The sequence below is a fragment of the Neobacillus pocheonensis genome, assembly GCF_050477905.1.
GTDB lineage: Bacteria > Bacillota > Bacilli > Bacillales > Cytobacillaceae > Neobacillus > Neobacillus pocheonensis_A.
The window spans coordinates 1-57,671 of the sequence record NZ_JBCNAD010000044.1 but is presented as its reverse complement, the minus strand read 5'-3'; the positions used below and the strand labels follow the sequence as shown (position 1 = coordinate 57,671).

Annotated in this window: 57 protein-coding genes, 2 pseudogenes and 1 riboswitch (1 of these 60 running past the window's edge); of the genes and pseudogenes, 40 read left to right on the top strand and 19 right to left on the bottom strand. The window is 38.0% G+C overall.

The window, feature by feature from the left end; translation table 11 throughout:
* The 13 genes and pseudogenes from ABES02_RS22995 to ABES02_RS22935 form a co-directional block, all read left to right on the top strand.
* Nucleotides 1-595, top strand: partial view of a CitMHS family transporter gene (locus ABES02_RS22995; RefSeq protein WP_430139989.1) — the 3' end only. It extends 698 nt beyond the left edge of the window; 595 of the gene's 1,293 nt are visible here — the last part of the coding sequence; its start codon lies off the left edge, out of view; it ends in the stop codon at nucleotides 593-595.
* Between the two features lie 84 nt (nucleotides 596-679).
* Nucleotides 680-1,603 carry an AEC family transporter gene (locus tag ABES02_RS22990; RefSeq protein ID WP_430139987.1) on the top strand — a complete coding sequence of 308 codons (924 nt, stop codon included), beginning with the start codon at nucleotides 680-682 and terminating at the stop codon, nucleotides 1,601-1,603.
* A gap of 129 nt (nucleotides 1,604-1,732) precedes the next feature.
* Nucleotides 1,733-3,688 (top strand): 1,4-alpha-glucan branching enzyme, encoded by a 1,956-nt coding sequence (gene glgB, locus ABES02_RS22985; protein ID WP_430140037.1) that lies wholly within the window; start codon nucleotides 1,733-1,735, stop codon nucleotides 3,686-3,688.
* Nucleotides 3,663-4,766, top strand: a complete 1,104-nt coding sequence (locus ABES02_RS22980) for a glucose-1-phosphate adenylyltransferase (protein WP_430140035.1) — start codon at nucleotides 3,663-3,665, stop codon at nucleotides 4,764-4,766. Before glgB ends, ABES02_RS22980 begins: the two co-directional genes overlap by 26 nt.
* 31 nt (nucleotides 4,767-4,797) lie before the next feature.
* On the top strand, nucleotides 4,798-5,814 hold the full coding sequence (locus tag ABES02_RS22975) for a sugar phosphate nucleotidyltransferase (protein WP_430139985.1): 1,017 nt from the start codon (nucleotides 4,798-4,800) through the stop codon (nucleotides 5,812-5,814).
* A 7-nt stretch (nucleotides 5,815-5,821) separates the two neighbouring features.
* Entirely contained in the window at nucleotides 5,822-7,267 is a 1,446-nt protein-coding gene (gene glgA, locus ABES02_RS22970; protein WP_430139983.1) for a glycogen synthase GlgA, read from the top strand.
* Between the two features lie 7 nt (nucleotides 7,268-7,274).
* Nucleotides 7,275-9,683, top strand: a complete 2,409-nt coding sequence (locus ABES02_RS22965) for a glycogen/starch/alpha-glucan phosphorylase (RefSeq protein WP_430139981.1) — start codon at nucleotides 7,275-7,277, stop codon at nucleotides 9,681-9,683.
* Between the two features lie 208 nt (nucleotides 9,684-9,891).
* Nucleotides 9,892-10,686, top strand: a complete 795-nt coding sequence (locus ABES02_RS22960) for a hypothetical protein (RefSeq protein ID WP_430139979.1) — start codon at nucleotides 9,892-9,894, stop codon at nucleotides 10,684-10,686.
* A gap of 67 nt (nucleotides 10,687-10,753) precedes the next feature.
* Nucleotides 10,754-11,002, top strand: coding sequence for a hypothetical protein (locus tag ABES02_RS22955; protein WP_430139977.1), 249 nt, complete (start codon nucleotides 10,754-10,756; stop codon nucleotides 11,000-11,002).
* A 356-nt stretch (nucleotides 11,003-11,358) separates the two neighbouring features.
* Nucleotides 11,359-13,740 (top strand): annotated as a pseudogene (locus tag ABES02_RS22950) (cytochrome P450); the annotation flags it as partial.
* A 263-nt stretch (nucleotides 13,741-14,003) separates the two neighbouring features.
* The gene (locus ABES02_RS22945; RefSeq protein ID WP_430139975.1) at nucleotides 14,004-14,963 is read left to right on the top strand and encodes an aldolase catalytic domain-containing protein; all 960 of its coding nucleotides are present in this window, start codon (nucleotides 14,004-14,006) and stop codon (nucleotides 14,961-14,963) included.
* A gap of 681 nt (nucleotides 14,964-15,644) precedes the next feature.
* Nucleotides 15,645-16,121 (top strand): hypothetical protein, encoded by a 477-nt coding sequence (locus tag ABES02_RS22940; RefSeq protein WP_430139973.1) that lies wholly within the window; start codon nucleotides 15,645-15,647, stop codon nucleotides 16,119-16,121.
* A gap of 231 nt (nucleotides 16,122-16,352) precedes the next feature.
* Nucleotides 16,353-16,916, top strand: coding sequence for a DUF2062 domain-containing protein (locus tag ABES02_RS22935; RefSeq protein WP_430139971.1), 564 nt, complete (start codon nucleotides 16,353-16,355; stop codon nucleotides 16,914-16,916).
* A 49-nt stretch (nucleotides 16,917-16,965) separates the two neighbouring features.
* Here ABES02_RS22935 and ABES02_RS22930 read toward each other — a convergent pair whose 3' ends face one another.
* Complete coding sequence (locus ABES02_RS22930; protein WP_430139969.1) at nucleotides 16,966-17,694, bottom strand: GntR family transcriptional regulator; 729 nt, start codon at nucleotides 17,692-17,694, stop codon at nucleotides 16,966-16,968.
* Between the two features lie 306 nt (nucleotides 17,695-18,000).
* On the opposite strand from ABES02_RS22930, the gene ABES02_RS22925 reads away from it, so the two are divergent.
* From ABES02_RS22925 to ABES02_RS22900, 6 genes are all read left to right on the top strand, one after another.
* On the top strand, nucleotides 18,001-18,309 hold the full coding sequence (locus ABES02_RS22925; protein WP_430139967.1) for a PTS sugar transporter subunit IIB: 309 nt from the start codon (nucleotides 18,001-18,003) through the stop codon (nucleotides 18,307-18,309).
* 5 nt (nucleotides 18,310-18,314) lie between these two features.
* Entirely contained in the window at nucleotides 18,315-19,685 is a 1,371-nt protein-coding gene (locus ABES02_RS22920; RefSeq protein WP_430139965.1) for a PTS sugar transporter subunit IIC, read from the top strand.
* Nucleotides 19,686-19,713: 28 nt separating this feature from the next.
* Nucleotides 19,714-21,024: a 6-phospho-beta-glucosidase gene (locus tag ABES02_RS22915; protein WP_430139964.1), complete on the top strand. Its 1,311-nt coding sequence runs from the start codon at nucleotides 19,714-19,716 to the stop codon at nucleotides 21,022-21,024.
* Between the two features lie 17 nt (nucleotides 21,025-21,041).
* Nucleotides 21,042-21,347, top strand: a complete 306-nt coding sequence (locus tag ABES02_RS22910; protein ID WP_430139962.1) for a PTS lactose/cellobiose transporter subunit IIA — start codon at nucleotides 21,042-21,044, stop codon at nucleotides 21,345-21,347.
* Between the two features lie 31 nt (nucleotides 21,348-21,378).
* Complete coding sequence (gene chbG / locus ABES02_RS22905; RefSeq protein WP_430139960.1) at nucleotides 21,379-22,083, top strand: chitin disaccharide deacetylase; 705 nt, start codon at nucleotides 21,379-21,381, stop codon at nucleotides 22,081-22,083.
* 85 nt (nucleotides 22,084-22,168) lie between these two features.
* Nucleotides 22,169-22,417, top strand: coding sequence for a hypothetical protein (locus ABES02_RS22900; RefSeq protein WP_430139958.1), 249 nt, complete (start codon nucleotides 22,169-22,171; stop codon nucleotides 22,415-22,417).
* Nucleotides 22,418-22,452: 35 nt separating this feature from the next.
* Here ABES02_RS22900 and ABES02_RS22895 read toward each other — a convergent pair whose 3' ends face one another.
* The gene (locus ABES02_RS22895; protein WP_430139956.1) at nucleotides 22,453-22,737 is read right to left on the bottom strand and encodes a hypothetical protein; all 285 of its coding nucleotides are present in this window, start codon (nucleotides 22,735-22,737) and stop codon (nucleotides 22,453-22,455) included.
* 2 nt (nucleotides 22,738-22,739) lie between these two features.
* Entirely contained in the window at nucleotides 22,740-22,940 is a 201-nt protein-coding gene (locus ABES02_RS22890) for a hypothetical protein (RefSeq protein WP_430139954.1), read from the bottom strand.
* A gap of 163 nt (nucleotides 22,941-23,103) precedes the next feature.
* Here ABES02_RS22890 and ABES02_RS22885 point away from each other — a divergent pair, with 163 nt between their 5' ends.
* Complete coding sequence (locus ABES02_RS22885; RefSeq protein ID WP_430139952.1) at nucleotides 23,104-23,613, top strand: hypothetical protein; 510 nt, start codon at nucleotides 23,104-23,106, stop codon at nucleotides 23,611-23,613.
* Between the two features lie 4 nt (nucleotides 23,614-23,617).
* On the opposite strand, the gene ABES02_RS22880 is transcribed toward ABES02_RS22885, so the two are convergent.
* From ABES02_RS22880 to ABES02_RS22870, 3 genes are all read right to left on the bottom strand, one after another.
* Nucleotides 23,618-23,998: a hypothetical protein gene (locus ABES02_RS22880; RefSeq protein WP_430139950.1), complete on the bottom strand. Its 381-nt coding sequence runs from the start codon at nucleotides 23,996-23,998 to the stop codon at nucleotides 23,618-23,620.
* Between the two features lie 84 nt (nucleotides 23,999-24,082).
* A complete protein-coding gene (locus tag ABES02_RS22875; RefSeq protein WP_430139948.1) occupies nucleotides 24,083-24,517 on the bottom strand; it encodes a DMT family transporter in 435 nt (144 codons plus the stop codon).
* Nucleotides 24,518-24,553: 36 nt separating this feature from the next.
* Entirely contained in the window at nucleotides 24,554-26,065 is a 1,512-nt protein-coding gene (locus ABES02_RS22870) for an ATP-binding protein (RefSeq protein WP_430139946.1), read from the bottom strand.
* Between the two features lie 261 nt (nucleotides 26,066-26,326).
* Between ABES02_RS22870 and htpG the strand changes: the two genes are divergently transcribed.
* The gene (gene htpG / locus ABES02_RS22865) at nucleotides 26,327-28,204 is read left to right on the top strand and encodes a molecular chaperone HtpG (RefSeq protein WP_430139944.1); all 1,878 of its coding nucleotides are present in this window, start codon (nucleotides 26,327-26,329) and stop codon (nucleotides 28,202-28,204) included.
* Between the two features lie 825 nt (nucleotides 28,205-29,029).
* Here htpG and ABES02_RS22860 read toward each other — a convergent pair.
* Complete coding sequence (locus ABES02_RS22860) at nucleotides 29,030-29,887, bottom strand: MBL fold metallo-hydrolase (RefSeq protein WP_430139942.1); 858 nt, start codon at nucleotides 29,885-29,887, stop codon at nucleotides 29,030-29,032.
* Between the two features lie 175 nt (nucleotides 29,888-30,062).
* Nucleotides 30,063-30,165, top strand: a riboswitch (SAM riboswitch).
* Between the two features lie 113 nt (nucleotides 30,166-30,278).
* Between ABES02_RS22860 and ABES02_RS22855 the strand changes: the two genes are divergently transcribed.
* The 9 genes from ABES02_RS22855 (at nucleotide 30,279) to ABES02_RS22815 (ending at nucleotide 36,662) form a co-directional block, all read left to right on the top strand.
* Nucleotides 30,279-30,392: a YezD family protein gene (locus ABES02_RS22855; RefSeq protein ID WP_430140033.1), complete on the top strand. Its 114-nt coding sequence runs from the start codon at nucleotides 30,279-30,281 to the stop codon at nucleotides 30,390-30,392.
* A 75-nt stretch (nucleotides 30,393-30,467) separates the two neighbouring features.
* A complete protein-coding gene (locus ABES02_RS22850) occupies nucleotides 30,468-31,184 on the top strand; it encodes a phosphoadenylyl-sulfate reductase (protein WP_430139940.1) in 717 nt (238 codons plus the stop codon).
* Nucleotides 31,159-32,289: an inorganic phosphate transporter gene (locus tag ABES02_RS22845; protein WP_430140031.1), complete on the top strand. Its 1,131-nt coding sequence runs from the start codon at nucleotides 31,159-31,161 to the stop codon at nucleotides 32,287-32,289. Before ABES02_RS22850 ends, ABES02_RS22845 begins: the two co-directional genes overlap by 26 nt.
* A gap of 5 nt (nucleotides 32,290-32,294) precedes the next feature.
* Nucleotides 32,295-33,443, top strand: coding sequence for a sulfate adenylyltransferase (gene sat / locus ABES02_RS22840; RefSeq protein WP_430139938.1), 1,149 nt, complete (start codon nucleotides 32,295-32,297; stop codon nucleotides 33,441-33,443).
* Between the two features lie 11 nt (nucleotides 33,444-33,454).
* Nucleotides 33,455-34,054, top strand: coding sequence for an adenylyl-sulfate kinase (cysC, locus tag ABES02_RS22835; RefSeq protein WP_430139936.1), 600 nt, complete (start codon nucleotides 33,455-33,457; stop codon nucleotides 34,052-34,054).
* 37 nt (nucleotides 34,055-34,091) lie between these two features.
* Nucleotides 34,092-34,814, top strand: a complete 723-nt coding sequence (locus tag ABES02_RS22830; protein ID WP_430139934.1) for a sirohydrochlorin chelatase — start codon at nucleotides 34,092-34,094, stop codon at nucleotides 34,812-34,814.
* Between the two features lie 120 nt (nucleotides 34,815-34,934).
* Nucleotides 34,935-35,777 carry an aldo/keto reductase gene (locus ABES02_RS22825; protein ID WP_430139932.1) on the top strand — a complete coding sequence of 281 codons (843 nt, stop codon included), beginning with the start codon at nucleotides 34,935-34,937 and terminating at the stop codon, nucleotides 35,775-35,777.
* A 170-nt stretch (nucleotides 35,778-35,947) separates the two neighbouring features.
* Complete coding sequence (locus ABES02_RS22820; protein WP_430139930.1) at nucleotides 35,948-36,436, top strand: DUF2975 domain-containing protein; 489 nt, start codon at nucleotides 35,948-35,950, stop codon at nucleotides 36,434-36,436.
* A gap of 10 nt (nucleotides 36,437-36,446) precedes the next feature.
* Complete coding sequence (locus ABES02_RS22815) at nucleotides 36,447-36,662, top strand: helix-turn-helix domain-containing protein (protein WP_430139928.1); 216 nt, start codon at nucleotides 36,447-36,449, stop codon at nucleotides 36,660-36,662.
* Between the two features lie 101 nt (nucleotides 36,663-36,763).
* Here the strand turns inward: ABES02_RS22815 and ABES02_RS22810 are convergent, their stop codons facing one another.
* The gene (locus ABES02_RS22810; protein ID WP_430139926.1) at nucleotides 36,764-38,008 is read right to left on the bottom strand and encodes an MFS transporter; all 1,245 of its coding nucleotides are present in this window, start codon (nucleotides 38,006-38,008) and stop codon (nucleotides 36,764-36,766) included.
* A gap of 36 nt (nucleotides 38,009-38,044) precedes the next feature.
* Complete coding sequence (locus ABES02_RS22805) at nucleotides 38,045-38,500, bottom strand: CBS domain-containing protein (RefSeq protein ID WP_430139924.1); 456 nt, start codon at nucleotides 38,498-38,500, stop codon at nucleotides 38,045-38,047.
* Nucleotides 38,501-38,663: 163 nt separating this feature from the next.
* Between ABES02_RS22805 and ABES02_RS22800 the strand changes: the two genes are divergently transcribed.
* Complete coding sequence (locus ABES02_RS22800; protein WP_430139923.1) at nucleotides 38,664-39,086, top strand: MarR family winged helix-turn-helix transcriptional regulator; 423 nt, start codon at nucleotides 38,664-38,666, stop codon at nucleotides 39,084-39,086.
* 41 nt (nucleotides 39,087-39,127) lie between these two features.
* On the opposite strand, the gene ABES02_RS22795 is transcribed toward ABES02_RS22800, so the two are convergent.
* The 5 genes from ABES02_RS22795 to ABES02_RS22775 form a co-directional block, all read right to left on the bottom strand.
* Nucleotides 39,128-41,563: a cytochrome P450 gene (locus ABES02_RS22795; RefSeq protein WP_430139921.1), complete on the bottom strand. Its 2,436-nt coding sequence runs from the start codon at nucleotides 41,561-41,563 to the stop codon at nucleotides 39,128-39,130.
* A gap of 387 nt (nucleotides 41,564-41,950) precedes the next feature.
* Nucleotides 41,951-42,223, bottom strand: a complete 273-nt coding sequence (locus ABES02_RS22790; RefSeq protein WP_430139919.1) for a YqhV family protein — start codon at nucleotides 42,221-42,223, stop codon at nucleotides 41,951-41,953.
* Nucleotides 42,224-42,377: 154 nt separating this feature from the next.
* Entirely contained in the window at nucleotides 42,378-43,142 is a 765-nt protein-coding gene (locus ABES02_RS22785; RefSeq protein ID WP_430139917.1) for a sulfite exporter TauE/SafE family protein, read from the bottom strand.
* A 117-nt stretch (nucleotides 43,143-43,259) separates the two neighbouring features.
* Complete coding sequence (locus ABES02_RS22780; protein ID WP_430139915.1) at nucleotides 43,260-43,550, bottom strand: hypothetical protein; 291 nt, start codon at nucleotides 43,548-43,550, stop codon at nucleotides 43,260-43,262.
* Nucleotides 43,551-43,679: 129 nt separating this feature from the next.
* Entirely contained in the window at nucleotides 43,680-44,924 is a 1,245-nt protein-coding gene (locus tag ABES02_RS22775; RefSeq protein WP_430139913.1) for an MFS transporter, read from the bottom strand.
* Nucleotides 44,925-45,087: 163 nt separating this feature from the next.
* Between ABES02_RS22775 and ABES02_RS22770 the strand changes: the two genes are divergently transcribed.
* From ABES02_RS22770 to cysC (ABES02_RS22750), 5 genes are read left to right on the top strand one after another with little or no spacing between them, the layout of a single operon-like run.
* On the top strand, nucleotides 45,088-45,873 hold the full coding sequence (locus tag ABES02_RS22770) for a phosphosulfolactate synthase (RefSeq protein WP_430139911.1): 786 nt from the start codon (nucleotides 45,088-45,090) through the stop codon (nucleotides 45,871-45,873).
* Nucleotides 45,839-46,369, top strand: coding sequence for a histidine phosphatase family protein (locus tag ABES02_RS22765; protein WP_430139909.1), 531 nt, complete (start codon nucleotides 45,839-45,841; stop codon nucleotides 46,367-46,369). Before ABES02_RS22770 ends, ABES02_RS22765 begins: the two co-directional genes overlap by 35 nt.
* A 30-nt stretch (nucleotides 46,370-46,399) precedes the next feature.
* Nucleotides 46,400-47,110 carry a phosphoadenylyl-sulfate reductase gene (locus tag ABES02_RS22760; protein WP_430139907.1) on the top strand — a complete coding sequence of 237 codons (711 nt, stop codon included), beginning with the start codon at nucleotides 46,400-46,402 and terminating at the stop codon, nucleotides 47,108-47,110.
* Nucleotides 47,111-47,133: 23 nt separating this feature from the next.
* Complete coding sequence (gene sat, locus ABES02_RS22755) at nucleotides 47,134-48,282, top strand: sulfate adenylyltransferase (RefSeq protein WP_430139906.1); 1,149 nt, start codon at nucleotides 47,134-47,136, stop codon at nucleotides 48,280-48,282.
* A gap of 12 nt (nucleotides 48,283-48,294) precedes the next feature.
* Complete coding sequence (gene cysC, locus ABES02_RS22750; protein WP_430139904.1) at nucleotides 48,295-48,891, top strand: adenylyl-sulfate kinase; 597 nt, start codon at nucleotides 48,295-48,297, stop codon at nucleotides 48,889-48,891.
* Between the two features lie 13 nt (nucleotides 48,892-48,904).
* Here the strand turns inward: cysC (ABES02_RS22750) and ABES02_RS22745 are convergent, their stop codons facing one another.
* Together ABES02_RS22745 and ABES02_RS22740 are read right to left on the bottom strand one after the other, a co-directional pair.
* Entirely contained in the window at nucleotides 48,905-49,522 is a 618-nt protein-coding gene (locus ABES02_RS22745) for a YitT family protein (protein ID WP_430139902.1), read from the bottom strand.
* A gap of 138 nt (nucleotides 49,523-49,660) precedes the next feature.
* Complete coding sequence (locus tag ABES02_RS22740) at nucleotides 49,661-50,821, bottom strand: polysaccharide deacetylase family protein (protein WP_430139900.1); 1,161 nt, start codon at nucleotides 50,819-50,821, stop codon at nucleotides 49,661-49,663.
* Between the two features lie 283 nt (nucleotides 50,822-51,104).
* On the opposite strand from ABES02_RS22740, the gene ABES02_RS22735 reads away from it, so the two are divergent.
* Entirely contained in the window at nucleotides 51,105-51,551 is a 447-nt protein-coding gene (locus tag ABES02_RS22735; protein ID WP_430139898.1) for a hypothetical protein, read from the top strand.
* Nucleotides 51,552-51,614: 63 nt separating this feature from the next.
* Here the strand turns inward: ABES02_RS22735 and ABES02_RS22730 are convergent, their stop codons facing one another.
* Nucleotides 51,615-51,932, bottom strand: a complete 318-nt coding sequence (locus ABES02_RS22730) for a hypothetical protein (RefSeq protein WP_430139896.1) — start codon at nucleotides 51,930-51,932, stop codon at nucleotides 51,615-51,617.
* Nucleotides 51,933-52,164: 232 nt separating this feature from the next.
* Here ABES02_RS22730 and ABES02_RS22725 point away from each other — a divergent pair, with 232 nt between their 5' ends.
* The 3 genes and pseudogenes from ABES02_RS22725 to ABES02_RS22715 all read left to right on the top strand — a co-directional run bounded on the left by ABES02_RS22725 (nucleotide 52,165) and on the right by ABES02_RS22715 (nucleotide 56,120).
* Nucleotides 52,165-53,160, top strand: a complete 996-nt coding sequence (locus tag ABES02_RS22725) for a VanW family protein (RefSeq protein WP_430139894.1) — start codon at nucleotides 52,165-52,167, stop codon at nucleotides 53,158-53,160.
* Between the two features lie 505 nt (nucleotides 53,161-53,665).
* Nucleotides 53,666-54,889: pseudogene (locus tag ABES02_RS22720) on the top strand (IS110 family transposase).
* Nucleotides 54,890-55,115: 226 nt separating this feature from the next.
* Nucleotides 55,116-56,120 carry a DUF3231 family protein gene (locus ABES02_RS22715; protein WP_430139892.1) on the top strand — a complete coding sequence of 335 codons (1,005 nt, stop codon included), beginning with the start codon at nucleotides 55,116-55,118 and terminating at the stop codon, nucleotides 56,118-56,120.
* A gap of 180 nt (nucleotides 56,121-56,300) precedes the next feature.
* Here ABES02_RS22715 and ABES02_RS22710 read toward each other — a convergent pair whose 3' ends face one another.
* Nucleotides 56,301-56,576, bottom strand: coding sequence for a CPCC family cysteine-rich protein (locus ABES02_RS22710; protein ID WP_430139890.1), 276 nt, complete (start codon nucleotides 56,574-56,576; stop codon nucleotides 56,301-56,303).
* 96 nt (nucleotides 56,577-56,672) lie between these two features.
* Complete coding sequence (locus tag ABES02_RS22705; protein WP_430139888.1) at nucleotides 56,673-57,236, bottom strand: SMI1/KNR4 family protein; 564 nt, start codon at nucleotides 57,234-57,236, stop codon at nucleotides 56,673-56,675.
* Between the last annotated feature and the right edge of the window lie 435 nt (nucleotides 57,237-57,671).

The following is a 57,671-nucleotide window of genomic DNA, read 5'->3' as shown; positions in this document are numbered from 1 at the left end:
TAACTATCTGCTTACCATTCTACTTTTAGTTGCTCTTATTCAAGAGGTGCTGCCAACGACCGTTTTGTTTATGATTGGTTTTGCTATTGCTATAACGATCAACTATCCAAATATAAAGGAACAAAAAGAACGGATTATGCACTATGCTGATAATGCCTTGTCTGTAGTTTCAATGGTTTTTGCTGCCGGTATTTTTACAGGTATTCTAGCAGGAACGAAAATGGTAGATGCGATGGCTGGTACGATGATTTCTCATATTCCAGCTGCCCTTGGCTCCCATTTTGCTCTTATTACTGCGATAATCAGCGCGCCTTTTACATTTTTTATGTCAAATGATGCCTTTTACTACGGCGTCCTTCCATTGCTTGCAAAGGCAGCCAGCGGTTATGGAATTGACCCCGCGATGATTGGACGGGCATCACTAATGGGATTACCGGTACACCTTTTAAGCCCGTTAGTACCTTCTACTTATTTATTAGTTGGAATGGTTGGCGAAGATTTCGGAGATTTACAGCGTTCATTTTTAAAGTGGGCCTGCGGATCTACTGCAGTCATGATCTTAGTGGCGCTTCTGTTATCGATTATTCCAATCTAGCTAGTTTAAGATAGTCCAGGAGCTCTTTAAAAAGAGTTTTTGGGCTATCTTTCATTTTAAAAGAATTATCAGAAGGAGAATATCATGGAAGTATTTTTTCTTATTTTATTGAATGTCATTTTGCCAGTCTTTTTTTTAATTGGGGCAGGTGTTTTTCTACATCGGAAATTTAACTTTGATATGAACACATTATCCAAGTTAAACAATTATTTTCTAATGCCTTGTGTTAGCTTTGTAAATATTTATCAAAATAATGTGGGTGGAAAAACGCTTGTCCATATTCTAGGTTTCTTAATGATCCAGTGTTGCAGTTTAATGATCATTAGTGCGGTCATTTCAAAAGCCGTAAAATTTGATAACGGTTTGTCTTCAACTTTTAAAAATAGTGTGGTGCTGGTTAATTCCGGAAATTTCGGGCTGCCCGTCAGTCAGCTTGTTTTTCAGCATAATCCGCTGGGTGCGTCCATTCAGATTGTGGTTATGATATTTCAAAACCTGCTCACTTATACCTATGGATTGCTCAATTCTGTTTCCGTTGATCAAAGCGGAATCAAAGCAATAAAGAAATTTCTAAAAAATCCAGTGATCTATGCTTTTATTTTGGGATTGATTCTCCACACGCTGCAAATAAAAATACCGAAATTTCTCTGGACTCCCATCAGCAATACTTCAAATGCTTTTCTGGCGATTGCACTTGTTACTCTGGGTGCACAAAGCGCTTTTTTAAAAATCAGCAAAATCACTTTGCCACTGTTTCTAAGTTTATTTGCCCGTTTGATTCTTTCCCCGGCCATCGCTTTTATCATTATTTTTCTATTAAAATTGGATGGAACTACGGCACAAGCGTTATTTATCGCCAGCTCTTTTCCAACTTCAAGAAATAGCGCTCTTTTCGCATTAGAATATGGAAATCATCCAGAATATGCGGCACAAGTTGTTTTGTTATCTACTATATTAAGCATTGTTACAGTAACTACAGTTGTATTTTTGTCAACAATATTATTCTAAAGAAACAACTGACCACTGTATTATTATTTGCATCAATTATTTACATTTAGAAAAACTAAAAGAAGTTTATAATGACGAAGGAATTCAACTGTGATAAAGTATTGTAATATTATATGCAATCATAATATTATGAAAAAAGAGGTGAAAATAGTGAATGTAACACATCCTACAGATTTTGAAGTACACCTGTTTCATGATGGGAGTTTGTATGAGAGCTACAAAGTGTTTGGCGCTCATCCAGAAACGCAAAATGGGGTAAAGGGTACTCGTTTTTCTGTATGGGCACCCCATGCTGCCCAAGTTAATGTTGTCGGAATTTTTAATAAATGGGATGGTTGTAACCATGGAATGAATAGGCTAAATGAGGAAGGAATATGGTCATTATTTATTCCAAACCTGCTGGAAAATGAAATCTATAAGTATCAAATTACAACAGCTGTCGGAAATACCGTCCTAAAAGCAGATCCTTATGCCTTCTATTCTGAGGTAAGGCCAAACACTGCTTCGGTGATTTATGATATAGAAGGCTACGACTGGCAGGATCAAAAGTGGTTGAAAAATAAACAGAAAAAAATCTCCAATGAAGAACCGCTTGCCATATACGAGGTCCATTTAGGTTCCTGGAAGAAAAAGGACGAAGAAACATTTTATACATATAGGGAGTTAGCAGATGAACTAATTCCATACGTACTAGAACATCATTTTACTTACATTGAAATATTGCCGCTTGTGGAACATCCGTATGATCGTTCATGGGGCTATCAAGGAACAGGTTACTATTCTCCAACAAGCCGCTACGGGACACCGCACGATTTAATGTATTTTATCGACCAATGTCATCAAAGTGGGATCGGTGTTATCCTTGATTGGGTACCGGGACATTTCTGCAAGGATGCCCATGGTTTGTCGATGTTTGATGGACAGCCAACCTATGAATACTTTGATAAAGATGTTCAGGAAAATGTGGGTTGGGGAACAGCGAATTTTGATTTAGGAAAACCTGAAGTGAGATGCTTTTTAATTTCAAACGCTTTATACTGGATGGACTATTACCATGTAGACGGATTTCGGGTTGATGCCGTTGCTAATATGCTTTATTGGAATGCTGGGGGTACACTTCAAAAGAATGAACTCGCCGTTTCCTTTCTACAAAAGCTGAATGAGGTTGTACTAGAAAGAGATTCATCTATTCTTATATTTGCTGAGGATTCGACTGATTGGCCTAATGTAACAGGGGCTCCCGCAGAAGGCGGTATTGGCTTTAGCTATAAATGGAATATGGGTTGGATGAACGATATTTTAAAATATATGGAAACAGAACCAGATGACCGAAAATATGTGCATGATAAAGTCACCTTCTCCTTACTGTATGCTTATTCCGAAAAATTCATCTTACCGTTGTCACATGACGAAGTTGTCCATGGTAAAAAATCACTGTTAAATAAAATGCCGGGTGATTATTGGCGAAAGTTTTCCCAGCTTCGCTTATTATACGGGTATTTATTGACCCACCCCGGTAAAAAGCTATTGTTTATGGGCGGAGAGTTTGGTCAGTTTGATGAATGGAAGGATTTAGAGGATTTAGATTGGGAATTGCACGATTATGAGATGCATCGCTACATGCATGATTTCTTTAAAGAATTGATGCAATTGTACAAACGTTCGAAAGCGTTGTGGGAGCTTGATCATTCTTATGAAGGCTTTCAATGGATTGATGCTGATAATAGAGATCAGAGTATTTTCTCGTTTATTAGAAAAGGGAAAAAGGAAGAGAATACTCTAGTTATTGTTTGTAATTTCAGAGAGGCCGTTTATGAAAACTACAAAGTTGGGGTGCCTTCTTTCGCAAACTATAATGAAATTTTAAACAGCGATGCGGTTACCTTTGGCGGATCTGGCAAGGTAAATAAAAAGAAAATCAAAACGATTGAAAAGCCGTACCACAACCAACCGTGTCATTTGGAAATGACCATCCCGCCCTTTGGAATCTCAATCTTACGACCAGTGAAAACAAGAAAGGGGAATACAAGCAATGGTACAGAAAAAAAAGTGCGTAGCAATGTTACTGGCAGGAGGACAAGGTAGCCGACTGGGTGCACTAACGAGAAATATTGCAAAGCCCGCTGTTTCTTTTGGCGGTAAATATCGAATTATTGATTTTCCCTTAAGTAACTGTACAAATTCGGGAATCGAAACAGTAGGGGTATTAACTCAATACATGCCTCTAGTATTGCACTCTTATATCGGCATCGGTAATGCTTGGGATTTAGATAGGAGCAATGGCGGTGTAACTGTACTGCCTCCTTATTCAGAAACTTCTGGTGTCAAGTGGTATAAGGGTACGGCAAGCGCTATTTTCCAAAACATCAATTATTTAAAACAATACAATCCAGAATATGTGCTCATCCTTTCAGGTGACCATATTTATAAAATGGATTATTCTAAAATGCTTGATTATCATATTGAAAAAGAAGCAGATGTTTCCATCTCTGTTATTGAGGTACCTTGGGAAGAAGCCAGTCGTTTTGGCATCATGAATACCAATATGGATTTAGATATTATTGAATTTGAGGAAAAACCCAAAACACCAAAAAGCAATTTAGCTTCCATGGGAATTTACATCTTCAAATGGTCCGTTTTAAAAACATTTTTAGAAATGGATGACAAAAACCCTGAATCAACCAATGATTTTGGTAAGGATATAATACCGCTTTTACTGGAAGAAAATAAAAAAGTGGTCGCCTATCCGTTCAAAGGTTACTGGAAGGATGTAGGTACAGTAAAAAGTTTGTGGGAAGCCAATATGGACCTATTAAATGATGAAACAGATTTAGATCTTTACGATCGAAATTGGAGAATTTACTCTGTCAATCCAAATCAGCCGCCTCAATATATTGCTCCAGCCGCTCAAGTAGAAGAATCAATGATTAATGAGGGCTGTATTGTAAGAGGTAACGTTAAGCATTCTGTCCTATTCCAAGGCGTAACCGTCGAAGAAGGAAGCGAGATTTGTGATTCAGTTATCATGCCGAATGCTCGTATCGGTAAAAATGTGGTCATTGAGCGAGCCATCATTGCAGAAGGAATGAACGTTCAGGATAATACGGTGATTCGTCCTACAAAGAACAGGGATGAAGTCTTACTAGTTGCGAATGAGGATTAGGGGAAAATTCACAGAAAAGGAATGAAATATTATGCCGCGGTCAATGCTAGGAATTATTAATGCAACGGATGAGTTTGATACGTTTGAAAATCTAACAGCTCATCGTTCGTTAGCTGCTCTTCCGTTTGCAGGAAGATATCGTTTAATTGATTTTATGTTATCAAATATGGTGAATTCCGGGATTAATAGCGTTGCGATTTTCACTGGTCTGGAAATTCGTTCACTTATGGACCATTTAGGATCTGGGAAGCAATGGGATTTGGATCGGAAGCGTGATGGACTGTTTGTCTTTACGCCCGATGGCAGATTTGGTGACGATAAATTTGGTACATTTGCCCATTTTGCCAGAAATATTTCTTATTTCTTGCGCAGTAAGCAAGCATACGTTGTTATAACAATTTGTAAAACCATCGGCACTATTAATTTTAATAACATTTTAGATAATCATATTGAGACCGAGGCTGATATTACCGAGGTTTTTCATAATGATATTTCTCTTCAAACGTACATTTTGAAAAAAAGTTTATTGCTTTCTCTTTTTGAACAGTACAAGGATCAAGGATATTACAGTATTTTAGATGTCGTGCGTGAAAACTCTCAATCCTTTAAAATTAATAGGTATGAACATACAGGCTATATTGCCATCATCGACTCCCTTCAAAGCTATTACAAAAATAGCATGGATATCCTTGAGAATTCAGCATGGGAACAGGTTTTCACTGAGGATAATCCAGTATTCACTAAGGTGAAAGATGAGCCGCCAACACGATATAAAAAGGGTGCAAAGGTTGGGAACTCGATGATTGCAAATGGGTGCATCATTGAAGGAGAAGTAGAGAATAGTATTATTTTCCGAGCTGTCAAAATTGGAAAAGGATCCGTAATTCGTAATTCGATTATTATGCAGAAGAGTCAAATTGGAGAAAATTGTGTTCTCGATGGGGTCATTCTTGATAAGGATACCAAAATTGAAGACGGTGTCCAATTATCAGGAACTGCAGAGGCAATCAATGTAATAGAAAAAGGTACAGTACAAAAAGGGCGTTGATGAATTCATGAAAGTTTTATTTGCTTTATCGGAGTGTGTCCCGTTTGTAAAAACCGGAGGCCTTGCTGACGTTGCGGGCGCACTTCCTAAAGAGTTAAAAAAATTAGGGACAGAAGTCCGAGTAATTTTACCAAATTACAGTTTAATTCCTGCTAAATTTAGAGAAACATTTCAATTTCAAAAAGCGATTCAAGTACAGGTGGGTTATCGAAGTCAATACTGCGGAATTTATTCTGCCGAGCATGATGGAATTACCTATTATTTCATTGATAACGAATATTATTTTTATCGCGATTCTTTATACGGTCATTATGACGATGGCGAACGATTCTCTTTTTTCTCTAAGGCAGTATTAGAGTGCATTCCACATCTAGATTTTATTCCGGATGTGATTCATTGTCATGATTGGCACACAGGCATGGTGAATTTTTTATTAAACGCCCACTATCGTCCAAATCCACTGTACAAGGATATAAAAACAGTATTTACGATCCACAATTTGCAATTCCAGGGGATTTTCCCATATGTAGTAATGAGTGAGCTATTAGGTTTAGGTCATCAATATTTTAATAGTGAGCAGCTTGAATTTTATGGGAATGTTAATTTTATGAAGGGTGGAATTATTGCCTCTGATATTGTTACGGCAGTAAGTCCGACCTATAAAGAGGAAATACAACATCCCTTTTTTGGCGAGAAGCTCGATGGCCTATTACGAAGGTATAGCCATAAACTAATCGGAATTGTCAATGGAATTGACGATTCTGTCTACAATCCAAAAACTGACGATGTTATTTCGGCTACTTTTGATTCCGACTCGTTAGAGGGAAAAGCAGAAAATAAACAAGCATTACAGCACTTTTTCGGACTTCCAGAAAAAGAAAATACACCTATTATTGCGATGGTAACCCGTTTAACTAAGCAAAAAGGGTTAGACTTAGTTAGCCATGTATTTCACAATTTGATACAAGAGGATGTTCAATTCATCGTTCTTGGCTCTGGAGACCATGAATTTGAGCATTTCTTTAATCAAATGGCCATTAAATATCCAGATAAGGTAAAGATTTATATAGGATTTAATGAAGGCTTAGCTCATCAAATATATGCAGGGGCCGATTTATTTTTAATGCCTTCACAGTTTGAGCCATGTGGATTAGGGCAGCTTATCGCCCTACAGTATGGAACGATCCCCATTGTTAGAGAAACGGGCGGCTTGAACGATACGGTTCATTCCTTCAATGAATCTACAGGTGATGGTAATGGTTTTACTTTTAAGAATTTCAATGCCCATGATATGCTGCATACTGTTAGAAGAGCCATTCATTTTTATCATCAAAAGGATACGTGGGGCAGTTTAGTGCAAAAAGCGTTGAGTCAAGATTATAGTTGGTTGCAATCGGCCAAGAAATATAATGAAATTTATGAGGACCTGCTTGCGGACTCAACCTTGGAGTGAAGAAATCATGTTTTCGAATAAAGAAAGTTTTAAATCAGTGTTCATAGAAAAGCTTGAAACGATGTATGCAAAAAGCTTTAAAGAATCAACACTTAGAGATCAATACAACACATTAGGGAACATGGTGAGAGAGTATATCAGCTCTGAGTGGATTTCTACAAATGAAAGAAATCGCAAAGAAAATACCAAACAAATGTATTACTTATCGATTGAGTTTTTACTTGGCAGATTACTTGGAAGTAACTTATTGAACCTAGGGATTCGCCAAGTATGTGAAGAAGGGCTTGCTGATTTGGGGATTAATCTGCAGGATCTAGAGGAAAACGAAGCTGATGCGGGCTTAGGAAACGGCGGCTTAGGGCGGCTGGCGGCTTGCTTTTTAGATTCACTTGCTTCTCTTGATCTTCCTGGACATGGCTGCGGTATTCGTTATAAACACGGTTTGTTTGACCAAAAAATTGTAGATGGGTATCAAGTGGAGCTGCCTGAGCAGTGGCTTCGCCATGAAAATGTGTGGGAAGTTCGCAGGCACGACCAGGCAATCGAGGTTTTGTTTTGGGGAAATGTGGAATCAGTTGTCTATAATGACCGACTAGAATTCCATCATTTAAATGCTGAAACGATAACGGCTGTTCCATATGATGTTCCTGTTATTGGGAATAAGGCTAACACCGTGAACACCCTTCGTCTTTGGAGTGCGGAACCTTCCCCCTATCCGCCAAACAATAAAAATGTATTAGTCTATAAACGTGAGACAGAGGCTATTTCAGAGTTTTTATATCCAGATGATACGCATGATGAAGGGAAAATTCTGCGGTTGAAGCAGCAATATTTTCTGGTATCTGCGAGCTTGCAAAGAATCACCACAGATTTTCGAATGGAACATGGCAGCTTAAGAAACCTCCACGAAAAAGTGGCAATACATATTAATGATACACATCCCGTATTGGCGATTCCTGAATTAATGCGGATATTACTCGATGAAGAGAAATTATCCTGGGAAGAAGCTTGGAACATTACCAAAAATACCATTTCGTATACCAATCATACGACATTATCAGAAGCCTTAGAAAAGTGGCCGATTCACATCTTTAAGCCGCTATTACCGAGAATTTTTATGATTGTGGAAGAAATAAATGAGCAGTTTTGTCGTGACCTATGGAACAATTATCCATATGAGTGGAAACGCATCGAAGAGATGGCAATTATTGCGCATGGTGTGGTGAAAATGGCACACTTAGCGATAGTCGGAAGCCATAGTGTGAACGGTGTTGCTAAAATTCATACTGAAATCTTAAAGCAGCGTGAGATGAGATTGTTCTACGAGGTATATCCAGAGAAGTTTAATAATAAAACAAACGGTATCACGCATAGAAGATGGCTATTAAAGGCCAATCCTCAGCTATCTGAGCTCATTTGTGAAACGATTGGTACGGAGTGGATGGCCAATCCATCAAAGCTTGAATCTCTTTTGAAGTATAAATCTGATGCAGCCTTTCAGCAGAAATTTTACAATGTAAAGCAAGAACGGAAGAACATTTTAGCTAAGCGCATACAAGAGCAGACTGGTATCATGGTCGATACTGAATCCATTTTTGATGTTCAGGTTAAGCGGCTGCATGCGTACAAGCGTCAATTATTAAACGTTCTTCACATTATGTACTTGTACAACCGGTTAAAAGAAGATTCTCATTTTACCATTACGCCTCGAACCTTTATATTTGGCGCAAAGGCATCGCCTGGCTATTATTATGCAAAAAAAATTATTAAGCTGATCAATGACCTAGCGCGAATCGTGAACAATGACCCGCAAACAAAGGATGTTCTAAAGGTAATCTTCTTAGAAAATTACCGGGTGTCACTTGCAGAAGAGATTTTCCCAGCATCAGATGTTAGCGAACAAATTTCAACGGCAAGTAAGGAAGCTTCAGGGACAGGAAATATGAAGTTTATGATGAACGGTGCTCTTACTGTGGGTACACTTGATGGCGCAAATATTGAGATTAGTGAAGAAGTGGGTCTTTCTAATATCTTCATTTTCGGTTTAACAGCCGAGGAAGTGCTTCATTATTACCAACATGGAGGTTACCAATCAAGCGATTATTATCATCATGATTTACGAATTAAAAAGGTAGTGGATCAGCTTGTGAACGGTCATTTTCCAAATGCTTTTGATGAGTTTGATCCAATTTATCATTCTTTAACGACTCAAAATGACGAGTATTTTGTCCTTCGTGATTTTGCCTCCTATGTAGATATACAAGAGGAAGTGGGAAAAGCCTACCAAAATCGCCCGCATTGGTTAGAGATGAGTATCACAAATGTAGCCAAATCAGGTTTTTTCACAAGCGACCGTACCATTGCTGAATATGCAAAAGATATATGGAAGATTGAGTCCGCTGGAGTGTTTCGCTAAAAATATAAATGCAGCTGTAAAAGAAGCTTGCTCCTAATTTATTTATTTTTAATAAATTAGGGGCTATTTTTATTGGGAGAATCTAAAGTACCAAAATTAAGGTGATATGATAGTCATTTCTAACCATTCACATAATTTATCTACTCATATATTATGGTTTTAAAATAAGAATCTATCTCGAGTGCCGATAGGGAAAAGGATGAAAAATGTGAACACAGAACAAGCCTTTGAATTGTTAACGGACGCAGGAGTTTCTGAAGAAAAAAGTATTCTTACGGTTAGACGTTGGCTGCGTGAAAGAAAGATTAAATATGAAGGAACAGGCCAACGGAAAACAAATTACATACTTAATGATACAAATCAGGCTTTAACGATGTTGAAGGACGCTGGCGTAGATGAAAGGAAAGGAATCGAGGTTGTGCAACGATGGCTGCTTGAAGGTAAGGTCCAAAACGTTGGAAGTGGACCACGATCAACTGAATCCAACCCAAGGGCTAAAGCATCTAAATGGTCTTTGGATATTCCTCAAGACCAGGAAAGAATCATCCGTCAATTAAACATAAAAATAAAAGCTCAGGATGAACAGATAAATGGGATCGAACAACTTCATAAAACTTCAATAAATACTTTAATTAAGCAAAGAGATAAATTAAATAAAGAAATCGACAACTTAGTGAATGAGAATATTGATTTGCAAAGGGAAACAAAGAAATTACTACAAGAGAATCTAAATCTACGAAATGAATTAATAAAATTTAAAGAGGAACTTTCTAAAGGAACCAAAAGAGAATCTGAGCAGTACCAAGGTAATCCTGTACCTCCTATTTCGAATAATTATCGCCAAAAATTAGGACTTTCAAAAAACGCCACTCAAAAAGATGTTCTAGCTGGCTATAAAAAATTATTAAAGATTACGCACCCAGATCAGGGGGGAAACGCTGCTGCTTTTCATTACATTAAAACTGAATATGATTATTTTAGATCTAATACTAAAGAGTCTTAGATTAACAAGAACATTGGACCAGTTATATTTCATAAATTATTGTATCAACTAGTGAGGATGTATCAACATGAGAAACCTACGAGAAATCCAGACACAACCAATAATCGGTCAAGCATGGACCGGCAGACATGTTGTCTTGCTTCACTGTACTTACAATAACCAATTTATTAATCTTTATAAAAGCTTCCATGCACCGATTGAGCCTCCACGCCATAATTGTGCAGAAACATTATCGCAGTTACTAAGTATCGGCTATCATATTCATGCCATCACAGCTATCTCAGCAAATGAAATTCAATATTTTTTGGTACTTTAATTTAGAAAATCCTTGATTAAAACTCACTTATGAAACTCCTTGGAACAGTCCAAGGGGTTTGTTATTTTAAAAAAGAAAAATGTATAAAATATTAATAATATTTTCATTTATTTATTGACGTTGTCACAAAAAAGGTATTATACTAATTTAAATTGTAATATATTTTCATTAAGTCATTTTCGGAGACACTACATCTAAAATAAAGTCCAAAAATTTTTTATTCTAAAAATGAATGAGCATTCATTCAACTCGACACTATTAATTGATTGGTAGAGAAAGCACAGAAAGCAGAAGAAAAATCAGAATCAGGAATAGGGTTAAAACTGCCACCTGAAAAATAATCAGAGGAGAATTTTATGGAGAACTTCGTGTCAATCCCACAGCCCAAAACATACGGACCCCTTGGCAATTTGCCTTTAATTGACAAGGACGCCCCCACCCTTTCATTTGGTAAACTCGCAGAAGAGTTGGGTCCCATTTTCCGATTGGAATTCTATGGGGGATTCTCAACCATCTTTTTATCCGGCCATGAATTGGTAGCAGAGGCATGTAATGAATCTACATTCGACAAGAGTCTTACAGGTGGTTTGAGTAAGGTACGTGCCTTTTCTGGTGACGGACTTTTCACCAGCAAGACACAGGAGCCAAACTGGCAGAAAGCACATAACATCCTTGTTCCGTCGTTTAGTCAACAAGCCATGAAAGGGTATCACTCCATGATGGTGGAGATCGCCTTGCAGCTTGTCCAAAAATGGGCAAGACTAAATCCCAATGAGAGTATCGATGTTCCGGATGATATGACCAGGTTAACACTCGATACCATTGGTTTATGTGGTTTTAATTATCGATTTAACAGTTTTTACCGTGAAAACCATCATTCTTTTATCATCAATATGGTGAATTCTCTCGATGAAGCCATGCATCAAGGTACTCGACTGCCTATTCAAAATAAATTTATGTTGAAGAGAAAACGACAGTTTGAGCAGGATATTCAGGAGATGTTTTCGTTAGTAGACCAACTGATTGCCGAGAGGAAAGAACGCGGTGATCAAGGGGAAACCGATATGCTCGCCCGCATGCTAAGTGCTAAGGACCCGGAAACAGGGGAGACACTTAGTGATGAAAATATCCGTTTTCAAATTATCACTTTCTTGATAGCCGGACATGAAACAACAAGTGGTTTATTATCCTTTGTCCATTACTTGTTATTAAAGCACCCTGATGTTCTGAAAAAGGCTAACGAAGAAGTTGACCAAATCTTAACAGACCCCATTCCGACCTATAAACAAGTTACGCAACTTAAATATATTCGAATGATTTTAAATGAGGCGCTGCGCTTATATCCAACCGCCCCACAATTTACCCTTTATGCAAAGGAGGATACGGTTCTCGGCGGGAAATATCAGATTAAAAAGAGACAAAATGTTGCGATACTCCTGCCCCAGCTTCATCGAGATAAAGAGGCATGGGGTATGGATGCGGAGGAGTTTCGTCCAGAGCGCTTTGAAGATCCAAGTAAAATACCTCATGACGCTTATAAACCATTCGGGAATGGTCAGCGGGCATGTATTGGAATGCAGTTTGCCCTTCATGAAGCTACGTTATTGATGGGTATGATTTTACAAAACTTTGAATTAATTGATCATACAAACTACCAGTTGAAAATAAAACAAACAATGACACTAAAACCGGACAATTTTACGATGCGGGTCCAATTAAGAAATAAAAATATATTAGATCCATTTGCAGCAGGTTCTAAAGAAAAAGGTCCATCCGGTGTGAAAATGGAATCCCAGGTTCAGAATTCAAGGTTTATGGGAGGCAGCCAAATCCCACTATTAGTGCTTTTCGGTTCCAATATGGGGACCTCAGAGGGGATTGCACATGAACTTGCAGAAAGTGCCGGCCTGTATGGATTCAGAAGTGAGGTTGCCGCACTTGATGAAAGGATTAATCTTTTGCCAACAGAGGGTGCAGTAGTTATTGTCACATCCTCATATAACGGAAAACCACCAAAAAATGCACGGAAATTCGCACAATGGTTAGAAGGGCTAGAATCAGACAGTCTGAAAGGAGTTCATTACGCGGTTTTTGGCTGTGGGGATCGTAACTGGGCAAGCACCTATCAAGACGTACCTAGATTTATCGATGAACAGTTAGCTTTGAAGGGAGCTGTCAGGTTCCTAGGACGTGGTGAAGCGGATGTAAGTAAGGGATTTGAGGAGCAGCTTGAAGAATGGAAAAAGACCATGTGGTCAGATGCTAGAGAAGCTTTCGGAATCTCACAAAATGATTGGGATGAGTCGAAACAAGGAGCCCTTACGATGCAGTTTGTTAATCGAACAAATGACTCTTTTGGGGTTTTTCCAAGTAATAGCAGAGAAAATGTCAACCGAATTTTACAACGATTTAAGTTGAATGGTCATGATCAAGTGATTTTAACCTCAAGTGTACAAAGCCCGTCATCACATATTCCATTAAATCGTTCGGTAAGTCTCTATGAGCTTCTTAGTGAAAGTGTAGATTTGCAAGATGTGGCAACTCGCAGCCAAATACGTGAATTGGCGGATTTGACGGTTTGTCCTCCACATAAACGGGAATTAGAAGGTTTGTTAGAGGAAGGTATTTACGAAGAAAAGATATTGGTGAACCAAGTTTCGATACTTGATCTTCTTGAAAAATACGAAGCATGTGAAATGACATTTGAACGTTTTTTAGAACTATTACCACCACTAAAATCGATGGCAGTAATTGGATGAAATATACCTAATGCAAATTAAACCCCTTGGATAATCCAAGGGGTTTTCAACAAATAGGCAGTCGTTGGATTTATAGAAATCCAGTTTGATGGATTTGGTTTTATATTAAAATAATTCATTTTTTTCAGAAAAACATTGACACTCTAAAAAGGGCCATGATATAACCTTGATAAGAGTTTTTAATACATAAAAGCGCGAAAGTGAAAAATAATATTGATAAATAAATTGGGGAGGTTACAAGCGTGGAACGGAAAAGTAAAATCTTAGACTGTACCATTCGTGATGGGGGATTAGTAAACAATTGGGATTTCAGTGTTGAGTTTGTCCAAGACTTGTATAATGGCCTAAGTGAGGCTGGGGTTGAATACATGGAGATTGGCTATAAGAATTCTCCTAAACTTCTAAAAGCGACTGAGCCAAATCCTTGGAGATTTCTTGATGATAATTTCTTGAAAGAAATTATCCCTATGAAAAAGTTTACGAAACTATCTGCATTAGTAGATATTGGGCGAGTGGATCCTAATGATATCCTACCTCGTGAGCAAAGTGTTTTAGATATGATTCGTGTGGCTTGCTATATTCGCGAAGTAGATAAAGGTTTAGAGCTTGTGCAAATGTTCCATGATTTAGGCTATGAGACTTCGCTAAACATTATGGCTTTATCAAGCGTGCCTGAACAACAGCTTATTAAAGCGTTTGAAATGATAAAGGAGAGCCCAGTAGATGTTGTATACATCGTAGATTCCTTTGGAAGCTTAGACCCAGTGGATATTGAGCACCAAGTAAAAAAGTTTAAAGAGATGATTCATAACAAACAGCTTGGAATCCATACGCATAACAATATGCAGTTGGCATTCGCCAATACATTAATGGCCATTCGCAATGGGGTTACCTTCCTTGATTCGTCTGTATATGGTATGGGGCGTGCTGCTGGTAACTGTAACACGGAGCTTCTTGTCAGCTACATACAGAAACCAAGCTATGAGCTTAAACCTGTTCTTGGCATAATCGAAAAACACATGTTATCGATGCGGGAAAAATGGGAGTGGGGCTACATCATTCCTTATATGATTTCAGGTGTCCTTAATGAACATCCACGTGTGGCTATGGCTTACCGTGATAGCGCTGAGCGAGATAAATTCGTGGATTTTTATGACAAAGTAACAGCACCCGAAGTCGCTCTAGCACCGGCGTCTAAATAGGTTTAATTTCTAAAAGTATCTCTGTCGGCAGAGGTACTTTTTATATTGGCTGTGTTATTGGAAAATGTTGATTATTTAGCTCTGTTGATTGGAGTGGAGGGCGCGAAGACTCCTGCAGGAGTACGAGGAGACTCCCCATACCGCCCGCGGTAAACGAAGCGCCTGGAGCGGATTCAACATCCATGTTTAACTGAGCCTTTTTATTAATTTCAAAGAAATAGTAATTTCCATCTGTTAACTAAAAGTACATGACATACATAACTTTCATTCTCAATTTTTTTTAACCAATAATCCGTAGTAATTTTTATCAGGTCTCTTGCTACATTACTGAGATAGCTGCCTTTTTTATAACTTGCGAATAGGTCCCAAACTGGATTTTGTATGATTGAAAAATAAGAAACGTTAGTTATGTCCGACAAAAAGTGTTAAAACAAGCCAACACTGGATCGTGACCATCGCCCACTTTTTTCGTTGGATACAGTCACAAAAAGACCAAGATCGAAATGGGTAACCAAACCAGGTAATTGGCGACCGAAATTTAGCTGATAAGGACTAAACGAGTAGGCAATCAGGGTTATTGACGACCGAAATATAGCTGAAAGAACAAAACGGGAAGCAATAAGGGTTTCCATTCGCTCTTTTTATGCTAAAATAGCTTTAACTAAACATATGGAGGCTACCATGCTAACTTTTGAAGAAAAACTTGCAATAATAGAAGCATTTCCTGAACTTGAGAGAGTTAATGTTTCACTTGGCCGAGTAAATTTTCAATTTAACGAAAGTGTTTCAGATAAGAAAAATGTTGTTTATCACTTGCATCCAAATGGAAATGGCTTTGTATATGCTGGACAGCTGCCTAATTATCAAACCAATGATAAAGGTATGACAAATATACGTGACTTCTCTGAAAAGGAATTATCACAAATAATTAAAGAATCCATTATCAGTTTATCACCAGTTGAAAAACCAATAACAGAGACTGCGATTATTGGGGAAAATCAAGAAGAGCGCTGGATTAACTCAGAAAATGAGCAACTTCTTTTAATTAATGAAGACGAAGCCTGGAATATTTATTTTGGACTTAATCTGGAAGAAACCTTTAGTACCTACGAGGAAGCAGAAATGTTTTTGGTTGAAGAAGGCTTTAAGCGTAACTAGTTCAAATTAACCTCTTTCTTAATAAAAATGGAAGAGGTTTTTTTAATGTGTGAGAAAATTTAAAATCCCCTGAAATTGTTAATTATCATTTTAGAACAAAAGGCTCATTTTATGATATATTGTTAGTAGAAACATTTAATTCATTAACCATATTTAAGAATTTGGGCCTGGCCTTGAATATTTAACTTTTTTACAAAAATGACCATACTTGTTTTCAAGACGGGGTGACCTATGAAGATAAATCAAAAAAAATATAATTTTTTCACACGAATTGGAAGGGCTTTTAAACTGAATTATGTGAAGCTTTTGCGGTCTTCTGGCGGAGCAAAAAAGGTATCATTGGGTTTTGCGATTGGCTTCGGATTAGAAATGTTAGTGATTTCAACTGCATCGCTTATCTATATATTATTTATTCCGATTGTTCGTTTAGCTAAAGGCTCATTACCGGCATCTGTCATTGGGAACGTGATTGGAAAACTGACATTTTTACCGATTATTTTATTACCTTTTGCAAGAAAAATCGGGAAGTTGATCCTTCCAATGAAAGTTAAGGTTGGCCATCATACACCATTTTCTTTCCAAAATTTAATGCATGGTGACTTTAGTACTTTATTAACTCTTCTTCACGGTGGGGTGCATGTTTTAATCGGAATGACTTTTTTCGGCATCATTTTAGGAGTGGCTTCATACTTTGTTGTCCATTATTTGTACGAAAGTGAAAAAACGAGAAGATTGGCAAAAAGAAAAAATAGGAGTTTGCTTCATAAAAAATTACCGAATAAGAATTTCGTATAATGTTAAAAGGAATGAGCAATGACATATTCATTGCTCATTCCTTTTTTTGTTAGTAATTTCGTTCAATGACAAAATGGGCCAAATCACCACGATAAATGGTCTTCGAAAATTCTATGATGGATCCATCAACAAGATAGGCAAAAGTATCGAGCGAAAAGCAGGGGTCACCAACATTGATATGGAGCTTTTCTGCGGCCTCTTGATCAGCGATAAACAATTCAAGGGATTCAATTGTCTTGTCAATTTTCAATTTAAATTGAGTTAGTAATAAATTATATAATGATTTTTCGCACTCTTGTTTATTTAAGGCCGGGGTTTTATACCAAGGTAAATAGGCAGTTTCAAACTGAATGGGCTCTTCATTTACGTAACGTATCCTTTCAAGCACATTCACTGGTTCACCTTCTTGAATTTGTAATTGCTCACTGAGAAATTCGTCTGCTGGTATCACTTCTAATTGTATTACCTTGATTGCTGGTTTTTTTCCCTGCATGGAAATTTGACTGGAAAATTGATCAACGGTCGTAGTTAAGCTTTGTTTCACTTTATTTGCAGATACAAAGGTTCCACTGCCTCGTTTACGATAGACATAGCCCTCTACTGCTAATTGTTGTAAGGCAGACCGGACAGTGGTCCTGCTTACTCCATATTTATCGCAAAATTCAGCCTCAGTTGGCAGCTGTGAGTTCGGTTTATACTCTCCGTCGTTAATCAACTGGATGATTGCATCCTTTACTTTAAGGTGCAGGGCACTTCCATCTTTCGCATCTTCTATCATTTTGAACTTCCCCCTCAATATCTATAGATTATCAAAAAAATCGAATGAATTATACTGGTAAAATACAAATTTTAAAATTTGTTATAACAAATTACAAAAGCAATAACAAATATTTTAAAATTGTATTGTAAATATTCTGAATTGTCATTACAATGGGATTAACACATTGCCATACTGCTTTTTCGAAATGGGTTTCTTTTTGCATTATTGATGAAAGGAGGTTCCGGTTACTTTTATTCAATCTTTTTATTCACAGTCTTTTGCAATCATCAATTTTATGTAATCGCTTTCTTTAGGAGGATATGAATGAACATTTTATTATGCTGTTCAGCTGGTATGTCTACGAGTTTATTGGTTACCAAAATGGAAGCAAGTGCAAAATCGCAAGGGTTAGATTGTAAAATTTGGGCTGTTGGATCTACTGAAATCAATGATCAAATAAGCAAGGCAGACGTGCTGCTGCTTGGTCCACAAGTTAGATATATGCTGGCGCAACTTAAAAAGACTGGGGAAAAGCAGGGGATTCCGGTAGATTCCATTAACCCGATGCATTATGGCCTATGCAATGGAGAGGAAGTTTTAAAGCAAGCCATTAATCTAATTAAAGGGGAGTAGAAAACATGATGAATTTTATCGATAAATTTATTATGCCTTTCGCAAATAAGCTAGGTAACAACAGGCACCTTCTTGCTATTCGTGACGCATTAGTCGGAATGATCGCGATTACCATGATTGGTTCGTTAGCAGTCCTTTTAAACAACCTTGGAAAAGTACCTGGAATTGGTAAATATTATGAAAAATTCATGATTTCCCTATTCGGTGAAACGTGGACCACATTGGGTGGAGATATCTGGTGGGGAACCCTTGCCTTCATGACCATATTTGCGGTATTCGGCATTGCTCATAAATTGGCAAAATCCTATGGTGACGATGGTTTTGAAGCGATGCTTGTAGCGGGCGCATCTTTCTTTTTACTGATTCCTCAAGTGGCAAACGTTACCATCACTCCAGAAGGGGGAGAAGCGGTTACTGGTGGGGCCTGGGGTTTTATTGGCTGGAATTATTTTAATGCCACAGCCTTATTCACCGGTATTATTGTTTCGATTGCAGCTACTGAAGTTTTTGTCCGATTAGCAAAGGTCAAATATTTAGTGATTAAATTGCCTGATGGAGTGCCGCCAGCAGTCGCTCGTTCATTTGCCAAGCTTCTCCCAGGGATGGCCACCATTTTTATTACGGGACTTTTTGGCCTTGTCTTACGCAAATTTATTAGTGATGGCGCTTATTTAAACGACTGGATCAATAAAGTACTTGTTTCACCGCTTACTGGTGCTGTAGATTCCATGTGGTTTGCTGTGTTAATCGTATTATTGGTGCATGGGTTTTGGATCCTTGGTCTGCACGGTCCAAACATCCTTGGAGGAATTACAACTCCATTAATGACTAAGTTAGGGCAAGAAAATGTCAATATGTATGCACAAGGAGTAGACGATTTAAGTAAATATCACGTCCTTTCAGGCTCATTCTTGGATGCTTTTGTTTATTTAGGCGGTTCCGGTGCCACTTTAGGATTATTGATAGCCATGATTATCGCCGGGCGCAAACGTAATAAGCAATTAATAGCGTTAGGGACTCCTCCGGGAATCTTCCAAATAAATGAACCCATTCTTTTCGGATTGCCGATTGTATTAAACCCAATCTGGTTCATTCCGTTCATCCTAGGCCCAATTATCATGACCATTGTATCCTATTTATCTATTAGCCTAGGCTTGGTTCATCCAGTTGTCGCTGATATCCCTTGGGTGACTCCTGCCATAGTAGGAGGATTATTAGCAACTGGTGGACATATTTCCGGTGCGATTTTGGCGGCAGTAAATTTAGGTATTTCGATCGTCATTTATCTGCCATTCGTCATCGCCCAGGGACGGATGGATGCAAGAAAAGAAAAGGCTAATGCATCATCTCAATCTACTGATACCTTAAATATCTAGATAATATTTCAACCAGAGGTGTAAAAAAATGAAACAAGGACTAAAAATCGTAACGATTGGCGGAGGTTCCAGTTATACCCCTGAACTAATTGAAGGTTTTATTAAATATTATCACGAACTTCCTATAAGTGAATTATGGCTGGTGGACGTAGAAGCAGGAAAGGAAAAACTTGAAATCGTCGGAAATCTAGCAAAAAGAATGGTGGAAAAAGCAGGGGTTCCGATTAAAATCCATCTAACTTTAGATCGTAAAGAAGCATTAAAGTCCGCCGACTTCGTAACCACTCAATTTCGTGTGGGATTACTGGAGGCTCGTAAAAAGGATGAGAGTATTCCGCTGAAGCACGGTGTACTTGGTCAGGAAACGAATGGGCCAGGAGGATTATTTAAAGCTTTTAGGACCATCCCTGTTATTCTTGATATTTGCCGGGATATGGAGGAGCTTTGTCCGAATGCTTGGTTGATAAACTTTACAAATCCTGCTGGAATGGTTACGGAGGCTGTACTCCGTTTCAGTAATATTCATAGAGTAGTGGGGTTGTGCAATGTACCAATCGGGATGGAAATGGGCGTTGCCAAGCTATTGGGAGTGGACCATCACAGAGTCAGAATTGATTTTGCTGGATTAAACCATATGGTTTACGGATTGAATGTTTTTGTCGATGGTGTATCTGTTAAAGACCAAGTCATTTCCTTAATAAATGACCCTGAAAAAAGTATCACGATGCAAAACATACATGCGATGGGGTGGGAGCCAGATTTTTTAAAGGCATTAGATGTTTTTCCATGTCCATATCACAATTATTATTATAAATCAGGAGACATGCTTGAAAAAGAATTGAAAAACTACAAAGAAGGCGGCACCCGTTCAGAGGTAGTAAAAAGGCTGGAAGATGAACTGTTTGAGTTATATAAAGACCCTCATTTAGCCATTAAGCCGCCTCAACTAGAGAAAAGAGGCGGCGCCTACTATAGTGATGCTGCTGTTAGGCTCATTCACTCCATGTATACCGATAAGCGTGACATACAGGCTGTTAACACGATAAACAGAGGTGCCATTTCAAGTCTGCCATATGATTCTGCTGTGGAACTAAGCTGTATCATTACAAAGGATGGACCAAAACCTATTTCTGTTGGTGAATTACCAATACAAGTCCGTGGACTTGTTCAGCAAATTAAATCTTTTGAAAGGGTTGCGATTGAAGCTGCCATCAGCGGGGATTATGCAACGGCTTTACTGGCCATGACCATCAACCCTCTTGTTCCAAGTGATCGTCTGGCCAAAGTTATTTTGGACGAAATGCTAGAAGCACACAAGGAATACCTGCCGCAATTTTAAAAGAGGGGGGAAATGGAATGGAAAAATTAGAAACTATCATTTTTCAAATCATCTTGCATGGCGGCAATGGCCGAAGTTCGGCGATGGAAGCTGTACAGGCTGCAAGACAAGGAGAATTTGCAGAGGCAAGAGAAAAATTGAAGGAAGCAGAAAACGCCTTAAATGAGGCGCATCATATTCAAACCTCTCTCATTCAAGCGGAGATTAGGGGAGAAAAAACGGAGATTTCTCTTTTAATGGTTCATGCTCAAGATCATTTAATGAATGCGATCACTGTAAAGGATTTTGCAGCAGAGATGGTCGAACTTTATAATAGACTTTAATCTATCAATAAATCAATTAGGTGAAAAAACAATGATAAATTTAATTGTTAACGCTGATGATTTTGGCTTCAGCCGGGGAGTAAACCATGGAATTGTAGACAGCTTTTTGTATGGCATTGTAAATTCAACTACGATGATGATGAATATGGATGGTACTGAACATGCAATTCAATTGGCTAAACAATTTCCAGATTTCCGTGTAGGAATTCATCTTGTCCTTACATGCGGGAAACCAATTCTAGACAACGTACCATCATTGGTTGATGATAAGGGGCAATTTACTTCCTTGTCTGCTTTTAATCCAAATGATATTTCGCTTCAGGAACTGGAAAGTGAATGGACCGCTCAGATTGACCGATTTATCAGTTCAGGTTTAAAACCGACCCATCTGGATAGCCACCATCATGTTCATACATTGAAAGAATTGTATCCTGTGGTTAAGAAATTATCTCTTAAATATGACCTGCCTGTGCGAAGGAATGGGTATATTTCTATTCCTGAAGTTAGATTCTTCACTGACGTATCCTTGTCCGATTTTTATGGCGAAGGGGTTAGACCAGATTACTTTTCCAATCTAAGTGGTGGTATGTATGAGGGTCTGACGGTTGAAGTTATGTGTCATCCAGCATACATTGATAAAAAGTTATTAAACGGGTCTTCTTATACTTATAAGCGATTAACAGAGTTAGAAATTCTGACTACTGTTCAATTACCCAAAGAAATAATCCTATTGTAATGATTCTAGTCATATCTTCACCGAACCTGATAATAAAACATAAAATGTTTACAGTTAAGGAGAGTTTGAATAGGAGGAAATTGGGGTGCCCTCAGTAATTAATTTAGGAATTATGAATGTTAATTCCCAGCAGCCTAGTGCGGCCATCTTTGTCGGTGAATCGGTCGTGACCGGGATGGATGCCAACAGAAAATATAATTTAGGGATTGGGGGTTCTTACGGTATAGGCAATATCGTATCAGGTAATTTAATTAATAATGCAGATAGCTTTGAAGTCATGGATGGCGTTATTTTTGACCAGGATTTTAAACCGAGTATAGGTGGAAACGCATAGAAGAATATGGAACAATTAAAAACAACAAACCCGTTTCAATCCTGGGTTTGTTGTTTATTTTTGCCCATCTTTTGTAATTTTCGTGCTTCCTTTTCTTGTTTTCTTTTCAATGGGTCACGTTCATAATTTGTAAGCGAAGCATTGGTATGGGCAAGGTTATTTCGATCGCCATGAATGTTCCCAAGTCCCTGGTTATGTTTTTTGTTGTTTTTAAAGTCTTCAATAAAATTGTTCCCGATACTAAAACAGGACGCCCCTTCAATGCTCCCGATTTTAATCGTTCCAATATGAAAGGTTGGAGATAAAATAGGGGAGCCCATATTTATTCATCCTCCGCATGCACTTTGTTTTTAACCCACCGATTTTCGGTAAGCTTATTTTCATCTCCGGAAATGACTCCAACTAAATCATTTACATCAGTTTTATATTGAAATTTTGAAAGGGTGTTTTTTTCACCAATAAACATACCAGAGGAATGACTCATTTTTGCTATGGCGATATTGCCAAGTGTTATATTAATCATAAAATCTCCTCATCCCATTTCCATTTATTTTATCGTATTCATAAAATGGGCGAATGACACAATCTTTCCTCGTTGCTAGTTGGGTGTCACCATTTTGCACCATAAACATAATGTACATTAATTAAAATAGGAAGATAATAATACAAAACGTGGTGAAACATTTATGTTAAAATCTTCGCAAATTAATTTTCTAGGGAATATTAATGTCCAAACCATGCAAAGACAATCTGGCATTTTTATTGGGGAACGAAATAACGCTATCGGCTGGAGTGCACATGGTAAGGAGAATAGTGTAATTGGTGGTATTAGCGGGCAATCGAATCTTCTTTATCAAAATATCTCTATATTAATTGACCCTGATTTTATTGATACGCCTATTGATGATCGTGATATTAATTTATCTTTAGAATATCCTGGGAATGAAGATTCCCCAACAAATCTTACGCTTGAAAGTATTAATGTTAATACCATGATAGATAATAGCGCCGTTTTCGTTGGGAAGGGTCATGTGACGGGGATGGATGCAAATGAGAAGGCTAACTATTCACAAGGAAGTTTATTTGGAAACCAAAATCGAGTATTAAATAATCTCAATATAAATAATGATCAAGATCAGATTGATGCCATTATTGATGATCAGGATATCAAAATTGCCCATATAAAGAAGGAATAATTTACTAATCCTCGTTACGAACACGAAAACCTTTCGGCGTTTTGACTATTTTTTCTTGATTAAAGGAGGTGGTGTCTGACATTGCTTCCTTTTTTGCTTTTTCCTTGTCAATCTTTAGAACAAGTGGCTCTGCCAGGTCTTCGGTGCTGCCGATATTATTTCCGATAATTAATTTCCCGCTTAACTCGTCAATCTCAATATTATCTAAGCGGAACACGATGTTCTCGAGGTATTCAATTTGAACATGATCAAATTGAATATTTTTTTCGCCGCTCTCCTTTTGACTCTTTTCAAGTAACTCAATTATCCGATCAAGTTTCGTTTCAATTAGAGAGTTTATATTATTTTCTTTCTGCCTTTTTCTAAAAGAAAAAAAATTCAACATAAACTCCCCCCTAGCGGATTTGGGACAAATACATCTATAAAGTTTATTTTTAAAGTATGCGGGTTATGAATTAATCTTGAAACATTACCTTTTTTGAAACAAAAATACAGAAGTGAATAAAAGGATAATGCCAATTATCTTTTTTGTATCGATCGGAATGGTTTTTCCTCCGAAAAGGCCAAAATGATCAATTAACACCCCGATGATTAATTGTCCACCTATGACGGCAGCCATTGTGGGGGCTACCCCGATTTTTGGCACAACTAGAACCATGATGCTTACATATAAAGCACCTAGCAGCCCTCCAATCAGCTGCCATTTGGGTACTGAAAAAAGAGCCCCTAATTGGCCTTTTCCAAAGAACAGGATAAAAAAGAATAGGGCAAGAGCTCCTATGGAAAATGAGATAAATGCGGCTTCCAAGGCTCCTGTTTTTTTACCTAAGCCGCCATTAATTTGAGCTTGAATCGCTATCGCTGCACCACCGATAAATGAGATAAATGGAAAAATCCATTTCATCTTTTTTCCTCCAATCTGCGTTTACTTAACTTTTATTCATTGGTTCTCGTAGGATGGAAATGAAAGGACAAACTTCGTACCTATATCTGGAATACTCTCAACTTGGATGATTCCTTTATGGTTATGTATAATTTTATAACTTACCATCAGTCCTAATCCGTTACCGGTCTCTTTCGTGGTATAAAATGGTTCTCCGATTTTTTTAACCTGTTCTTCAGTCATGCCACTCCCGTTATCTTCTATTGAAATCACAATTTCATTATTCAATCGTTCAACGTATATTTTTACTGTCCCGCCATACGGCATTGTAGCTTCTATTGCATTTTTAAGGATATTTAGAAAAACTTGCCTTAATTGATTTTTTTCTCCGGAGATCCATAAATCTGATGAAGAAAAATTAGTCTCAATGATAACATTTTTTAAAAGGGCTTCAGGTTCCAAAAATTTAAGAACACTCTTTATAATTTCAATAATATTGCACCTACTAAAGTAGGTGGTGTGAGGCTTGGCGAAGACCATAAATTCATTAACGATAAAGTTTATTCTTTCTATTTCTTCTAAAATAGTATTGGAGTAATTTTTACCTTTTTCCGATTCGGCTAATAATTGGACAAAACCTTTTATGGTAGTTAGGGGATTTCGAATTTCATGCGCGATGCCAGCAGCTAATTCTCCCACCATCGATAATTTCTCTGTTTTTAAAAGCATTTCTTCCGCTTTCTTTTTTTCTGTAACATCGTACTGAATGGATATGTGTTGATAGGTTTTCCCATTTTGATCAATAAACGGGACCATTGTTGTATCAACACAGTAAATGGTTCCATCTTTTGCCTTATTTAATATTTCTCCAGTCCAGACTTCCCCACGTTGAATGGTTTGCCAGATTTCATCAAAGAATTCCTTAGTATGACAGTCTGAAAATAACATCCAATGACTATTACCAATCAATTCCTCCTTGCCGTATTTATATAAAGTACAAAAATTATCATTCACATAAACCATTTTATCATTATTGTCAGATATGGAAAAAATTGTTGCTTGGTTTAAGGCGTTTCTTAGGTCAGATAATTCCTTTAAGGTTGTTTTTAGGTCTTTATTTGATTCATCAAGTGCAAATTTGGTTGTTGAAAGATTATCATGATGATGACTCATGATCGTATTTGAAATAAGCTGAAATATTGGCTCTACTATTTTTATTACCTTAAAAAGGATTTCCACAGAAATAGTCTTATTCGTAATCTCGTTTTCTAGAAATTCAATAAGAACAAAACGGGACGTATAAATAAAATTAATTGACTCATCCATTGAAGAACCATTACTTATAGTTTGTTGACCATAAATATTGGCAAATTTAATAAAATCATCCTTAATGCTTTCGTCCATTGAGATTAAATACTCTCCAAAAAGGAATAATAGATTTTCATGAACATTTTTTTGATATGAATATTGATTTTGTTGAAAGAAATGTGTTCCTTTATTAGATATTTGTAATGCTTTTGAAGCTAAATCTTCGCATGATTGTTGTATCTTCCTACCTAGATTCTGCACATCTTATCCCTCACCAAAGTCGTAGTTTCTTTCGATTAATTTTGACAAAAGAATTAAAAATCCTTCTTTTTTCGTTAATTTATTTAGACTAGGACATAGGCTGCGGTAGTATAAAAGCTAAGCAATCACTACTTAAAGGAATTGACTAAATAACATATTTATGTTATTTAAAATAATGGTTAGCACTCAAGTTGAAAGAGTGCTAAGTGTTTATTTTTATGCCCGAGATTGCTATGGTTAAAATTGAAAGGAGCCGTGTTTATGGAAACAAAACAGTTTCAAGCAGAATCCAAAAGATTATTAGACATGATGATTAACTCGATCTACACACATCGTGAGATTTTTTTACGAGAGTTAATTTCAAATGCAAGTGATGCGATTGACAAACTTTATTACAAAGCGTTAACAGATGATTCTTTAACGTTTGATAAAGACAGCTATTACATAAAAGTGGAAGCTGATAAGGTAGTCAGAACCTTGACGATTACCGATACTGGAATTGGTATGACGAAGGAAGACCTCGAAAATAATCTTGGTACGATTGCCAAGAGCGGATCTCTAGCCTTTAAAAGTGAAAATGAAGTTAAGGATGGCCACGAAATCATTGGTCAATTTGGGGTGGGTTTTTATTCTGCCTTCATGGTAGCTGACGTTGTCACCGTCATTAGTAAGTCTTTAGGAAGCGATACGGCCTACAAGTGGGAATCCCGTGGTGCAGAAGGATATACGATTGTGCCATGTGATAAGGATTCCGTAGGTACGGAAATTATCTTAAAAATTAAAGAGAATACCGAAGACGAGAATTATGATGAGTATTTAGAAGAATATCGTTTAAAATCGATCATCAAAAAATACTCAGACTTTATTCGCTACCCAATTAAAATGGAGGTTTCTTCAAGAAGGCTAAAAGAAGGAAGCGAAAATGAATACGAGGATTATCTAGAGGAACAAACGATTAATAGTATGGTTCCAATTTGGCGCAAGAATAAAAAGGATCTTACTGATGAGGATTATGCTAATTTCTATGCGGAAAAACATTATGGTTTTGATAAGCCTTTAAAGCATATCCATATCAGTGTAGATGGGGCAGTAAGATACAATGCCATCCTTTATATTCCAGAGAACATTCCGTTTGACTATTATTCACCTGAATTTGAAAAGGGCCTAGAGCTATATTCCAGTGGCGTATTAATCATGAACAAATGCTCTGACTTACTGCCAGATTATTTTAGCTTTGTCAAAGGAATGGTCGATTCGGAGGATTTATCACTTAATATTTCGCGTGAAATGCTGCAGCATGACCGCCAGTTAAAGCTGATCGCAAAAAATATCAGTAAAAAAATCAAAAGTGAATTACAGGCTTTAATGAAAAATGAACGCGAAAAATACGATGAATTTTACAAGTCATTTGGAAGACAGTTAAAATATGGTGTTTACAGTGACTATGGAACAAATAAAGAAGAATTACAGGACTTGCTGATGTTCTACTCTTCTAAAGAAAAGAAAATGGTTACCTTAGATGAGTACGTTTCAAGAATGCCAGAAGACCAAAAATATATTTATTATGCTACTGGTGATTCAATTGAAAGAATAGAAAAATTACCACAAACAGAGTTAGTAGCAGAAAAAGGCTATGAAATTTTATACTTTACTGATGATATCGACGAATTCGCTATTAAAATGCTTATGAACTACAAGGAAAAAGAATTCAAGTCTGTCTCTAGCGGTGATTTGGGAATTGACGCTGATGATAAGCAAAATGACTCTTCAGATGAGACTGAGAACAAGGATTTATTTGATTATATGAAAAACATCCTTTCAGACAAGGTTAAGGATGTAAGAGTTTCTAAGCGGTTAAAGAGCCATCCAGTGTGCTTGACTACTGACGGTGAAGTGACCATCGAAATGGAAAAAATCTTAAAAGCTATGCCGGGCAACCAGAATATTAAAGCCGACAAGGTATTGGAAATTAATACACATCACGAGGTGTTTAATTCGTTAAAAGATGCATTTGCGAACGATAAAGAAAAATTATCATTATACACCAGCCTTTTGTACAATCAAGCACTATTAATTGAAGGTCTGCCAATTAATGACCCAGTGGAGTTTACAAACGATATTTGCAAAATCATGGTATAAATAAAAGGATTGTCGAGAAAGGGTATTTTTCTCGGCAATTTTTTTATGTTGTCAGAATCTAAATACCAAATTTATAGATTGGCCCTGCAATTGGGCCTGTTGATTTCCGCTCCGGGCACTCGCTTTCCGCGGGGAGGTCCTGGAGCCTCCTCGGCGCTTTGCGCCTGCGGGGTCTCCAGTGACCTCTCTATCCCGCAGGAGTCGAGTGCCCTCCTCTCCAATCAACAGGGAGGCAAATCAACTTAGAGTATTGCAACATACTTTTTCTAAATGCTGAAAGGATAACCAATAAACATCTTTTAAAAATAAGGCTCTTTTGTTACTGAATGTTGATTTCACTGTGTTTGAAAAATAAACGGCAAAATTCCGTTTAAATTGGGAATTATCCATATTTCCTTAAAAATAAAGGAAGTTTTTCCGTTTATATTATCCAAATCTTTGGATTTTGTCTTATTTAGAGTAGTTAATCGGAATATCTTCGCTTATATCTGCTTCTTAAACTTCCTCTATATACATTAGCAGGAAATTCTCCGCCTATGAATTCTCATACATTCACGAAATAAATTGAAAACACTCTGGTGATTGGCGCGGAAGGCACGGAGACTCCTGCGGGAGTACGGGGCAGGGGAGACCCCACAGGCGCATCTGCGCCGAGGAGGCTCCCCGGCACGCCCGCGGAAAGCGAAGTGCCTGGAGCGCCAATCACCAGACATGTACCAAAGCCCAAACTAATAATATTATAACAAATTAACGCGGTTAATTATTAAAGTGAATAGGCGAAATAAAAGGCTATCGAGAGTTTTTCGACAGCCTGAAAAAGGGTATTTAATGTAGATTACCATCAATATACTTACCATGGTCTGGAATAGCTATGCGGTCGAACTCATTCACTAGCTTTTTCAATCCAGTTGTAAGCTGGTCTCCTGAAATTGGAAGTCCATGTCCTGTAACCGCAACAGAAGGTTTTAAAGCCTCTAGCTTCTTAACTGATGCCCAGGCTGCCTGCCAGTCGGTTGTAAAATATCTCGGCGGTCCATTTATTCCTTGTTCTTGGGTGATTACCTTATATAAAGAATCCTGTTTTACATTAATAAAAGCATCTCCCGCAATTAGGGCCCTATCATTCTCTCGGAAAAAAGAAACGTGCCCTGGAGTGTGTCCAGGAGTGTGGATCCAGCGGAAACCAGGTAAATATGGAACGCTTCCATCAGGAGGGAGCTTTTCAACATTCGCTCCGAGATTGATTGGCTCATTTGGAAATAAAGGCGACATTTTCGCAACCATTCCTCCCTCAACGGTAGGATCTGGTTCTGGATAACTCTGCTTATCTGTTAGGTAGGGTAATTCATATTCGTGGGCAAATACAGGGATTTGCCAATGATTCACCAGTTCAATAATCGCACCGACATGGTCGAAATGTCCGTGTGTGAGAATAATCGCCTTTGGTCTGCTTCCAGCACCAAAACGCTCCTCTGTAACCGAAATGATTTCATCAGAGGAACCAGGCATACCTGCATCAATCAATACAAACTCTTTGGATTCCGGATTGCCAACTAAACAAATATTAACAATCTGAATGGTGTGACAATACAAATCTGGCAAAACAGATACCCCAACTCCACTGCCAATAGAGGTAGCCGGAATGAATTTATAATCATCTCCATAAGATAACTCTTTATCCATTAAAAATGAACTCCTTGTCATTTGATAAATGGTTCTTGAGTAGTTTTTTCCCAGCGTACAGTAAATATTCTTGTTACAAATGTATAAACAAAATAAATTGTTAAAATATTTTAATTAATTATATTGACTAATCCCTATTGGTATAGTAGGATTAACCTCATCAACAATCAAATATCGCTTATCTAGAGCGGCTGAGGGACTGGCCCGTTGAAGCCCGGCAACCTGCGATTGAAAGGTGCCAATTCCAGCAAAATGTTATTCATTTTGGGAGATAAGGTGTTTTACATATGTAAAGACGCCTTTCCTCGATGGGAGAGGCGTTTTTGTGAAAAGGGGGGCGAATTATCTGAAACCATCAGAATGGCAAGAAATTGCTTCGCATCTTGAGCAAATGCTTGGCACCTTAAAATTTGGTTCCATCACCCTAGTGGTTCAAGATGGCAAGGTAATTCAAATTGAAAAAAATGAAAAAGTACGTCTTCAATCAAATAAACGCGCTGACTAGAAAACTAGAGGCGGTCTCAACCATAAATGGATGGAAGACTGCTTTTTTTGTAGACTGAGAGGAGGTTTTTAAGCTATGACAAGTACAGTTACTTATGAAAATTGGAATCAGATTTCAGATTCATTTTCAATAGAAGATGAAACAAAGGGAGCTCGCGGTGTTTTAGAGTGGGCCTATAACAATTATTCAGAAGAGAAAATTGTTTATGCTTCCAGCTTTGGAGCCGAAGCAATTGTTTTAATCGATATCATTCATCAAGTGAAACCGGATGCCCATATCGTTTTTCTTGATACGGGACTGCATTTTTTAGAAACCTATGATGTCATCGATAAAATCCAGGCCCGTTTCCCAACTTTAAATATTGAAAAGAAACAGCCTGCTCTTACATTAGATGAACAATCTGCACAGTATGGGTCAGCCTTATGGAAAAGAGATCCAAACCAATGCTGCCAAATTAGAAAAGTAATTCCGCTTAGGGAAACTCTGACGCAAAAAGAAGCTTGGATTTCAGGTCTTCGCCGCGAGCAGTCACCAACGAGGCAAAATACACAATTTTTAAACAAGGATGACAAATTTCAAAATATCAAAATTTGTCCGTTAATTCACTGGACATGGGATGAAGTTTGGGATTATATCCGTGCGAAAGACCTTCCATATAACGAATTGCATGACCGTAATTACCCAAGTATCGGGTGCTTCCCTTGTACCCAGGCTGTAAGTGCAAACGGTGATTCCCGTGAAGGGCGCTGGTCAGGAAGTAGTAAGACTGAGTGCGGTTTACACTCATCATAAGGAGGGGGTTCTAACGCTTACAGTCGTTGCTGTTACTATCGGATTGTTTTTTGCAGTGAATATCGGTGCCAGTGGTGCGGCGGCGTCTATGGGAATTTCATACGGTGCCGGTGTGGTAAAAAAACAGCTGGCCTTGCTCCTGTGCGGAATCGCTGTTTTTCTCGGCGCCTGGCTTGGCGGCGGAGAGGTAGTCAAAACCATTGGCAGCGGGATTGTTCCAAGCAAAACCTTTACAGATTCCATTGCCTTAATTGTTTTGGCTTCGGCAGCGTTGTCGTTGTTTTTAGCAAATACATTTGGGATCCCGCTTTCCACCAGTGAAGTAGCAGTTGGTTCTGTGGTTGGTGCAGGGATTGTCTACCAATCTGTTTTCGCAGGAAAGCTTTTGTGGATTGCCATCTTTTGGCTTTTAACTCCATTTGCTGCTTTTCTGATTGCGATTATTGCAACCTACTTATTAAAATGGAAACCTATTAAATTCTTTATTGAAAAGCCAAAAGCTGGGGCTATTTTAGCAGTTATAGTTGTCATTATGGGATTGTTCGAAGCATTCTCGGCCGGAATGAACAACGTAGCCAATGCGGTTGGCCCATTGGTAGCAGCTGGGTTAATGTCAACGGATAGCGGTGTGCTTTGGGGAGGTTTGGCGGTTGCCTTAGGCGCTTTCCTACTCGGTCACAAAGTAATTGAAACGAATGGTAAAAAAATTACCACTCTAAAGCTAGAAGAAGGCTGTGTGATTTCAGGTACAGGAGCAAGCATTGTCACAGCTGCGTCGATTTTTGGTATACCGGTACCGCTAACGCAAATCACCACGTCATCGATTATTGGAATTGGGTTTGCGAAGCATGGGAAAACCGTACTAAAAAAGGATATTGTCGTTCAGTTGCTTACTGTTTGGATGGTATCGCCAGTATTATCGATGGTGCTTTCCTATACCCTGATCCAATTAATCATTGTTCAGAATTTTTATCCAATCATTGTCATGGTTGGCGTGTTAATCTCTGTCTTTGGTGTATTGTTTTTAATGAAAAGATCCTCTCCACTTGGTGGGGCTTCTGATACAACTATTACAAAAGAATTTAAACTAGTGAAGAAAGGTTGATAACTATGTCATTTTTACCAAAGCCTCACGGAGGAAAGCTTGTAGACGCATTTGATCCTTATTATGATTTTTCTAATATTGAAAAAGAACTTGAAATTGATGCGATTGCCTTAAGTGATCTTGAATTGATTGGGATTGGGCTTTTCAGTCCTTTAAAAGGCTTTCTTGGGAAAGAGGATTATGAATCAGTAGTAAGCAGAATGCGATTGGCAGACGGTACAATTTGGTCAATTCCTGTTACGCTTCCTGTATCATATGAATATGCTGGCACTCTAACTGCTGGGGAAGAAATTAAGTTAATAAATAATAACGAAGTATATGGAGTTCTTACGGTTTCAGAATGGTATGAGCCAAATTTAGATAAAGAAGCACTTGAAGTATACAAAACAAACGAACTAGCTCATCCTGGAGTAAAACGTTTATTTGAAAGAGGACCTGTTTATGTTGCGGGTGAAATTGTCCTTGTGAAAAAGCCTGAAAAAGGCGTATTCGGTGATGTTTGGTTTGAACCAAAACAAACCCGTGCGATTTTTGAAGAAAAGGGCTGGAAAACGGTCGTTGGATTCCAAACTCGTAACCCTATCCACCGCGCTCATGAGTATATTCAAAAAGCAGCTCTTGAAACCGTTGATGGTCTGTTTGTTAATCCGCTAGTTGGTGAAACAAAATCAGATGATGTTCCAGCAGATGTACGCTTAAAAAGCTACCGTGTTTTACTAGAAAACTATTATCCTAAACAACGTGTTCAGCTTGGGGTTTACCCTGCTGCAATGCGTTATGCCGGCCCTAGGGAAGCAATTTTCCATGCGATTGCCCGCAAAAACTTTGGATGCACCCATTTTATCGTCGGACGTGACCATGCAGGTGTTGGCAATTATTATGGAACATATGATGCTCAACACATTTTTAGTAACTTTACAGAAGAAGAACTAGGGATTAAACCGTTATTCTTTGAGCATAGCTTCTACTGCACAAAGTGTGATGGTATGGCTTCTGACAAAACTTGCCCGCATGGAGCGGAAGATCGTGTCATTCTTTCTGGTACAAAGGTTAGAGAATTGCTACGCGCTGGGGAACTTCCACCGTCAACCTTCAGTAGAAAAGAAGTTGTTGAAGTATTAATCGAAGGCATGAGAGAAAAAACAACTGTTTAAGGAGTCCTAGGATGAATAAATCAACGAATATCACATGGCATGATACAACTATTACCAAAACTGATCGAAATGCACAAAATGGACACGGAGGATGTACACTTTGGTTTACTGGCCTCTCCGGTTCTGGCAAGTCGACAATTGCTAACGCTGTCTCCAATGAATTATTCCGCCAAGGGATAAACGAATATGTTTTGGATGGTGATAACATCCGCCATGGTCTAAACAAAGACCTTGGCTTTTCCGATCATGACCGGACGGAAAATATTCGCAGGATTGGAGAAGTGGCTAAGCTGTTTGTGGATAGTGGAAAAATTGTTACTACGGCCTTTATTTCTCCATTCCGCTCTGATCGTGACCAGGTAAGGGAGTTATTTGAAGAGGGAGAATTCATCGAAGTCTATGTGGATTGTCCAATTGAAGAATGTGAACGACGTGACCCTAAGCAGCTATACGCAAAAGCACGCCGCGGCGAGATTAAGGATTTTACCGGTATTGATTCTCCTTATGAGTCACCTGAGCTACCTGAAATCACCATTCATTCTCATCAGGTTTCCGTTGGAGAAGCAGTGGAACAGGTATTAAATTATTTACGAGAGAAAAACATAATCTAGAAGGATAGAAGTTTTACGACCGAAGGGAGCAGTCACCGTGAAGGCTATTCTATACATTGGCCATGGAACCCGTTCAAAAAAAGGGGCGGAGGAAGCTATTACTTTTATTAAAAGAGTGATGGAAAGGATTCAATATCCTATTCAAGAATTTAGTTTCCTGGAGCTTACACACCCGTATATTGACGAAGGCTTTCGGCATTGTGTAGAAAGGGGAGCAACGGAAGTGACTGTCGTTCCGCTGTTCCTTTTGGCTGCCGGTCATATTAAGGAAGACATCCCTCATGCTCTATCGGCCTTAAGAGAGAATTATCCGCATGTTTCGGTAAATGTGAAGGATCCTTTCGGTGTTCAGGGTGTTCTCCTTGATGGAATTGCTGAGCTTGTAAGAGAAACTGTATTGGATTTATCCTCGAATGATTCCATCTTAATAGTCGGAAGAGGAAGCAGTGATCCAAGTATACACCATGCCTTCAAAGAAATTTCCGATGGCATTCAACAACGTCTTGGAGTGGATAATATTTCTGTTTGTTATTTAGCAGCGACTGAGCCTAGACTGGACGAAGGTTTGGAAAATATCTGTAAGTCGGCAGCTGGACAGATCATTGTAGTACCTTATTTATTATTTTCTGGACTTCTTTTAAATGAAGTTAATCAAAAAGTTCGTATAAGGCAAAATCGAGGCCAAAGGATTATCCATACGGGACAACTTAGCAGGCATCGTGCAATTGAGGATCTTGTTGTGCAACGAGCAACAGAATGATATGGACAAGCACTCTTTAAAGGGTGCTTGTATTTTTGTGAGTATAGTTATTGGATAGATTTCACAATTTAAGATAGTATTTTTAATAGGTAAATTTTTGCCAAGGAAAGGAGAATAAAGATGCCAACAAGTTTAAAGGATACAACAACCCTACATAATGGCGTAGAAATGCCATGGTTTGGTCTCGGAGTTTTTAAAGTAAAGGAAGGTTCAGAGGTAATCGAATCCGTGAAGGCTGCTATTAAAAATGGCTATAAAAGCATAGATACTGCTGCCATTTACCAAAACGAAGAGGGCGTAGGCCAAGGGATTAGGGAAGCGGGTGTGCCAAGGGAAGAGTTGTTCATTACTTCAAAGGTCTGGAATTCTGATCAAGGTTATGATTCAACACTGCAGGCATACGAAACAAGCTTAAAGAAGCTAGGACTAGACTATTTGGATTTATACCTAATTCACTGGCCAGGAAAAACGAAATATAAGGAAACGTGGAAAGCACTTGAAAAGCTGTATAAAGACGGTCGTGTTCGTGCGATTGGAGTAAGTAATTTTAAAGTGCATCATTTAGAGGAGTTATTAAAGGATGCTGAAATAAAACCAATGGTAAACCAAGTTGAATATCATCCTCATTTAACACAGAAGGAGTTACTTGCTTTTTGTCAAAAAGAAGGGATCCAACTTGAAGCATGGTCACCGCTTAAACAAGGACAGTTATTGAATGAACCAGTTATTACAGAAGTGGCTGCTAAGTATGGTAAATCCGCCGCTCAAGTGATTTTGCGCTGGGATTTGCAAAATAAAGTTGTTACCATCCCAAAATCAATCAAAGAACAGCGAATCATTGAGAATGCTGATATTTTTGATTTTGAGTTAACCCCTGAAGAAATGGAAAAAATTGATGGACTAAACAAGGATGAACGCGTTGGGTCAGATCCGGATGATATGTCGTATGGATTTAGTGAATAAAATTCGTTAAGAGCATTTCTTTATAATGAGAAATGCTTTTTATTTTTGATTAAAATGAAAAAGATATTTCAACAACAATAATAATACAATAAAAAACAATACATATTTATTGAAAAACGATAAATTATATGATAGGATTATGTTGTTATTATATAAGTGAGGTGTTTTAATTGGATGTTAAACGAGGTTCTACCACTTTTTTAAAGGTAATTATTTTTCTGGCTGGAATTGCAGTGCTTGCATTGTGCATTTTTTTGGTACCTAAGATTGGGAATTTTGCTGGTGAATTGTATCCAGATATTGCTTATATGAAATCTCTCGTTTTAATCGATATGTACGCTGCAGCGATACCTTTTTACTTAGCTCTGTATCAAGCTTTTCAACTTTTAAGCTATATTGATAAGAACCAAGCGTTCTCGGAATTATCTGTAAAGGCTTTAAAGAATATAAAATACTGTGCCATCACGATCAGTACCTTGTATTTGCTAGGTATGCCACTCTACTATCTCATGTCGAAAAAAATTGACCCCCCAAGTTTCATGCCAATTGGAATGGTCATTATTTTCGCCTCTATGGTGATCGCCGTTTTTGCTGCTGTTCTCCAAAGACTTTTACAAGAAGCTATTAATATAAAATCAGAAAATGATTTAACGGTCTGAGGTGGAGGATATGGCAATTATTATTAATATTGATGTGATGTTAGCAAAACGAAAAATGAGCGTAACGGAGCTTTCGGAGAGGGTTGGGATTACGATGGCGAATCTTTCCATTCTGAAAAATGGGAAAGCAAAAGCGGTTCGTTTTTCAACATTAGAAGCGATATGTAAGACTTTGAATTGTCAACCAGGTGATATTTTGGAGTACAAAAGCGACGAAGCCACTTAATAAAAACAGACAACAACTTTCTTCTACCAACGGGATTAGAAAGTGAAATTAAGATGAAGGGATAGCAATTAAGCTATCCCTTCTCTACATTTATTATTGTATTAATGCCCGGCACCAACGTTGTCCACGTGACTTACATACTTATTATTAAACCAAATAAACAATACTGAAACGAGTACAAATCCTGCTCCAACGATAAATGGTACTGATGGATTGTAAATTTCGGCTAATTTCCCAGCTGTATAGGGAGCAATAGCGCCACCGATAAAGCGTAAAAAGCTGTATGCTGCGGAGGCAGTTGAGCGTTCAACTGGGGCAGCATTCATAACTGCGGTGGTAATGAGAGTATTATTATTACCTAATAAAGCCCCAGCCACGACAACCGCTGCGATGATTACCCATTGTGTTGTTGTCCAAACACCCATTGCTACTAAAACAAGGGCAAACATTATTAACATCGCACACATAGATTTAATTGTTCCAAATCGTGCCTGTAATTTTGGTGCCATGAAAACAGAAGTAATAGCTAATAAAATTCCCCAGCCTAGGAAAACAAAGCCTAATCCATGTTCATCTAAGCCCATAACAAATGGAGCATAAGCTAATAAAGTGAAAAACCCAAAGTTATACAATGCGGCTGCGATACCGAAAACAAGTAATGAACGATGTTTTAATGCTCGAAACGGATCCGCCAATGATGTTTTAGTTTGCACAGCATTCTGTGAGGTGGTTTTGGGCATTAAGATTAATAAACCAAAGAATGCAATAATCATTAAAGATGCTACACCAAGGAACGGACCTCTCCAAGACATGGCGCCTAACCAGCCGCCAAGAAGAGGACCGACTGAAATCCCAAGTCCAATCGCCGCTTCATAAAGAATAATCGCTTTGGCCGTTCCACTTTTTGAAAGCGACACAATAGCTGCTAAAGCAGTGGCCACAAACAGAGCATTACCTAAGCCCCAGCCACCGCGGAGCCCAACAAGTGCCCAAATCCCATTCGAGAAACCACCTAGAGCAGAGAAAATAGCGATGATAATAATACCCAGAATAAGCGTCCATTTAATTCCAAGTCTAGAAGAAATCATTCCAGTAATTAGCATTGCTACAGCCATGACCGCATTATAGCTAGTGAAAAGCAAGGTTACTTGGCTTTGTGATGCATGAAGTTTTTCGGCAATAGCCGGAAGGATCGGGTCCACAAGACCGAGTCCCATAAAGGCAATAATACAAGCGAAAAACACGGCCCAAACGGCCTTTGGTTGTTTAAGCAGACTAGATTCAGAATTTGCCGCTGAAGATACCTCTGAAGTACCTTTTGCAACGGATTGTGTTGTTGATGACATTCACATTTCTCCCCTTTTATAAAGTATCCCTTCGTTTTAAACTAATGTCTTAAACAAATTTCTAATTACATCCCCACGGCTAATGATTCCTACCAATACCCCATTTTTCTCGACAGGGACTTTTTTAATTTGCTTTTTCCCTAAATAGGCTGCGATGTTCTCAATATCCTCTTTCCATGACACTTTAAAAACCTTCTTTTTAGCAATTTCCATTACATTCAAATTTAAAAGCCGTTCAATTCGATCTTCAAATTCTTCCTGATCGCCTGTAATCACAAATGCGTAATATAGGCTATCAACTATATGGTCATCATGTTTGCCGATATAGCGTAAAACATCGCCATCACTAATAAACCCGATGATTTCATTCCTGTCGTTTACAATTGGGAGACCGCTAATTTGATATTCAATAAATTTATCGATAACAGCCCGAACCGAATCATTTTCTTTTACTTTATATACACGGTTGACCATGATATCTTGTGCTTGCATTTCTCTCCCTCCAAAACATTTTCTTTTTTATTAAAATAGTTGTATAATGAAAGTATATAATTGTATTATACAACTATTTTTGAATGAGTCAATAGTGTTAACCTTTAAATGTGTATGTTATCATTTAGAATAGAAAATTATCTTTTTAGTGAGGTAGTTAAGAATGAAGGAAGATTCCTTGGAAACAATTGAACTTGAATTAGCCATCCTTATTCGTCGTGTCACTTCAACTTCTTCTAGAATTGGTAATCTTGATCGTTCTGCCTATCTTTTATTACATCATATTGCCACAAAAGGTGCTGCTGGTGTGAAAGCATTGGCTGGAGAATTTCGGTTAGATATTTCGACCATAAGCAGACAGGCTGCTGCATTGGAGCAAAAAGGCTATTTGTCCCGAATTCCTGACGAAACCGATGGTAGAGCCTATTCGCTCCAGATAACGGAACAAGGGTTAAAAGAATTAAAAGAAGATAAACAAACACGGATGAAAAGAGTAGGGGAAGTTACAAGAACTTGGACTGATGAAGAACGGCAGACATTTGGCATGTTTTTAAAAAAATACAATCAATCTGTTTTTAAAGAATAGAAAAAGAGGTGACGCAAAATCTTGTCATCCTCTTTTTTGCTTTACTTTGTTTTACTTGTTTGCTTCAACGGTGACAATAGCTCAATAAACCTTTCGAAAGGAAGTTCACAAGCCGGGTATTTTTCTAATAAGGAAAGCATTGAAGTTCTTTTTTCTAGGACTTTTGCTTTGTATGCATCCTGATTGAGAAGGCAATCTATTTCTCTTTTATGTGGAGGACATACAGTAAAGGAAGCAAGTTCTTGAAGTTGTTCATGAGTGACAATCTCCTCTAAGTCCACACTAAAACTAAGTAAATCCCAAGCCCGAACTGGAAAATCTAATGGAAGATGTGTGGTTTCATGCTTCATTCCTGTTAATACCAATTGGTCATTTCTTTCCAATCCATATCGCTTCAGAGCACGGTCCACTAATTCTTCTGAATTATGTTGGAGTTCTTCAATATGAACATTTTCCTGTAAACTAGTCTTATCGTGTGCCAGTGTTTCTCCATTAACAAATTGAATGGTTAATCCGCTGGCTGACTGATTAGTCTCCTCTTTGATCTCCAAACCATATGCCTCATTTACTTGTTGCCAAAATGGTTCGTGCCAATCTTCAAACTGCTTTTCAAATTCACTGCTAGCGTCTCCTTGGCCCTTTTGGACTAACCGAGTCGCTCCTTTTTCAGCAAGCCTTTCATCAATAAAATTAGGAATGCTTTGATAGGTGCTTGCCCAATTGGTGTCACCGCAACCAAATACAGCGTATCGAACACCCTCGAAGTCTGATTTTTCTTCTGCTTTAAGCCACTTCACAAATTTACGGGCATTTTTTGGTGGGTTTCCATTATAAGAAGAGGAAATAATAACTACTAATCTTTCTTTAGGAAGCCTTCCTGCAAATTCATCAAGTGGGGCCACCTCACTTTGGAATCCTTTGAAACGAGCAGTAACCGCGAGATCCTTAGCAATCCCTTCTGCAGTACCCATATTAGATCCATAAAGCACGAGAAAAGGAGTATTATGGGAGTCAATAGTATCTTGACTAACTGGAGGTAAAAGGTTCTTTAGTCTATTAGTATCTTCACCAGTTTCAATAAATAATAAGGAATCCGTATTTTGAGATTCACGTGGACGAACTTGCATCGTTAAGCCATCCGGTTTAAGCGTTAATGTTTCTTTGACAGTTAATTGATAATCGGTATGATCAATAAGCTGGAAGTTCTTTAAAATCATCGCAATTAACAAAGTAGCTTCATGCATGGCAAATTGCTGCCCAATACAAGCACGCTGGCCGTTCCCGAAAGGTTTATAAGCATGGTGAGGGACGGTTTTAGGATCCTCAAATCTTTCCGGTCTAAATTCCTCCACATCATCCCCCCATGCTGCTGTATCCCGATGAAGTTTTAAGTTAAACACATTAACTACATCACGTCTCTTTAGGGGATACTTCCCAGCCAGCATCGTATCTTCTTTTGCATAAAGAGAGAAGAGTGGTGCCGTTGGCCAAAGTCTTAAAGACTCATTTAATATCATACGAATGTATTTCAAACTACGTACTTGTTGATAGGTTGGGATAGTACCAGTTAGTACTCGATCCACCTCATCATATGCCTTTGCCAGGATTTCAGGATGTTTCATCAGAAAATACAAGGTAAAGGAAAGTAATCCGCTTGTTGTTTCATGTCCGGCAATCAAAAAGGTAATAATTTGATAGCGGATATTTTCATCACTCAGCTTTTCACCAGTTATTGGATCGGCACTATTTAGCATCCGGGAAAGTAGATCTTCTGCGTCATGATCTTCACTTGCTTTACGTTCTTCAATAATTCGGTCAACGAGAGAAAACATGTATTCAATATCACGCTTAAATTGCTGTTTTTTCTTTACCATTAATTTATCATGTATACCTAGACGATTACTTTGATTCATGGCTTCGTCAAGGGCACGGCTCATACTTTTAATAAAGCGGTGCGGCTTTTCACGGTAAAAACTGTTAAAACGATAGTTGAAGCCGCATAAGCCAATCGTATCTAAGGTTAGACGAGTCATATCTTCAGAAACATCAATGCTCTCATCAGAATTTAACCTCGACCATTTTTGGATGAGTTGGACAGCAATATCCACCATCATCGAATGGTAACCCTTCATGGCACTCTGACTGAAACTTGGAAGGAGAATATTATGAGCTTTGCGCCAATTTTCCTCCTTGGTCCAACTGGTAAAAAGGCCATCTCCTGAAAAAGATCTTACTTTTTGCAACGGAGCATTGACAAGCTTATCAAAACGTGACTCATCGGAGGCATCTTCTACTAATTCAGCAGAAGATATAAATATACCTGTCCCCGTAGGGAATTTAAGTTTAAAAATAGGGCCGTATTCATAGCTAAGGTTCATGATGGATTGAGTTGGTTTATGTAAATCAAGTTGTGGGAGGTTACCAAGCGGGCCGTACGTTTTAGGCTGCGGAATCACAGCAGTGTCATTAGGTACCATGTCTTTTATGGATCTTCCTTCCTGTCAATTGGACTTATTTTAAAATTTATAATATTAAAATAATATTTGCATAGATTATAACACGTATGTGTTTTAAATATAAGATATCAGAAAATGAAAGATTAAGATGAATTTCGACAGAATTTTCGCATCCGACATTTTTAAGGTGCTAAGAAAACAATTGTAATCCTTGTAAACGGTTACAAAATAGAAAAACGCAGAAAAGGTAAGAAAAAGTGTCGAAATTATTTATGGGTTAATGGATTAAAGTCTGGTTCACCTTTAAAATTCCGGGGAGCGAATTATTATTTTGACAGAATATCTAATGCAAAAGTAGTAAAAAAATAGGAAGTTTATTCAGCTTCCTAATGTTGGTAAGAGAAGGCTCTAAGACTTCACACCTATTAAAATGAAACTAACTCCAAGGAAAATCCACAGCATCTTGAGATACGATATTTTTTCAACAATGCTAAGCGTACCGATCGTGGTTGTTAAAATTAAAATAAGCGGCCCCACTAGTGCTAACGTACTATTAACAATAAGTGCTTTTTCCACCGAATTAAACTTTATCATGAGAATGGCCGCCATTACCTCAATGCATCCTGAGATGATTCTTAAAAATGCCATTCCTAATACGGCCTTTTCAATAACTGTAAACATGCAAACCTCCTGTAACCAACCATTTCTACCACATTATATGTTGATTTTTCCAATTAAAGGACATGTTTTTCAAGTTAAGAGAAGAAGGGCTATTTCTCTATGGATTTATGAGAAAAACACGGTTAGTTTACCGTGTTTTTCTGTGCTGCAAAGGTTATATTAGTTTAAATCCACTGATTAATATGATAACCGCCATAATCGTTCGCAGTGGTTTTGCCGGAATCTTAGCTGACAAGGTGCTTCCTATAAGTACACCAGGTATCGAGCCCAGCAAAAGATTGAGCATTAATAAATAATCGACGTTGCCAATTCCCGCATGCATTAATCCAGCGGCGGTTACTAATAAAAAGGCGTGAGCGATATCAGTCCCAACCAGCTCAGAGGGCCTCATTTTATAAAGATATAACATAGCTAAAGCAAATAAAGAACCTGAGCCAATGGAGGTTAATCCAACGATAAATCCGAGAATGGCTCCAATACCAATGGTTAATATTCTTTTTTCATGGATTGGCTTCATTTGAAAATGATTTAACGAAAATTTATCCTTCGCAAAGGTCTTTATAAGTGTCGTTACTGCTACTAAAATTAACACGTAGCCTAGAGCATGCTTTATTACCAGTTCTTGATTGTGAAAAAAGGAGTCAAAAAGATGAAGCATCCCCACTGCGAAGATGGCGCTTGGAATACTGCCCAATGCCAAATATTTCACCAACCTGAGATTAATCGTCTTTTGGCGCCAATGCTGAATCGAACCAAACAGTTTCGTGATCGAATTATAGACTAGGTCTGTTCCTACGGCAATCGCTGGATTAATACCCAGCAAGATTAAAATAGGTGTTAATAATGCAGCACCTCCCACACCTGTCAGTCCCACTAGCAATCCGATGAAAAGACCCATTAAAATGATACCAATACTCATTTGGCACACCCCGAATTTGTCTATAACAAGATGAATTTACATCATTAATTTATGAAATGGTCAAATGTCTTGCTAATAAAAAAAGAGGGGACTCAAAGATTTATTTTGAGTTCCCTCTTATTTTTCTTCCTCGTCATTCAGTTTTATTTTTTTACAACCGACATATAAGCAGGTAAAAATATCAAGGCCTGGCTTTGCTTTTGTTAACCCTTTTAGATATGGGGTCACCAAATCTTTAAAATCAACACCAACGCCTTCTTCTTCCAAAATTCCATAAACGAACAGCTTTTTTTCATCAAACAAAAAAGCAACATTTCCGACCGCTTTGTTTTTCGAGTCAACGACATTTAGGACTTGAAATTGAGGTGTAATCACCTCAGGAGAAAAATAAATTTGCAATCCTATCATTCCTTTTCTGTCTAGCTACAGCGCCTAGCCCCTCTTTGGTCTAAGCCACTCCCAAAATGAAGGCAAAAAGCGCCTTCCTTTTGGGAGCGTCTTATGCTTGTCGGGGCTGAACAAGGCGCTTCCGCTTTTCTAAGTAAACTGTAATTTTTCGAAAAGAGTGTCGCTATTTTCTGTAGGTTCTTTTTTCGCTACATGGATAAGTACGAGGCAAAGGAGGCAGCATAGCAATGTTAATCCTGCCGTTGTTAGAAACATCCCTGTACGTGACCACTCCATTAATTTACTAAAAATTGGCGGGCCAATGGCCACACCTAAAAAGCGTACAGAACCATATAAAGAAGTTACAAACCCTCTCCGGTCAGCAGGAACGGACCCGGTAATAAAACTGTTAATGCAGGGTAGAACAAGTCCTGTCCCAATACTGCTTATGACAAGAACAGTAAAGAAGGGAACTAATTTATGAAATAAAATAAGTGTCGAAAATGAAGCCGTCATTAAGAGTAAGCCCAATACAATTAAAGACTTCATTCGTTTCATTCTTTTCCCGATTTTACTTCCGGTTACATAGGAGGTTGTCGTCATAAATAAAAGGGGAATCGCAAGGATACTTCCTTTTAAAAGACCATCAATTTGATGATCTTTTTCAAGAATATCCGAAATGTAGAACAAAATTCCAAAAAGGGCAAATAGGCAAGTTGCCCCTGTAATATAGGCGGCAAATAACCATCGTCCTTCCGTTTTAAAGACGGAAATCAGCCCTTTGATATATTTGCCTATAGGCGGAGGCTCTTTTTCCTTTTTCTTTTCCTTGATAAAAAAAATGGTTAAAAGTACAGAAATAAAGCAAAAAACGGGAAAGGCGAAAAATACAGCGTACCAAAACAGAAGCGCCAAAAGCGAACCAATGATAGGACTAATGACTTTCCCCAAACCATTTGACGCTTCTACTAAGCCTAATACTTTGCTTTGCTCTGCGCCTTTAAACAAATCTCCAGTAAGTGCCATGGCTATTGGTGCGGTTCCCGCCGCGCCAATTCCCTGCATAACTCTTCCAGTTAATATCCACAAATAAGAATTTGAGAACCAGGCAGCGGCAGCTCCAGCTAACAGTCCGCCGGCTCCATATAAGATGAGCGCCGGAATAATGACGGCCTTTCGCGAAAACCTGTCTGATAAGTATCCCAAAACAGGTATAGAAATAGCAGCGGCGAATGAAAATACCGAAATAATGAAACTAATCTTAAATTGTGAAACATCCAGCTCTGTTTTCATCTTTGGAAGAATCGGAATTAGCATCGAGTTACCCAGAACAAGAATCAGCGGAATGGAACCGATGGCGAAAATCGTTAAGCCTTTATGTTTTTGCTTCGGCACTGAATGTACACCCCTGACTATAATAATTAGCTTTTTTATTGTTTGAAGGCAGGCATTCATTTATTCAGACAAATGCCTATTTTCTAAGGAATGGGCCCATTATTTACACATTTACCCAATTTCCGAATAATCTATTCTAGAAAAATAGAGGAGGCGCATCCTTATGGATTTTTTAACCTTGCCAAAAAGGACTTCCGGAATCAGGACCTATGGACTGACTTCAGTTGTCGATTTCGGAACTCCAATTGGTGAATTAAAAAATATTTTAGCTGATTACAGCCCATATATTGACATTGCTAAAATTGGCATCGGATCTGCAGTGGTTACACCTAACATAAAGGAAAAAATAGAACTTTATAGGCAATATAACATAATCCCTTATTGCGGCGGCACTTTATTTGAAAAATGCTATTATCAAAATAAACTCACGGAGTATCAAAGCTATTTAAATGAATTAGGTGTAAACTGGGTCGAAATATCAAATGGAACGATAGATATTCCATTACAAGAACGCCTCCATCTTATTTCTCTTTTTAAAAAGGATTTTCATGTGATTTCAGAGGTAGGATCAAAGGATTGTCATAAAGAAATGCCAATCTCTGAATGGAGAAAGGAAATACGGCTCTTATTAGAAGCTGGCTGTCATTATGTGATTACAGAAGGCCGGGATTCGGGTACTTCGGGAATATATGAACAGTGCGGAAACGTTAAATCCGATTTAATACAGGAATTACTAAGAGATATCGATCATAATAAAATCATTTTTGAGGCTCCCTCCGCAAAACACCAAATGTACTTTATTAACGAGATTGGACCGAACGTTAATTTAGGAAATGTAAAACTATCAGATGTGCTTGTATTAGAAGCCCAACGCTTAGGACTTAGAAGTGAAACATTTTATCTGGAGGAACACGATGCAGCTTACCTTAATCAGACATCTTCCAACTGAATGGAATATCAAGACATGGCTTCAAGGGAGAAGGGATATTGAAATATCGGACATTACTGCTGAGGTGGATAAAAAAATTGCCGATAATCAATTGCTCCTTCAAAGTAGGTCACCATTTAATCATGTTTTAGCTAGTTCTTTAAAACGTACCCATCAAACAGCTCAACTTTACGGTTATAAGTGCGAAACAGAAGAATTGTTGGACGAATTAGATTTTGGAATCTTTGAAGGTGTACCAAAGGCAAAGATGATAGAAGAATTCGGAGACAAGTGGACTGAATCACCAAAGGATATTGTTCTAGGGGAAAGTATACAAAACTTAGAGGAAAGAATTGTTGTATTTATAGAAAAATACAGGCATGCTCCTAATGTTCTAGCATTTGGTCATGGCTCTTGGATGAGAGCGATCGTTTCCTATAAACAATATGGACATATAAACAATATGAATAAAATCACCATCGGAAACAATGAATGCATCACCATACAGTCCATATAAAAAGGTTCGATAGAATTGGGGGGAGTGAAATTGTCGGAATTGCTGACATATGAAAATTGGAATGAACAAAAAGAGGCGGAAATTCTAGTTAAGCACCCAGACTTTTTAGATGTGTTAAAATGGGCTTTCCAAGAATATGGGAATGAAATAGTTTATGCCTGCAGCTTTGGAGCCGAGGGAATCGTGTTAATTGATTTAATCCACAAGGTTAAGAATAACGCAAAAATTATTTTCCTTGATACCGGACTGCATTTTTCTGAAACATATGAATTAATAGAGAAAGTGAAGCAGCGTTATCCAACATTACAAATCGATTTGATTAAACCAGTTATGACGCTTACACAACAGGAAAAATGGTATGGTGAAGAGCTTTGGAAGCATAATCCAAACCTTTGCTGCCATATGAGAAAGGTCGTTCCCCTTAGAAATGCTTTAAATGATATGAAGGCTTGGATTTCCGGATTAAGAAGAGAACAATCCCCAACCAGAAGGACCACAAATTATATCAATCGAGATGAAAAATTCCATAAAATAAAAATTTGCCCTCTGATTCATTGGACTTGGGAAGATATTATGACCTATATCCATCTAAACAAACTCCCATATAATTCCTTACATGATAATGGATATCCCAGTATTGGCTGTGCCACTTGCACGAAAGCAATTAAGGAAACAAATGATAGTCGATCAGGACGTTGGGCGGGATATTCGAAAATTGAATGCGGCCTTCATCAACAATAGAAAGGTTTTGGGAGGAAAGAATGGTGAGTGAAAGTGTGCCCCACGGGGGTAAATTAATATATCGTTTAGACCATACTTACCCGATAGATTTATCGCGTAAAATGATTGAGCTTGATAAGTTAGAATTAAGTGACCTGGAGTTAATCGCAAACGGAGCCTATAGCCCGCTTGAAGGATTTATGGGAAAAGCGGATTATGATTCAGTTGTGAAAACCATGAGATTGTCAAATGGACTTCCTTGGTCCATCCCAATTACATTAGCAATCGATAAAATGAAGGCACTGGAAATTAAAGCAGGAGATACGATAAATTTAGTTTATTTCGGTACGATTTATGGGGTTATGGACGTTAAAGAAATGTATATTCCTGATAAAAAATTCGAGGCAGAAATGGTGTATCGAACATCGGATTTAAATCACCCAGGTGTAAAAAAGCTTTTTGACAGATCAGAAATTTATGTCGGAGGTCCGATTACACTTATAAAACGGCCGCTCAAAACAATGTTTTCGGCCTACTATTTGGACCCTTTGCAAACAAGGAAGAAATTTAAAGAACTAGGCTGGAATACGGTTGTCGGTTTCCAAACCCGCAATCCTGTGCACAGAGCACATGAGTATATTCAAAAATCCGCATTGGAGACTGTCGATGGACTTTTCCTAAACCCGCTTGTCGGAGAGACAAAGGCCGATGATATTCCAAGCGAAATTAGAATGAAAAGCTATCAAGTCCTGCTTGAAAACTATTACCCAAAAGATAGGGTGTTTTTGTCTGTATTTCCGGCAGCCATGCGTTATGCAGGACCAAGAGAAGCTATTTTTCACGCAATCGTGCGGAAAAATTTTGGATGTACTCATTTTATTGTCGGAAGAGACCATGCCGGAGTTGGGAATTATTATGGAACTTATGATTCACAAAAAATATTCAGCCATTTTACAGAAGAAGAAATGGACATCAAACCGCTCTTTTTTGAAAATAGCTTTTACTGCAAAAAATGCGAAAATATGGCTTCAGAAAAAACTTGCCCTCATGACAAACAACATCATGTCATATTATCGGGAACAAAAGTAAGAGGGATGTTGAAGAACGGAGAGCAGCCGCCGAAGGAATTCAGTCGTCCAGAGGTAGTCGATATCCTCATTCAAGGGATGAAGGAAGTTTTTACCAAAAACTAAAGGGTGTAGGAAATGAAAAATAGAAACATTACTTGGCATCAATCCGCGGTTACAAAAAAGGACCGCCATCTATTAAATGGACATAAAAGCTGTGTTCTATGGTTTACTGGTTTATCAGGTTCTGGTAAATCTACCTTGGCTAATGCAGTTGATTATGAATTGTACCAGCAAGGTTTTCATAGTTATGTTTTAGATGGTGACAATGTCCGTCATGGGTTAAACAGTGACTTAAGTTTCAGGGTTAAGGATCGAAAGGAGAATATTCGTAGAATTGGAGAGGTGGCGAAACTCTTCATCGACAGCGGTCAAATTGTATCTTCTGCGTTTATTTCTCCGTTTCAGGAGGATCGGGAGATTGTCCGTCAATTGTTTCAACCGGAAGAGTTTATTGAGGTTTTTGTGAAATGTCCTCTGCACGTTTGCGAGGACCGGGATCCAAATGGGTTATATGTGAAAGCAAGACAAGGCGAAATTCCTGAATTTACGGGAATATCCTCCCCATATGAAATCCCAGATAAACCAGAAATCATCATTGAAACGGATAAACTTTCAATTGACCAATCAGTAGAAGCAGTTATTTCCTATTTAAAAGAACAGAAGATCCTGTAGTAGCAGGGATCTTCTATCTTTTTCTCCATGATGCGCTTAAAAAACTTAATTTTTGAAATTTGAATTGATAGATATAATCAATGATATTCGTAGAGAAAAATTGGCAAATAATCGCAAAGACAACAATTTTATAATTGATGACGAGGGCGGTTAATAAAAAGATGAAGAAGTTAATTCCCATCATCACTTTTCCAGGGCTCCAATTCTTATAGTTCGCAATCATTAACGCCGGAATGACCATGCCACCGCTAGAGGCTCCAGCACGAATCAGTAAACCAACGCCTATCCCAAAAAAGATTGACCCACCTACAATATCAAACAATAAATTTATATGTTGAAAGGGGACTTGAGAGGTTAGGAAGCTAACCGTTGTTGAGGTTGTGGCAACTGAAATAATGGTTCGAATCGTCCAGGTAAATCCAAAATATTTTAGGGCGAACATTAAAAAAACGATATTGGCCAGCCATAAGGAAAATCCAAGTGATAAATGGAACCAATGGTTCAGTAAAATAGCCAGTCCTGCGGCACCACCGGAAGGAATCGAGTGTGGAAATAAAAAAACAGACATTGAAATTCCTTGAAGAGTGGCTCCAAATAGTAAGCAGAAATAGGTTAATAGTGTTTTTTTCATATGTAATTGAATAATTCCCTCATATTAGCGGTTAGACCCTCCAAAATTAATTCCTCCTCCATTAACCTTCCTTGTCCATTTTATGATTAGATATTTTAAAAAATGCAAAAAGGGCCATTTGGTATGGCCCTAGTGGTTTTAATTTAACAGTTCCGTTAGTGTAACTAATTGGTACCCTTGTGCTTGTAACCATGGTATGACAGTGTCTACAGCTTTCGGGGTATTGATTCCGCCTATATGCATGAGAATGATATCACCGTTGCTTGCTCCCGCCTTTATACGTGAGACGATAACCTCTGTAGTGGGCTGCTGCCAGTCGATAGTATCAAGAGACCATTGGATACTATATCGGTAGCCTGCTTCCCCAACTGTTTTTAATGTGGTTGCGTTGTAAGATCCGAATGGGAATCGGAAATATGGTTGGGGCGATTTTCCAGTGCTAGTCTTAATGGCCTGTTCTGCTTTGATAATATCTTGCTTAAAGTCACCGGAGGGGGTTTTTAAGGCATCAGGATGGGAGTAGGAATGGTTCCCAATTTCATGCCCCTCATCGGCAATACGTTTTGCGAGGTTTGGAAATTTCTCGACCCATTTTCCGGTAAGGAAAAAGGTTGCTTTTAAGTTATATTTTTTCAGAACATCTAATATCGCAATACCCGCAGCATCACTGCCCGCATCGAAGGTTAAAGCGATTTCTTTTTTCTGCAGGCTGCCGTTTGAAATGAGCACAGATGATGCTGTTGTAGGCGGAGGATCCTGTTTTGGCGGTTCTGCTGGAGGCGGGGGCTCGATATTGCTTCCATAAAGTTTTAAAATCTGACCAACATTGATAGTATCAGATTTTAGATTATTCCATTGCTTTATTTTTACGACAGTAACCTCTGCACGAGTGGCAATGGAGTATAAAGTGTCTCCTTTTTCTACTTGATAATTAACCAACTTATCTGCAGGTACATTAATTTTTTCTGGTGTTTCCGGAGTCGGGTTATCTGGTTTTTCCTCGGATGGATTTTCAGGCGGTGGATTCTCCTTAACAGGTGGTTCCTCTTTTACAGGGTCAGGTCCGTTATTCTGCCCTCCACTAGCAGGTGTTTCAACCTTAGGTGGTTTAATATTGTTACTTTGGTCAAAAAGGTTCCAATCCTGGAAAAACAACATGAAAATAACAACGATGAAACTTAGAGCAGACAGTGTAAAGAAAATCCATTTACCAGATGTCCTTTTGAAGTGGGAGACGATTCCTAAGACAAGAAAAATCGTAAAGACAAGAATTGTAACAAGAATGAAGATTTCTGACATGTTTTGTTCCCCCTTTATTTCATTGCATAAACAGGGAGCAGAAATCGATTTGATTATTCAATTTTTGACTGCAGCTATAATGGGGAATATGTAGAGGTATGGTTGAGGAACAACTAATTTCTGCCTTAATTATACCATATGAGTCATTCGCCCATACGTTCCCGTATAATTAGTAGTTATTTTTTTCCTTTTTTGAAAAAAGGATTATAATAAAGGTGGAAAAGAATGACTCCATTCGTTTCGGCTTAGATTTTCCAAATCTATTCGAAAGAAGATGGGGAAGATGAACAAAACCAAAGTTTTATCTTACGGAACGGGTGCGTTTTTGTCATTGATTGGGTTAGGAGCTATTGCCGCTGGAATGGGACTCGTATTAGAGCCGGACGGCTCTGGACTTGGGATGTCACTCGATTTATTGAGGGATTCACCCTTCGAGGACTTCTTAATTCCTGGAATTACGCTACTTGCGGTAAATGGAATTTGTAGCTTAATTGCAGCACTCTTATCTTTTATCAACCATCGATTTGCAGGGAAAATTACCGGACTACTCGGGGTTGCGATGATAATTTGGATTTCTGCTCAAGTTTACTGGATTGGCTGGGAAAGTTGGTTGGAGCCGACCTTCCTCGTAGTGGGGGTTGTAGAAATGATTCTTGGCTATTTCTTAAATGCGCTTAATCCTGATAATCATGGATTGTTTACTGGACATCATGGTACCCATGCCCATTAATTATACAAGGATCATAAACGCACTGGTGATGTTCACCGGTGCGTTTTAAAGTTTAATGAGCTTTTATTTCTTCTCACTTATCGTCCGGTAAATCTGAGTATACATACTGCCTTGAATAATATTTTCTAGAAAAAAATCACCAATCAGCTTTAGATATTCTTCATCGTCAAACATTTTCTTATTTTGTAACTCCATCTCTGCTAATCCTTCATAGGTTGAAAGTAGTGCATATGTATGATCCTCACCGGACACAGGTGTCAAAATCTCAATCTTATGGTCGTAATTTTCATTTCGATATTTTTTAATCTCTTTTAAATTCTCGATCCCCTCTTTAAATTTCTCCTGTTTAATCTCAAACGTCTGATAAATATATACAGACATTTTTATCACCCCCATAAAACTAGCAAGTCTGGTTTTAATATGTTCGTATTTCCTTTTTTTATTCACTTTTAGTACTTTAGTCATTATTTTATTTTTGGCAAAATGATAAAATTAAGTTTAATATTTTCACTATGGGAATATGGAAATTGTTTGAAACAATTTCCTTTTGAAATCGTCTAAAATAGTATAGGTTTTAAACCATTTATAATCAGAGGGGAAAATTTGGGAGAAAATGGTAAATATTAATTGGGCAATTTCACTTTTATTAGCAGCTAGTTTAATAGGTTTAGCTGGGTGCGCAGAGCAGATAACTAAGGAAAAAGAAGCAAAAGCAACAGGAATCCAAGAGAAACAGACTGTCAAGAAAAAGGTAGAAGGAAAGAAACAAGAAGTAGAGATACCCGTTTTTGTTAATATTATCGATCCGAGTACAAAAGCAGTTATTAAAACTCTTTCTCCAAAGGATTTGGGTTTTAAAACAGATATTGAGAATTACAAAGCAGAAATCTCAAGCATGGCGAAGGAATTAGCGAGAGGAACGAAAGAAACTCCTGGATATGACAAAAGAATGATTCTTGATAAACTGAATACCAATGGCCAGGTGATAAAAGGAACCCCTCAAACCATTCTTGATGAAACAGAATTGACTGAAAAGATCCTGCAGGTGTCTGAAAAAGGCGGTGATGTAGAAATCCCGTTATATGTTACAGCAAGTGGGTATAAGGTGGATGACGTCTCACATTTAGGAGAGGTGGTTGTGGCCTCGTATACCACTCATTTTAATAGCAGTTTGGCTGGAAGATCCAAAAACATTGCTTTATCCGCTGCAGCTATTAATAATGTAATTATTGGCGCCCAGGATAGTTTTTCCTATAATACAACGGTAGGGCCTAGTGATGCCGCACATGGTTACCAAAAAGCACCGGAGATTCAAGAAGGGAAATTAGTGGAAGGGTATGGGGGTGGAATATGTCAGACCTCTTCAACCCTTTATAATGCCATTGATCAATTAGGGGTAAGCTATATCGAAAAGCATCATCATTCCTTACATGTAGGCTATGTTCCGGAAGGAAGGGATGCAACCGTATCTTATGGCGGCAAGGATTTTCGATTTAAAAATACAACTGATGTACCGATAATATTAAAGGCAATCGTAAGAAAAGGATCCATTACTGTTGAGGTCAGGACAGCAAAAGCTTATCAAAACCTTATAAAGAAGCCAGTTTAACGGGAAAAACTTCACCCATAAAATCATTGGGACCAATGTCTTATTATTTTATTAAAAGTCAAGGTATTGGTTAGAATCCTTTATAACAATATATATATTTATTTAATGTCACACACTATAAAGATTAAAAAAAGAAGGATAGGTGAGCGGAATAAAATATGCTCTATCTATCCTTTTTTGTACTACAAATACCTCCATTTACTACAACAAAAAATTTGTATGTTGTTGAACTAACGCACCCGTTAGCCATCCATGAATCGCTAAAAACCAACTCTTCACCACAGAGAATGAAAATGTTTTTAAACCGTCAATACTGATTCTACGGCTGGAGAGGAAGGTCGATGAACTATGGTGCGTTAGAGCCCATCCGTTAGTCTGACTCCAACGACCACGGTGCACCTCTGACTGTCGCTCCCTTACGGGAAGCACACATGGTAGATTAATCCTATTCTGGTTGCTGCACCAGCCTCCAATATTATTGTGAGCCGTAGAAAGGATGTTTTCAATGGAAGTAGTCATTGAAAGAGCATGCGGTATGGATGTCCATAAGGACAATATTACTGCCTGTATTTTGACACCTGAAGGAAAGGAGATTCAAACGTTCTCTACTAAAACTGTATTTCTATTACAGTTGGTTGACTGGATTAAACAACATAATTGTACCCATGTCGCCATGGAGAGCACGAGTGTTTATTGGAAGCCTATTGTGAATTTACTAGAAGCTGAGGATATTGAGTTTTTAGTGGTGAATGCCCAACATATGAAGGCAGTCCCCGGACGTAAAACAGATGTTAAGGATGCAGAATGGATTGCCAAACTTCTTCGTCATGGACTGTTGAAAGCTAGTTACATTCCAGATCGTAATCAACGGGAGCTACGTGAACTCGTTCGATATCGTCGGAGTATCATTGAGGAACGTGCAAGACAAATCAATCGAATCCAAAAGGTATTAGAAGGAGCGAACATTAAATTGGGTTCAGTTGTCTCAGACGTTTTGGGTGTTTCAGCTCGAGATATGCTTGACGCTATTGCCGAAGGCGAAGAGGATCCTGAAAAACTAGCAAACTTTGCACGTCGCTCAATGAAAAAAAAGAAAGATGAGTTGGCATTCGCACTTAAAGGTTATATTCAATCCCATCAACGTCTAATGTTAAAAACGATTTTAAGACATATTGACTTTTTGACTGAAGAGATTGAGATGCTCGATTAAGAAGTAGCGAAAAGAGTACGTACCAACCAAGAAGATGTGGAACGATTAGATTCTATACCTGGTATAGCCACCAGGATGGCTGAGCAAATTTTAGCTGAAATCGGAACTGATATTAAGAAACAATTCCCAAGTGCAGCCCATATGTGTTCCTGGGCAGGTTTGGTTCCTGGACAAAACGAAAGTGCCGGGAAAAGGAAATCAGCTAAAACCAAAAAAGGAAATAAGTATTTGAGATCAGCATTAACTGAAGCAGCTCATTCAGTAAAAGGTTCGAAGAACTATCTCGGAGCACTGTATCGACGAACAGCATCACGAAAAGGCAAAAAACGAGCCGGAATAGTGGTCGCACATGCCATGTTACGTATCTCTTATTATCTCTTAACAAGGAAAGAAATGTATGTAGACTTAGGCGAAGACTACTTTGATAAACAGAGACAGCAATCCATTGTTCGGCATTCACTACGAAGACTTGAAAGTTTAGGATACACAGTTACCTTACAAGAACCAGAAGCATCTTAATCTATTCAACTCGATTCCAAAGATCAATGAATTAGGCGCTCTCCCTTTTTTAAAAATGAATGAGCTGCGTCTTCTTTAGTATTGCCTTTTTTTCTGAATTACAGAAGTTTATTTTCATGGTAGTTCAACAAGAAACTGCTCAACTATTATCAACTAAAAGGTTTAAGTCCAAGGAAACGCATAACTATTTCTGAGTCAGTAAAAAATACGGAAGAGGTGAGAACAAATGGAAAATGATAATTTAAAACTTACGTCTTCCGAAATTGGAACACTATGGGGGGAGTATATGAATGGAACGATGACCGAGATAGTAAATAAATATATGATTTCTATTTTGGAAGACGAAGAGGTGAAAAATGTTTTTGAAATTGCCATTGAGACATGGGAAAAGCAAAAGAAGCAGCTTGTTTCCTTCATGGAGAAAGATGGTTTTCCAGTTCCGAATGGATTTACTGAGTCCGATCTTAATAAGGGTGCAAAGAGATTGTTTTCTGACACATTCTGCTTAAATTATTTACATATAATGACGATACATGGTTTGTTGGGTCATACCACTGCTTTAAGTGTTTCTGTCAGAAAGGACCTACGGGAATTTTACAATTCATGTGATAATGATGCAAAAAGGATGTACGATTTAACCATTGAGTTATTGCTTAAAAAAGGAAAATTCCAACGAGATCCCTATTTCTATCCTAAAGAGAACCCTGAATATATTTCCACCAAAGATTTTACTGATGGATTCTTCGGAAAAGGGAGACTTTTATCTGCTACAGAAATAATCAGTGTTTCTCTTAACATTAAAAAAAGCATTATGGCAAAAACTCTTTCAATCGGGTTCAGTCAAGTCGCTGAATCGGAAGAAATAAGAACGTTTTTTGAGGAAATAGGAAAAAAGGCAGATGAAAACATACAAGCCCTTGCAAGTATTTTGCACAAGGATAATTTGCCCGTTCCAATGTCGTGGGAATCAGACGTTACAACGTCACAGGACTCTCCTTTTTCAGATAAATTAATGTTGTATCATATGGGTTTCTTGGGTCAAACTGCACAAGTATATTACGGTACAGGTCTAGCAGGAGCCATGCGAGCAGACCTAGCTGTCGTTTATGAAAAGACAATTCTAAAAACATTAACATTGACAAAAAGTTGGTTCGATATTATGGTGGAAAACAAATGGTTAGAACAGCCACCACTTGCTCCCAATAGAAAAGAACTTGCACAAGATAAATAAGATATACCCCTCATTAGTGAGGGGTATACTTTTAATTAACTTTTTAATTTAAGGGATAATTTCAACATAAAGTAGTTATTTCCTTCTTCAGCTAATCTGCCCCGTTTGTTGAAGAACAAAAAAAGCCGCAGCAGCGACCTTTTGTTACGCTCAAGCACCAGTTAGTTGAAAAAGGAATAATTATTTTTCAGATAATGGCTTCCAATTTTTATCCCTTGTTTCATCGATAGTTGGTTTTCTTACATTCTTTATAAATCTTTCTTCTACTGCTCCGAACTTCAAAAAATTCTTTTGACTATCTCTTAATGAAAAGTCGTTTGCACCACCCCAATAATTTACGTCTTTTGCTTGAACATAATCATCGTGCCAATAACATACTTCACAAATTATATCGGTCCCAGGAGGTTTCTCATATAAAGTCTTATAACCGCAACAAGGGCAGGGATACTTTTTCATTTATCTTCACCTCTTCAAAACTAAGCATTTATTGGCATCTGGATCTTTAAGGAAAGCCCCCTTTACTTCAATAGGTAAGATTAAAGACTACAGAAATTATCCCACCAAATTACTCCAAAAAGGGATTTCTTTTATGTTATCAAAATCAATATCCTGTTGGTCCATTAAGTCAAATTCAACCTTAAAATACGTCGTCAAATTATCACCATAAAAAATAATATCTGTTTGATAAACAGAATATATTGGATTTCCACTTTCAGAAGGCGTGTCAGAGATATACCTATGGGAAAAAATCGGTATTAGTTTAGGAGCTTTTTTGAATTCTTTAGTAGCAATTTCAATAGCATCTTTTAACGAATTAGGCTTCTCTCCCCAATCATCCATCCAAAATTCATTATTTTTAATATCAAAAATCATACCTTCTAATGGCCAATTGAAACGCTTTTTTATATGTTTTATGTTCTTTTCACTTTTATCCCTCCAATTAACAAACCCTTTAGAAACTGGTAGAGCATACATTAACAATTCTTTTAAATCTGGAGGGAATTTGAAGCCATATAGTGATTCAATCTCAACAATTTCGTCATCATTTAACCCCTTCGAAAACTTTACACCCTGATTTGTTAATATTCTTTGAATATAAGCACAATCCAATTTCAATTAGTACCCCGCCTTAATATGAACAGTTTGACTAAACAATTCCTCACTCTAAATTAACGAGCCTTTTTTTAAAATATCCTGCCCAGTTAGTGACACAGGAAAAAAGGCTACCTCTGCAACCTTTGTTAAACTCAAGCACCCGTTAGCTTAACAAGTACCTTCTGGAAACATTCGTCAAAGTTGCACACTAATTTTCTATAACAAAGTGAACTAAACAAACTACAAATACATATAAATGCCTATAGAGTTTTTAATGACTATGTACTTGTTCGATGCGGCTGTCGTGTCAATGCTGAATTTTTTTAAAAAACAACTTCTCTATCTTTCCTGAACAGGTAACAAACATTTCCGCAAGCTTATGCTGCGAGGGAGGTAAGTAATTTGCCGTTTAAACCACATCCCAATAATACTGCTATTGTAATCACAGACCCACAA

Bases quoted from the DNA above. Each gene is read 5' to 3' on its own strand.
- glgB (WP_430140037.1), top strand. From the start codon at position 1,733: ATGAAAAAAGAGGTGAAAATAGTGAATGTAACACATCCTACAGATTTT.
- ABES02_RS22855 (WP_430140033.1), top strand. From the start codon at position 30,279: ATGCTTGGCACCTTAAAATTTGGTTCCATCACCCTAGTGGTTCAAGAT.
- ABES02_RS22825 (WP_430139932.1), top strand. From the start codon at position 34,935: ATGCCAACAAGTTTAAAGGATACAACAACCCTACATAATGGCGTAGAA.
- ABES02_RS22785 (WP_430139917.1), bottom strand. From the start codon at position 43,142: ATGAGTATTGGTATCATTTTAATGGGTCTTTTCATCGGATTGCTAGTG.
- ABES02_RS22745 (WP_430139902.1), bottom strand. From the start codon at position 49,522: ATGAAAAAAACACTATTAACCTATTTCTGCTTACTATTTGGAGCCACT.
- ABES02_RS22880 (WP_430139950.1), bottom strand. From the start codon at position 23,998: ATGTTGAATTTTTTTTCTTTTAGAAAAAGGCAGAAAGAAAATAATATA.
- ABES02_RS22965 (WP_430139981.1), top strand. From the start codon at position 7,275: ATGTTTTCGAATAAAGAAAGTTTTAAATCAGTGTTCATAGAAAAGCTT.
- ABES02_RS22980 (WP_430140035.1), top strand. From the start codon at position 3,663: ATGTTACTGGCAGGAGGACAAGGTAGCCGACTGGGTGCACTAACGAGA.
- ABES02_RS22910 (WP_430139962.1), top strand. From the start codon at position 21,042: ATGGAAAAATTAGAAACTATCATTTTTCAAATCATCTTGCATGGCGGC.
- ABES02_RS22925 (WP_430139967.1), top strand. From the start codon at position 18,001: ATGAACATTTTATTATGCTGTTCAGCTGGTATGTCTACGAGTTTATTG.
- ABES02_RS22740 (WP_430139900.1), bottom strand. From the start codon at position 50,821: ATGTCAGAAATCTTCATTCTTGTTACAATTCTTGTCTTTACGATTTTT.
- ABES02_RS22730 (WP_430139896.1), bottom strand. From the start codon at position 51,932: ATGTCTGTATATATTTATCAGACGTTTGAGATTAAACAGGAGAAATTT.
- sat (WP_430139938.1), top strand. From the start codon at position 32,295: ATGTCATTTTTACCAAAGCCTCACGGAGGAAAGCTTGTAGACGCATTT.
- ABES02_RS22920 (WP_430139965.1), top strand. From the start codon at position 18,315: ATGATGAATTTTATCGATAAATTTATTATGCCTTTCGCAAATAAGCTA.
- ABES02_RS22810 (WP_430139926.1), bottom strand. From the start codon at position 38,008: ATGTCATCAACAACACAATCCGTTGCAAAAGGTACTTCAGAGGTATCT.
- glgA (WP_430139983.1), top strand. From the start codon at position 5,822: ATGAAAGTTTTATTTGCTTTATCGGAGTGTGTCCCGTTTGTAAAAACC.
- ABES02_RS22990 (WP_430139987.1), top strand. From the start codon at position 680: ATGGAAGTATTTTTTCTTATTTTATTGAATGTCATTTTGCCAGTCTTT.
- ABES02_RS22735 (WP_430139898.1), top strand. From the start codon at position 51,105: ATGAACAAAACCAAAGTTTTATCTTACGGAACGGGTGCGTTTTTGTCA.
- ABES02_RS22790 (WP_430139919.1), bottom strand. From the start codon at position 42,223: ATGTTTACAGTTATTGAAAAGGCCGTATTAGGAATGGCATTTTTAAGA.
- ABES02_RS22815 (WP_430139928.1), top strand. From the start codon at position 36,447: ATGGCAATTATTATTAATATTGATGTGATGTTAGCAAAACGAAAAATG.
- chbG (WP_430139960.1), top strand. From the start codon at position 21,379: ATGATAAATTTAATTGTTAACGCTGATGATTTTGGCTTCAGCCGGGGA.
- ABES02_RS22715 (WP_430139892.1), top strand. From the start codon at position 55,116: ATGGAAAATGATAATTTAAAACTTACGTCTTCCGAAATTGGAACACTA.
- ABES02_RS22765 (WP_430139909.1), top strand. From the start codon at position 45,839: ATGCAGCTTACCTTAATCAGACATCTTCCAACTGAATGGAATATCAAG.
- ABES02_RS22890 (WP_430139954.1), bottom strand. From the start codon at position 22,940: ATGATTAATATAACACTTGGCAATATCGCCATAGCAAAAATGAGTCAT.
- ABES02_RS22800 (WP_430139923.1), top strand. From the start codon at position 38,664: ATGAAGGAAGATTCCTTGGAAACAATTGAACTTGAATTAGCCATCCTT.
- ABES02_RS22940 (WP_430139973.1), top strand. From the start codon at position 15,645: ATGCTAACTTTTGAAGAAAAACTTGCAATAATAGAAGCATTTCCTGAA.
- ABES02_RS22805 (WP_430139924.1), bottom strand. From the start codon at position 38,500: ATGCAAGCACAAGATATCATGGTCAACCGTGTATATAAAGTAAAAGAA.
- ABES02_RS22975 (WP_430139985.1), top strand. From the start codon at position 4,798: ATGCCGCGGTCAATGCTAGGAATTATTAATGCAACGGATGAGTTTGAT.
- ABES02_RS22895 (WP_430139956.1), bottom strand. From the start codon at position 22,737: ATGGGCTCCCCTATTTTATCTCCAACCTTTCATATTGGAACGATTAAA.
- ABES02_RS22885 (WP_430139952.1), top strand. From the start codon at position 23,104: ATGTTAAAATCTTCGCAAATTAATTTTCTAGGGAATATTAATGTCCAA.
- ABES02_RS22955 (WP_430139977.1), top strand. From the start codon at position 10,754: ATGAGAAACCTACGAGAAATCCAGACACAACCAATAATCGGTCAAGCA.
- ABES02_RS22795 (WP_430139921.1), bottom strand. From the start codon at position 41,563: ATGGTACCTAATGACACTGCTGTGATTCCGCAGCCTAAAACGTACGGC.
- ABES02_RS22875 (WP_430139948.1), bottom strand. From the start codon at position 24,517: ATGAAATGGATTTTTCCATTTATCTCATTTATCGGTGGTGCAGCGATA.
- ABES02_RS22930 (WP_430139969.1), bottom strand. From the start codon at position 17,694: ATGATAGAAGATGCGAAAGATGGAAGTGCCCTGCACCTTAAAGTAAAG.
- cysC (WP_430139936.1), top strand. From the start codon at position 33,455: ATGAATAAATCAACGAATATCACATGGCATGATACAACTATTACCAAA.
- ABES02_RS22915 (WP_430139964.1), top strand. From the start codon at position 19,714: ATGAAACAAGGACTAAAAATCGTAACGATTGGCGGAGGTTCCAGTTAT.
- ABES02_RS22860 (WP_430139942.1), bottom strand. From the start codon at position 29,887: ATGGATAAAGAGTTATCTTATGGAGATGATTATAAATTCATTCCGGCT.
- ABES02_RS22770 (WP_430139911.1), top strand. From the start codon at position 45,088: ATGGATTTTTTAACCTTGCCAAAAAGGACTTCCGGAATCAGGACCTAT.
- ABES02_RS22850 (WP_430139940.1), top strand. From the start codon at position 30,468: ATGACAAGTACAGTTACTTATGAAAATTGGAATCAGATTTCAGATTCA.
- htpG (WP_430139944.1), top strand. From the start codon at position 26,327: ATGGAAACAAAACAGTTTCAAGCAGAATCCAAAAGATTATTAGACATG.
- ABES02_RS22725 (WP_430139894.1), top strand. From the start codon at position 52,165: ATGGTAAATATTAATTGGGCAATTTCACTTTTATTAGCAGCTAGTTTA.
- cysC (WP_430139904.1), top strand. From the start codon at position 48,295: ATGAAAAATAGAAACATTACTTGGCATCAATCCGCGGTTACAAAAAAG.
- ABES02_RS22935 (WP_430139971.1), top strand. From the start codon at position 16,353: ATGAAGATAAATCAAAAAAAATATAATTTTTTCACACGAATTGGAAGG.
- ABES02_RS22710 (WP_430139890.1), bottom strand. From the start codon at position 56,576: ATGAAAAAGTATCCCTGCCCTTGTTGCGGTTATAAGACTTTATATGAG.
- ABES02_RS22780 (WP_430139915.1), bottom strand. From the start codon at position 43,550: ATGATAGGATTGCAAATTTATTTTTCTCCTGAGGTGATTACACCTCAA.